We start from the raw sequence: 55704 nt of genomic DNA on the forward strand, positions 1-55704 counted from the left end.
CCGTGCGCGGGTCACACTATGCCGTCCCGGTCTCCGAGCAGTCTGATGTCCACGCGCGAATACGATTTCGATCCAGACGACAACTTCGCGCACGGCGCGATCGATGACGAGGACGCCGCCGAGGATGTGACCGACGGCGACATCGAGGCACTGGTCTGGCAATGGCTGCTGCGCATCAACCCCGGTGACGATGAAGCGGCGACCCAGCAGCTGGCCGCCTTCCGCGACGCCCTCGGCGTCGACGATGCGCCCGATGCGGTGCAGGCCGCGCTCGAAACCGCCACCGACTGGCGTTCGAGCTTCCGCATTTCCGAGAACGCGCGGTCGACCCTGATCGACGCGATCGACACGCTGTCCGAACGGTTCCGGGTCGAGATCGACTGGGACGTCGAGGACCCGACCGACGACGAAGCACTGGCAGGCACGTCGACCTCCGCGCTGCTCGAGGTCGCCTACGACCAGTTGCGCGTGGCCGGTTACACGATGTGGACCTGGGACACGGGCGACGACACCGTGGCCGGCGTGATGGCCCCACGTGACGACGACGAGGGCATGCGGGTCATCGGCAACGCCCTGGGTCTCGATGTGCGTCCCGGCGCTGGCTGACGGCGCCGACACGCCCCTCGCTGAACGCGCGGACTGAACACTGCGTTCGCGGAATCCCTGCTACGGTGCGGGCGTCCGTCACCGCATGGGAGGGTGCGATGGACATCCGAGCGGTCCAAACCATGTGCAGCGCGCTGGCGCTGTCCGCGTGCTGCATGGCGTCAGCCGGGGCCACAGGCCCGGATGCTGTTGCCGAGCCGCCTGCGTCAGCGGGCATCCACAGTGATCGTGCGCCGTGGCTGCAGCCCATCGGCGAGACCCGTCCGCTCCGGCGCATGTCCGCTTTGCGCGACGAGTACCGCCGGATCCGCGAACTGCGACGCGACCAGATGCAGCCCGAGTACGAACGGCGCATGGCGGCCTCCGGCGAGGAAGCGGCCGAAGCGTGGCGGGAAGACACCCTGCGCAATGTCGCCAAGCGCGATCTGCGTGATCTGCGGGCGCGGCTCGAACGCTGAGCTGCGTGCGGTGTTGCCTTGCAGGCGGCGAACGCCCGCGCGCGGATGCGCCCTGGTCGATTAGCGCTGGATGTCCGGTGCCGCGTCCGTGGCGCTCGACTGCGCCACCGCCGCATTCGCATCCGCGTGGTCGTCCGCATCGGCATCCAGGCCGGCGTCGGCTTCGTTCTCGCCCGGCGACAGCGCGAGTTCGACCAGAATCGGGAAATGGTCCGAGCCGATGTCCGGCAACCGCTGCATGCCCACCAGCGTGAAGTGCTTGCTGTGGAACAGATGGTCCAGCGGCCAGCGCAGACCCGGCAGTTTCGCGTGGAAGGTGTTGTACATCCCACGGCCGATGCGCGGGTCGAGCAGGCCGCTGAGCTTGCGGAACAGTCGCGTGGTGCGTGACCACGCCACGTCATTGAGGTCACCGGCCACGATCACCGGCAACTCGGCCTCGTGCGCGGCGCGGCCGACGATCACCAGTTCCGCATCGCGATCGACCGAGCTGTCCGATTCGGTCGGGCTCGGTGGGCGCGGGTGCAGCGCATGCAGGGCGATGCGGCGGCCGCCATCGACTTCCAGTGTCGCGTGGATCGACGGAATGTCGTCCTCGACCAGATAGCGGATTTCCGCGTCGTGCAGCGGCAGGCGCGAATACACGTGCATGCCGTACAGGTTGTCGAGCGGGCAACGCATCACATGCGGCAGCGCGTCGGTCAGCACGTCGAGCTGCGCCTCCCACCAGTCATCGGTCTCGACCGCGATCAGCACGTCCGGCTTCTGCGCACGGACCACGCCGAGCAGCGGGTCGGCATTGCGGTTGGTGGTCAGCACGTTGCTCGCCATCAGCCGGATGCGGATCTGCGCATCCGCCGGCGCATCCTCCACCTCGACACGCGCCATGCGTGTGTACGGAATGATCCACCACGCCTGCCACAGCATGCAGGCCGCATTGACGATCACGATCGCGATCGTCCACGGATCGTCGATCGGATGGAAGACGAGCTGCAGCACCAGCACCAGCGCCGAGAGCAGCAGCAGCTGCAGGCGCGGGAAATCCAGACCGCGGATCCACCACGCGCCACTGCGGATGGTGGGCATCAGGGTCGCAACGGCCAGCAGTACGGTCACCGCTGCGAAGGTGAGGGTCAGCATTGTGCTTGGGGCGGCATGGGGACCCGCACTATGAACAGGCACGCGCCGCCAGCGTGTGAACCCGGGACACGCCGTTGCGCGGCGGCGTCTGGCCGTGCCCCGTGGCGGCTGCGACCATGACGGCCCGCCGCGCGACAGCCGGCGGCATCCGCCGTCGGAGTTCCGCATGTCCCTGCGTTCGCGAATCGATCCTTTCACCCTGTTGCTGCTCGCCACCGTCGCCCTGGCGTCGCTGCTGCCGGTGCAGGGCCGCGCCGCCGCGGTCATGGACGTGGTGACGAATGTCGCGATTGCCGCGTTGTTCTTCCTGCATGGCGCGCGCCTGTCGCGCGCGGCGATCGTCGCCGGTGCGCTGCACTGGCGGCTGCATCTGACCATCCTTGCGTGCACGTTCGCGCTGTTCCCGCTGATCGGCCTGCTGGGCAAGCCGTTGTCGGGCTGGCTGCTGACGCCCGAGCTCTACATCGGCGTGCTGTTCCTGTGTGCGCTGCCGTCGACCGTGCAGTCTTCGATCGCGTTCACTTCGATGGCCGGCGGCAATGTACCGGCCGCGGTGTGCAGCGCATCGCTGTCGAGCCTGCTCGGCGTGGCGCTGACGCCGCTGCTGATGGCGCTGCTGGTCGGCAGCGCGGAAGGCGCGATGGCGCATCCGCTCACGGCGGTGGGCAAGATCATGCTGCTCCTGCTGCTGCCCTTCGTCGCCGGGCATCTGTTGCGGCCCGTCGTCGGCGACTGGGTCGAGCGCCGTCGCGCGGTGCTGCGCTGGACCGACCAGGGCACGATCCTGCTGGTGGTCTACACCGCCTTCAGCGCATCGGTGATCGAAGGCCTGTGGCGCGAAACGCCGGTGTGGACGCTGGTCGCGATGGCCGTGGTGTGCGCGCTGCTGCTGGGGATCGCGATGCCGCTCATCGTGTGGATCGCGAGGCGCCTGGGCTTCAACCGCGCCGACGAGATCGCGATCGTGTTCTGCGGCTCGAAGAAGAGTCTCGCCACCGGCCTGCCGATGGCCAAGGTCATGTTCGCCAGTGGAGGACTCGGGGCGATCGTGTTGCCGGTGATCCTCTATCACCAGATCCAGCTGATCGTCTGTGCGGTCGTCGCACGGCGCTACGCCGACGGCACGCCGGCGGTGCCGGACGCGCGCTGAGCGCGCGCGTTCCGTACGGGTGGCGCCGACAGCGTGCACCCGTACGTGCAGGACATCAGCGGTTCAACGCGCCCATGCCCGCTGCGGGATAGCGCGTGCCGGACGCTGCATCCGGCGGGAAGATCGCATCGATACGCGCCAGATCGTCCTCGGTCAGATGGATGTCGAGCGCGGCGATGTTCTCGTCGAGGAAGCCGATGCGCTTGGTGCCCGGAATCGGCACCAGATCGTCGCCCTGCGACAGCACCCACGCGAGTGCGAGCTGCCCCGGGGTGACGCCGTAGTCCTGCGCGATCGCCTGCACCGATTCGACCAGCGCGAGATTGCGGTCGAAGTTCTCGCCCAGGAAGCGTGGCGAATGGCGGCGGTAGTCGTCCTCGTCGAAGTCCTCGATGTTGCGGATCGTGCCGGTCAGAAACCCGCGGCCCAGCGGCGAGTACGGCACGAAGCCGACGCCGAGCTCGCGACAGGCGGTCAGCGTGCCGTTGGTCTCGGGATCGCGCGACCACAGCGAGTACTCGCTCTGCAGCGCAGCAATCGTGTGGACCTTGGCCGCGCGTCGCAGTGTGTCGGCCGAAGCTTCGGACAGACCCAGGTGCCGCACCTTGCCCTGTTCGACCAGTCGCGCCATCGCGCCGACGGTGTCCTCGATCGGCACTCCGGGATCCACGCGGTGCTGGTAATACAGATCGATCGTCTCGATGTTGAGCCGCTTCAGGCTGGCCTCGCAGGCCTGCTGCACGTACTCGGGACGACCGTTGATTCCGCGCGAATGCGGATCGGACGGATCGAGCTGGATACCGAACTTGGTCGCGATGAACACGTCATCGCGGCGGCCGTCGATGGCGCGGCCGACCAGCGTTTCATTGGTGTGCGGGCCGTACATGTCGGCGGTGTCGAGCAGGGTGATGCCCTGGTCCAGCGCGTGCTTGATGACGGCGATCGCGTCGGCATTGCTGCCGCGGCCGCCGTAGAACGCGCTCATGCCCATGCAGCCGAGTCCGATTGCGGAGACGGTGGGGCCGCCGAGGCCGAGGGTGCGGGTCTTCATCGCGGTACTCCGTCGTGAATGCGAAGGCTCACTGTGCCGGTCGGGATGGCAAGCCGGTGTCGAGGTCCGGTTCGACGCGTGTCTCCATGGCGGTTTCTGCGCCCGGCGACTGCGTGCTGGCATGGGCTACGGGCGCGACCGCATGCGTGGCGGCGCGGCGTGCATCGCCGTCGGTCACCTCGTTGCGCACGCGCGGCAGCGCCTGCGGGTGATGGGCGTCGAGGAAGGCCAGCATGCCTTCGCGCACGGCGCAGCGCAGGTCGAACAGCTCGCCGGAATTGCGCGCGCTGACCAGCAGCCGCACTTCGATGGTGTGCCTGTCGGTCTCGGTGATCTGGGTCACGCAGACACGGCGGTCCCAGCGCGGATCGGCCTCGCAGATCCGTTGCAGTTCGTCGCGAATCTGGGGAATCGGCGCGCGGTGGTCGAGCCACAGGAACACCGTGCCCAGCAGCTGTGCGCTGGTGCGCGTCCAGTTCTGGAAGGGATTTGAAATGAACCACTGCAGCGGCACGACGAGGCGACGCTCGTCCCAGATGCGCACGACCACATAGGTTGACGTGATCTCCTCGATGCGACCCCATTCGCCCTCGACGATCACCACGTCGTCGAGCCGGATCGGTTGCGCCAGCGCGATCTGCAGACCGGCGATCAGATTGCCGAACACCGGCTGCGCGGCGACGCCGGCGATCAGGCCGATGATGCCGGCCGACGCCAGCAGGCCCGCGCCGACCTGGCGCACTTGCGGAAACGTCATCAGCGCCAGCGCCACGCCGACCAGCACCACGCCGGCCTGGATCACGCGACTGATCACCCGTGCCTGGGTCTGCACGCGGCGCGCAGCGAGGTTGTCTTCCACGTCGACCGGATGCTCGAGCAGGATGCGGTCCTCGACCGCGCCGACCGTGCGCGCGACCAGCCAGGTCAGGCACAGCATGCCGCCGATCGCGATCCAGTGCCGCAGCTGGCCGAGCAGGTCCGGATCGATCGGTGTGGCATTGAGTGCCAGTGACAGGAACAGCAGCGGCAGGCCGACCGCAGCAGGCACCGCAACGACGTAGGCAATACGCGCACGCATGCGTTCCTGTGCGCGGCGACCGGCGGCGCGGGCGAGTGCACGCAGGCTCCAGTGCACGACGACGCCGAGGATCAGCGCAACCAGAAGGGGCCACGCGATGGCGGCGAGATGGGTCCATTCGGAGGACATGGCGGTCTCGTCGACGGCGGCCCAGTGTGCGGTGCGGCAGGTCCACACACTGTTAATCCACCGCGGAATCACAGGCGTGTACGGCCGACGGTTTGCATCGCAAGGTCGCGAAGGCGCGGGCTACGGCAGCGGCTGGATCAGCGCAGCCACGCAGCGGCGAGCGCGATGAGCACCAGCACGGCGGCGGCGATCGCGCCGGCCCGGCGCAGATGTCGATGCATCATCGGGTGGCGTCTCCGTGTTCGCTCATACGAGGTTGAAGCGCTCCGAATACAGCCGGTCCGACGGCACGCCACGCGCGACGAGCTCGGGTTCGACCGCATTCGCTAACGCATCCGGGCCGCAGACATAGACCGGCAACGCGGCCAGATGCGTCGGCAGCCGACGATCGATGAGGTCACCGTCGACATGTCCGGTCTCGCCGTCCCAGTCGTCGGGCGCGTGTTCGAGGACGTGGATCACGGTCAGTGGCAGGTCTTCCGCGAGCGCGGCAAGTTCGTCGCGATACAGCACGTCGTCCCAGTCCGGGTTGCCGTAGACCAGCCACAGCGGCGCGGTCGCGCCGCGATCGCGCGCAGTGCGCAGCATGCTGATGATCGGGGTGATGCCAACGCCGCCGGCAATGAACACCGCGCCATCCGGACACTGCGCCGGCAGGTAGACGAATTCGCCGTACGGACCTTCGACGAAGGCGCGCATACCCGGCGACAACGTGGCTACGCTTTCCGTGAAGTCGCCCAGCGGTTTGATCGTGAATTCCAGCGACGCGTCGTCAGCGCTGGAGCTGATCGAGAACGGATGCTGCTGCAGCCGCCACGGCGTGTCGCCAATCGTGATCCACGCGTACTGGCCGGGGCGGAAATTGAGCCCGGCGTGACCGGCCGGCAACAGACGCAGCATGTGGCTGCCATCGCGCGCGGTGTCGACCGACTGCACGGTCCACGGCCGTCGTGAGAGACGGCGCGGTCGCAGTACGCGGTTCTCGAGTACCGCATAGATCGACGCACCGACGGCCAGCACCAGCGCGGCCTTCTTCCACAGCGGCGCGGTGTAGTGACCGACCATCAGCGCATGGCCGAGGCCGATCGCGACGACCGCCAGCGCGAGCACGCCATGCAATGCGCGCCAGTGCTCGTACTGCAGGCCGAACGACAGTCGCCACAGGGATGTCATCGCCAGCCACGTCACCGCGAGCAGCGCGCTCCACAACGACGTCGCGCGCAGCCAGTCCTCGCGTGGATCCAGATAGTCGAGAAACCGCCCATCACCCAGAAACATCGTCAGCGGATGCGCCAGTACCAGTCCCCAGCCGAGTAGTCCGGTCTGGCGGTGGAATTGCAGCACATCGTCCTGACCGAGTCCCTTCGCGAACCAGCGCTGGCGGCCCGAGGTCAGCGCCTGCGCCGACAGCACCCCAAGCCCGAGCAGCCCGAGCATCGCGCCGGTCTCGACGATGCGGTCGCGCACCGCGGGCGGATTGCCGCTCAATGCGATCGCCATCGGCAGCAACGCAAGTGCCATCCACGCGAGCAGCCACAGCAGCAGGCGGCGCCAACGGGTGTTCATGCCGACGGCCCATCGGCGGCACTGCGTTGCACGCTGCGCAGCAGGGCGACGACCAGACACATGCCGACGACCAGATAGGGCAGTCCGCTCGGCACCCACATCAGCAGGCCGGCGAGCTGCTGGTCGCCCAGCGCATCGAGACCGGCGAGCAGGGCGCGATCGGTGTAGGCCGGATACAGCAGACGCGGCGAGAACGTCAGCAGCGCGCCCAGGAACCCCATCAGCATCATCGCGGTGACCAGCGAGACGAGTGCGCCGGTCGCGCCGCCGTCGCGGGTGCGTAGCCGATGCAGCACCGCGCTCCAGAACCACAGGCCAGCGAGGAGCACGCTGGCGAGCATCAAGCGATGCAATGGTTCGCTGGCGAGCGTGGCCGAGGTCGCCGCGGGCAGATGCCACAGCCACATCGTGCCGACATGCACGAGTGTCGCGGCGCCGAGCTGTGCCTGCGCGAATCTGCCGACCCGTGCGAGCACCCGCGAGACCTGTGACGCGACTGCCGGCGGCAACGCATGGGCTGCGACCACACCCGGCCGTGCCATCAGCAGCAACGGCGGCGCCCATGCGAGCAGCGTCATGTGCTGCGCGACGTGCGCCGACAGCGCGTAGGCCGCGAATGTGTCCAGCGGCCACACCAGCGCGAAGCCCAGTGCGAGCATGCCGGCAGCGAAGGCGAGCGGGCCGCGCCATGCGTCCGCGGTGCCGGTGCCCGCGGATGCTCGGCGCATGCGCATGAGGCCTGCGGTGTACAGGAGTGCAGCCAACGCCAACGGTAGCAACGTCCACACCGACAGCGTCCACGCATAGCCCAGCGGCGGCGGTGGACCTTCCGGCATCGCCGCGCCGGCCGTCGATGCGACCAGCAGGAGCGCCAGACCGGCGGCGGCCGGGACGAGGGCGGTGACACGCGACATGCGACCGACCCTAGCAGCCGGCAGCTGGACACTGCGTCGAGGTGCACGCGACGCCACACGGATTTGATGCGCCTGCGCGTAGGCTGCGCGATTCGACGATTCGTGGAGCGCCGGTGTACTTCTGGCTCAAGGTCCTGCACATCCTGGCGATGACGGTCTGGTTCACCGGCCTGTTCTTCCTGCCACGCCTGTTCGTCGCCCGGCACCGCCGCGAGATCGATTCCGATCCCGCGTACTGGAATCCGGTGGCCAACACCCTGTTCTTCCGGATCATGACGCCCGCCGCGCTGCTGACGATCACGTTCGGCGGCATCCTGATCGCCTGGAATCCCAGCGGCGCGTGGCTGGTGCTCAAGCTCGTCGTCGTCGCGGCGGCAGTGCTGCTGCATCTGTACATGGGGCTTCTGCTCTACGAGCTGGGCCACGACCGCTGCCGGCATGGGCCGACGTTCTTCCGCGTGATCGGATGGATCCCGTTGGTGTTGTTGCTGCTGATCGCCGGATTGACGGGGGCCAAGCCGCAGACACTCGGCGATCTGCCGGCACCGCCATCGCGCAATGTGGATGTGGAGGATGTGGTGCCCGGACTCGAGGAGGGTGCTGCTCGGCCGTAGCGCTGTGCGCTGCTGTTGGCCTTGCCTTGGCTCCACGCGGAAAAGTGCAGCGTCAGTGCAGTTCGCAGACCCATAGGGCGCCGCCCATGGATGGGCGGCGTTTTTCGATCGAGCCATGGATGGCGAGTCGAAAAATCCCGGAACGAATGACACGCCGGATGTGCTTCGTCGGGGAGGCCCTTTCTTTTGCTTACTTTTCTTTGGGCCAACAAAGAAAAGTGAGTCGCTCGCCGACAGGCGAGTGAAAGCACTGCACTTTTGCGTGAGCCGCAGAAAGATCAACCGCTTTCGTCCGCTGTCGCGGCCGAGTTCATTTCTTTTGGTAGACGCCAAAAGAAACAGAACCAAAGAAAAACGTCTCCCCGACACGTCCGAAGCCCGCGGCGTCATGTCCACCGGGATTTTCCGACTCGGCATCCTGCCTCGGTCGGAAAACGCCGCCCATCCGTGGGCGGCGCCCTCCGGGTAGGCAACTTCTGGAAGACGTCACGAGTTCGTAGAGTCAAAAGCGGAGCGCAACAGCAGCAGCACTGCAACAGCGGAGAGCGAACCGCTAACAGCGAACGGCGAACCCTATTCCGCCGGCGGCTTCTCCACAGCGTCCCGCCCACTCTCCGCCTCCGTCTCCTCATCCCCATACACACCCACACCATGCCGGAAGCTCAACGTACCGCCGAGCCAACCGGCGACGCCCACCAGCACCGCCATCGTCGCCGACGACAGCAGACCCCAGGGCCATACCGCTTCGGTGTGCCCGGGCAGCCGAAGCCACACGCCGAGCGCGGCCATCGCCAGCACCATGACCGCGACGATGAAGTGGTTCCATGCCGAGACGTGCCGGCGCACGACGCGGATCGACATCATGTCGATCGTGCCGACGATGCCGGCCAACACGCCGAAGCCGAGGCCGCCGACGTTGAACCAGAACGAGAGTTCGGCCCAGAACGGGGCGCCGAGCCAGAGGTAGAGGATGTCGGTGACCACGACCATCGACAGGAACGCGATCGGGAACGTCACCAGCATCGGATGGATGGGGTGCTTGGCGATCGCCAGCACGCTCTCCACGGTGTGGCTCTGCGTATCGGGAACGGGTTGGCGTAGATCCTTGCGCATCGAATATCCGGGTTAGGCGCAGGTCGGCAGCAGCGCGACCGGCAGGGCGGTGAAGGCGACGCCGATGGCGGCGATCAGGGCGACGAGCGCCGACAGTGCGGTGAGGAAGCGCAGGCGCGAGGTTTCGGTACGGCCATCGGTCTGCGCGCGTGCGACGCGCCAGGCGCGCAGTGCGCTCGCGCCGAACAAGGCAATGACACCCAGCGCGAGCACGGTCAGTGCCCACAGCACCCAGGTCATCGTTTCCAGCCCGGCCACCGGCGCGCGCCACAACGCGCGTGTACAGGCGAGCCCCTGCAGGCTGTAGACCACGACGAAATGCACCGCCCACACCACCAGCGGCATGGATATGCGAGTCAGGCCGATGGGCAGCATCGCACTCATGCGAACCTCGGGAACAGGTGCAACAGCGCCCATACGATAAGACCCTGCGCCACGACGTAGCGCCAGAAGCCGGTCGCGATGCGCGCTTCGAGACTGCGCACCGCATCGACATGGCCATGGTGGATGCGCAGCGCGACGAACCCGGCGATCAGCACCGCGACTGCGATGTGCAGCGCCTGGAACCCAGCCAGCGTCCACACCACCGAACCATACGCATGGCGCTGCGGTGCACCGACGGCCTCGGCGACTGCCGGTAACTGCAGGGCGAGACAGGCGATGGCGGACAGGATCGCGAATGCGCTCCAGATCACTGCTGCGCGTGTATGCCCGGCACGCAGGGCGATCGGCATGCGCCACGCGCCAATACCGGCCGCCAGCAATGCGCCGAGCGCGGCGAGCATCGGTGTCGAGGCCGTCAGCGTGGCACCACCGCCGGGCCAGGCCGGCGCGTTAAGCCACAGATAGAAGTAGGCGAACACCAGCGAGGCGAACAGCGAGCCGACGATCATCAGCGTGCCGACCAGTGCCCACCAGCCCGGCGCGTTACGTGCCATTGCCTGTGTGGGCAGGCGCAGGCCCGGCGCCACTTCGATCTCCAGCGGCGTCTCGCGGCCGTTGATCGTCCACAGCCAGCGCAGGAACAGGCCGATCAGCGGCAGCAGCATCAGGATCGACAACCAGTACTGCGAGGTGATGAACCCGCCGAGCATTACCGCGATCGTCAATGCTGCGAACAGCGGGAACCAGGTCGAGTCCGACAGCCGGATCGCCTGTTCGGGCTGCGCGGACTGGATGCCGGTGCCGAGGATCCAGCGCCGGCCATCGACGGCCTCGCCGAGCAGACCATCGGTACGCCGCGTCGCCTCGACTACACCCGGGTCGTGCCACAGGGGATTGCGGTCGTCGACGACCGGGATCGAGGCGAAGTTGTACTTCGGCGCCGGGTGCGGCAGCGCCCACTCCAGCGTGCCTGCCTGCCACGGATTCTCGGTGCCGCGGCGTCCGAGGCGGAAGCACAGCGCCACGTCGATCAGGATCGCGACGATGCCGACCGCGAGCACAAAGCCCGCTGCCGTCGACAGCAGGTTGAGCCACTGCACGCCGAGCTCCATTGCGTAGCTGTCGACACGCCGCGGCATGCCGACCAGACCGGTGATGTGCATCGGCAGGAACGCCAGATGGAAGCCGATGAACACCAGCCAGAAGCCGCTGCGGCTCAGCGACTCGGAGGGCATGCGTCCGCTCGCCAGCGGCAGCCAGTAGTACAGCCCGGCGAACATCGGGAACATCATCCCGCCGATCAGCACGTAATGCAGATGCGCGACGACGAAATGCGTGTCGTGCGCCTGCCAGTCGAACGGCACGAACGCGAGCATGACCCCGGTCAGGCCGCCGCAGACGAAGGTGATGAAGAAGCCGATGATGTAGAGCATCGGCACGCGCAGCCAGGGTTTGCCGGCCCACAGCGTCGCGATCCACGCGAAGATCTGGATGCCGGTCGGAATCGCCACCGCCATGCTCGCCGCGCTGAAGAACGCCAGCGCCAGCAGCGGAATGCCGACCGCGAACATGTGGTGCACCCACAGGCCGAAACTCAGGAAGCCCGTCGCGACCAGCGCCAGCACGACCCAGGTGTAGCCCACGATCGGACGGCGCGCGAAGGTCGGCACGATCGTCGATACCACACCCGCCGCCGGCAGGAAGATGATGTAGACCTCGGGATGGCCGAACAGCCAGAACAGGTGCTGCCAGAGCAGCGGATCGCCGCCGCGCGCAACCTCGAAGAACGCGAAGTCGAACGCGCGCTGGATCTCCAGCAACAGGCTGGCGAGGATCAGCGGCGGAAAACCGAACGCGATCATGAAGGCCGTCACCAGCACTGCCCACGCAAATAGCGGCATGCGCGTGAGGTCCATGCCCGGCGCGCGGGTGATCAGGATCGCGACGATCAGTTCGACCGCCGCGGTCACGGCAGCAATCTCGGCGAAAGTCACGCCGATCAGCCAGAAATCCGCGCCCTTGCCCGGCGAATACGTCGAATCGGTAAGCGGCGTGTACATGAACCAGCCGCCGTCGGGCACGCTGCCGAAGATGAAACTCGAATACAGAAAGATGCCGCCGAACAGGTAGCACCACCAGCCGAACGCCGACAGCCGCGGGAACGGCAGGTCGCGCGTGCCGAGCATCTTCGGGATGAGATACATCGCGAAGCCTTCCATGATCGGCACCGCGAACAGGAACATCATCGTCGTGCCGTGCATGGTCACGAACTGCGCGTAGCGTTCGGGGTCGAGCACGTTGAGACCCGGCCACGACAGCTGCAGGCGGATGAACATCGACAGCATGCCGCCGATCAGCAGGAACACCAGGCCGGTGACGATGAAGCGCAGCGCGATCGTCGTGTGGTTGACCGCGGTCAACTGGCCGACCAGGCCGCGGCCATTGGCCCAGACGCGTTCGAGCAGGGCGATGCGTTCGGCGTGACGCAGGTGATCGCCGGGCGTGGGAATCGTGTGGTCGGGAGTCAGGGTGCTCACAGCACGTCCTCGGATGCGCCGTGACGCGGGGGAGCACGGCCGGCCGGATGGCCGGGCGCGGGGGCTTCGATGGCGGGGGCGGGCTCGCGCGCGGCCAGCCAGTCTTCGATCGCGTCGGCGTCCATCACGCGCACTGGAAACACCATGCGCGCATGTTCGAGCCCGCAGAATTCCGCGCACTGGCCGCGCATCGGCGTAGCCTGGTCGGCGCGCAGGCGCAGGGTGTTCACGCGGCCGGGAATCGCATCCATCTTGCCGCCCAGGCGCGGGATCCAGAAGCTGTGGATCACGTCGTCGCTGGTGATGCGGTATTCGACCATCGCGCCCAGCGGCACGGCCAGCTCGTCGACGCTTTCCCCGATCACCTGTCCATCGGCGTCGCGATACCGGAAATGCCACTGCCACTGCCGCGCGGTGACTTCGACCACCGCATCGGGTTCGACGCCGACGCCGGTCACGCGTGCGCTGGTCAGGCTGCCGTAGACCAGCAGCGCGGCGAGCACGACGGTGGGAAAGGCGAGCCCGCCCCAGACCACCAGACGCTCGGGCCGGCGCAGCGCGCTATCGGCGTCGCGACGTCGCACGGCAAGCCACAGCAGGACCAGTACCAGCGCCCAGACGCCGGTGAACGTGCCGACCATCAGCCACCAGCCGCGGGCGATCTCGGCGGCGGCAGGGCCGGCGGGATCCAGCGCGGATTGCGGACCCGCACAGGCGGTGGCAAGCGTCGCGAGAGCGGCGCCGAGCAGAACGCCGGCAGTGCGGCGGAGCCGGTTCTTGATGTTGATTGCTGCAGCCCCGTCGTCCACGTACAAGGCCTGCCGGTCGACAGGCCCGCCGCTACGCTACCGATCGGCGCGGCCACGCTCCGTGAATGCGTCCTCACGACGGCGTCTTTGCAGGCTGCTCACACCAGAGGTTGCGGCCTGTCTGCAATCTCACGGATTGAGACGCTTCGCAGGCATCGTAGGCGCGTGAACCTGACCGACAAGCTCGCGATTCTTGCTGACGCCGCCAAGTACGACGCCTCCTGTGCGTCGAGCGGCGCGAACAAACGCGACTCGTCGAAAACGGGTGGCATCGGCAGTACCGAGGGCATGGGCATCTGCCACTCGTACACGCCCGACGGCCGTTGCGTGTCGCTGCTGAAGATCCTGCTGACCAATTTCTGCGTGTTCGACTGCGCCTACTGCGTCAACCGCGTGTCGAGCAATGTGCGCCGCGCGCGATTCACGCCCGAAGAGGTCGTGACGCTGACACTCGATTTCTACAAGCGTAATTACATCGAAGGTCTGTTCCTCTCCAGCGGCATCATCCGCAGCGGCGACTACACGATGGAGCAGATGGTCGAAGTCGCGCGCAGCCTGCGCGAGGATCATCGCTTCGCCGGCTACATCCATCTCAAGACGATTCCCGACGCCGCGCCGGAATTGCTGGCTGCGGCCGGCCGTTACGCCGACCGCCTGAGCATCAATATCGAGCTGCCGACCGAGGCTGGCATGACCGCATTGGCGCCAGAGAAGACCCATGCCGGCATTCACGGCGCGATGGGTGAACTCAAGTGGCGCATCGACGAGGACAAGGACGCGCGCCGGATCAAGCGACAGGGCGTGACCGTGCGCCGCGCGAAGGCGCCACGCTTCGCGCCGGCTGGGCAGAGCACGCAGATGATTGTCGGCGCCGATGACGCCAACGACCGCAGCATTCTGGAAACCAGTAACCGTATGTATGGCACCTACCGGATGCGGCGGGTGTATTACTCGGCCTTCAGCCCGATTCCAGATGCCTCGAAGAACCTGCCGCTGCAGTCGCCGCCGCTGCTGCGCGAGCACCGGCTGTATCAGGCCGACTGGCTGCTGCGCTTCTACGGCTTCGATGTCGAGGAAATCACCCCGGACGCAGTGAACGCGGCGGATGTGGACGCCCAGACGCCCGGCATGCTCGATCTCGACGTCGACCCGAAGCTAGCCTGGGCGCTGCGCAATCCGACACGCTTCCCGGTCGACATCAACCGTGCCCCGCGCGAAATGCTGCTGCGCGTGCCGGGCCTGGGAACGCGCAACGTCGAGCGCATCATCTCCGCGCGCCCGCATGGCGCCTTGCGCCTCGATGATCTCGCCCGCCTGCGCGTGCCGTTGAAGAAGATCATGCCGTTCGTGATCACGCCGGGCCATCACCCGCGCCAGCGGCTCGACGATCCGACCCGCCTGCGCACCGAACTCGCCCCGCAGCCGCGGCAGGCGAGCCTGTTCTGAGTCGCGTCGCCGTCATGGTGGAGCGCATTGCATGGGCGGGCGACACGGGTGTCGAGGGCTGCCCGCACAGCAGGCGCGATGTGCCGGGAAACACCGGAAGCGGGCGACTTTGCCGCGGCGTTGCTGCTGTCGTGGGTCGCCCGTGAGGTCCGCACCTGCGCCATTACGCGTCACCGCACGGATCGACCCGCCCTGGGATGCCGCCGTCTGGCGCACCGCTGCGCGTACTGCTCTGTGTGCGGGCCTGCCGCCCGAGCAGCTCGACTGGAGCGGCGGCGCGCAGGGGTCGCTGCTTGGCGGACTCGATCTGTCGATGCTGCCGGCGCAGCGCACTGCCCCTCGTGTGCCGTCCGAGTTCCTTGCCATTGCCGGTGCCGTGCTCTGCCATCGCTCCGAAGACCGTCACGGTCTGCTGTACCGCCTGCTCTGGCGCATCGCCGAAGGGGAGCGTGCGTTGCTGCAACGTGCATCCGATCCCGACGTGCATCGCGCCACCACGATGGCGCAGGCGGTGCGCCGCGACAGCCACAAGATGAAGGCCTTCGTGCGTTTCCGCGAAGTGCCCGGCGATACCGATCGCTACATCGCCTGGTTCGAGCCCGACCACCACATCGTCGATCGCGTCGCGCCCTTCTTCGCGCGGCGCTTCGCCGGCATGCGCTGGGCGATCGTGACGCCGTATCGCACGGCGATGTGGGACGGCGAGGCGCTCGCGTTCGCCGACGGCGGTTCGCGCGCCGATGCACCATCGGAAGATGCGCGCGAAGATCTGTGGCGCACCTACTACGCCAACATCTTCAATCCGGCGCGGCTCAACACCACGATGATGCGTGCCGAGATGCCGCAGAAATACTGGAAGCATCTGCCCGAGACCGCGCTGCTGCCCGACCTCGTCCGCGATGCCGGCCTGCGCGTGCGCGAGATGGCCGAACGCGAACATGAAGCGCCACGTCGCCGCATTCCCGCGGCGCCGGCGCCCGTGCCGGCGGTGGCCGGCTCGCTCGAAGCGCTGCGCGAATCCGCGCGCGATTGCCGTCGCTGTCCGCTGTGGCAACCGGCGACGCAGACCGTTTTCGGCGAGGGGCCGTCCGGCGCACGCACGATGATCGTGGGCGAGCAGCCGGGCGACGAAGAGGATCTGTCCGGGCGTCCGTTCGTCGGCCCCGCGGGGCGTCTGTTCTCGCGCGCGCTGGACGAGCTCGGCATCGACCGCAGCACCTTGTACCTGACCAACGCGGTCAAGCATTTCCGCTTCGAACCGCGCGGCAAGCGCCGCCTGCACAAACGGCCGGACGTCGCCCACATCGAGGCCTGCAATGGCTGGCTGCGTGCGGAGATCGCCCAGGTCAAACCCGAGCGTATCGTCTGCCTCGGCGCGAGCGCGGCGCGCGCGGTGTTCGGTCCGGGCGTGCGGCTGACCGAGGAGCGCGGCATCTGGCGCACGCGCGAGGACGGTGTGCGCGCGTTCGCCACCGTGCATCCCTCGTGGGTACTGCGCCAAGGGGATCCGCAAGCACAGGCCGACGCCTACGCCGGCTTCGTCGACGACCTGCGCCAGTTGCTGGCGGCCTGATCGCGCATCCACGCGAACCGCGTCTCGCGCCTCTCGCGCCTCTCGCGTCGCTTGCGTCGCTTGCATGAACGGTGCCGTCTCCCGTTCACCTGCACTTCGCAGCGGTCGCAGAACACTCCGCGCACCCCAATCGCAGGAGCGTCACGATGAAGCACACCACCGCAGTCCGTGGCCTTGTTCTGGCCCTCTCGCTCGCCGCTGGCGCTGCCGTTGCGCAGGACGCCATGACCAGCACCCAGGTGCGCGCCGCATTGACCGAAGGCGGCTACACCGACATCCACGATGTCGAGTTCAAGGACGGCATCTGGAAGGCCGACGTCACCGACGCCAACGGCACCAAGATCGACGTGCGTCTGGACCCGGCCACCGGTCGCGTCTATCCGGAGACCGCGGGAGCGACCAGCCTCGGTGAAGCCGACATCCGCGCCAAGCTGACCGCCGAGGGTTTCACCCGCATCGAAGACGTCAAGTTCGACGACGGCATGTGGGAGGCCGAGGCCGACAACGCACAGGGCCAGCGCATGGATCTGAAGCTCGATCCGGAAGACGGCCGCATCGTCAGCCAGTCGCGCGACTGATCATCCGCGTCGCGAAACAGGAACGCCCGGCTTCGGCCGGGCGTTCTGCTGTGCGGAATCCGGAGACGGCGCGTCAGTCGCGGGCGTGATCCGGAATCGGCACGTCGTGCGGCATCTCGTCGCGCACGCAGTTGGCCGCGTCCTTGGGCGCTTCCGCGTTCGTGTCCACGCAACGGGCTGCGATCATCGCCCAGCGTGACACCGCGTCCTCGCGCGCCGACAGTGCATCGGTCGCGACCATCCAGCGGGCGATGTCGACCAGTCGCGCACGTTCGTCGAGCGACGACACCGCATCGATCGCCGCGGTGCTGACGATAAAGCTGTGTGCGAAGGCCGCAGTCGTGCGCTCGGATGAAATGTCCGGCGCAACGATGCCGCCGGGCGCCTCGAGCAGCGCATGCAGTCCGGTTGCTTCGCGCGCCTTGAGGTCGCCGGCCGAGCCGATGCTCATGCGCAAAAGCACCGTCGCGCTGAGCGCGCCGATGAAGATGCCGATCATCAGGACGAATACGGCGCCGACCAGCAGCGGGCCACGTGGGCGTGGCGCATCGGTGTCGTCTTGGGAATTCCGGTTCACACGCACACTCCATCGCCGGCCGGTTGCCGGCGGCGGCATAGGCTAGCGCAGCGCGGTCGCGATGCGGCGGTACGGGGTGCGACCGATCAGCGCAGCCAGCCCGCAAGTTCCTCGCGGCTCAGGCGGCCGTCGCGGTTGCTGTCAATCGCGTTGAACTCGGCATCGAGTGCCGGATGTGCCCTGGCTTCCGCACGGCTGACGTAACCGTCGCCGTCCACGTCGAGCGCGGCGAAGTCGACCCGGTACTGGTTGGCCATGGCCGAACGCGGTTCGTAGGAGCGGACGATGATCTGCGGGCCTTCGCCGCGATCCAGTGTGACCACGCCCGTCTGGCGTCCTGCCTGCGATGACACCGGCGCGTCGCCCTGCTGCAGCGGCGATGTGGTGACCTGGGCTGCGGCGGGTAGCGCGGCGAACAGGCACAGCGCGACGATGTGGAGCGTCCGGAACATGATGTTTCCCCTTGGGTGATGCGGTCCGACAGCGTCGCAACCCGCCCCCGCATGGTGGGTGAACAGGCGTGCCCCGGACGGCTGCTGCGGCGTCGCATGCCTGCGCAGGCCGCCTTGCCTCAGCGGTGGCGCAGCCGGAGCACCACGGTCTGCACCGTCAGCACCGCACCGATGCCCAGTGCGACCCAGGCCGAGGTCACCGCACCCGGCAGCGGCCACCCGGTCTGCTTCATCCATACGGCGAACAGGCCCCAGAGCGCGATGGCCAGATAGGCCACATTGCCGCGCATGCGCCAGTTCAACGCGAGCAGTACCACGGCCGAAATCGCCCACAGCACCAGGCTCCAGCCCAGCATGCGTCCGGTGGACAGCAGGTCGTAGGCGACGATCGTCTGGGCGACGTTGAGGAACGCCGCCAGCGACAGCCAGCCGGCATGGATCGACAGCGCGAGCCAGGCCAGGCGGTGACGTCCGGGCACGCCGGGGCGTGACAGCTGCGCCGCGCACCAGGCCAGAGATGCCAGTGCACCGAAGATCACGACGACGCAGGCCAGGAACATGCCCGCCGAGAACAGCGGCATCCAGATCGTGGTGAGGAAGAAGCCCAGCGCGGCGACCGGCGCGATGCGGCCGAGGATCGGGTCGTGTCGGCGTGTACCCGTCGCCTGCCAGAGCGCGTAGGCCAGGTCGAGCAGGAAGATCAGGCCCCACACCGAGAACGCGTAGCCGGCGGCGACCAGCAACGTGGGATACCGGTCGGAGATCGTGCCCTGGTCCGGACCGAACATGCCGGTCTGGGACAGCCACGCCACCACGGGCATCGCGATCGCGCACAGCAGCACCAGCAGGCGCATGTCGAATTTCCGGCAGGGGACCGGCGCGGATGCTCGCACCGGTTGCGTGAGGGTCATGTAGGAGTGCGGAAGCGGTCCGGTGACGCGTACCGGTGGCGTCGGCGTGGTGCACGCGGAGCCTTCGCGTATCTCCGGCCCGATGCCGACAGCGCTGGCCGGCACGGTCGGAAACCGGGCGAAGACACGTGACGTCGCCCGCGGTCGCGAGGCCGGATCGCCACGCTCCCCATCGCCCGGCGCGCGTGACCCGCAGCGCCGCCCGGCAAGACGTTCTGCATCTCCGCCGCCGGCGCGCGTCGCGTCTGCAGCGACAGGGCGGCGCGTAGAATGGACGCATGGATGTTTCGCATTTGCTCGACGGGCTGAACCCGGCCCAGCGCCAGGCCGTATCCGCCTCCGATTCCCATTTCCTCGTGCTGGCCGGTGCCGGCAGCGGCAAGACCCGCGTGTTGACGCACCGGATCGCGTGGCTCAACGAGGTGGTGGGCGTGCCCGCGCACGGCATCTTCGCCGTCACCTTCACCAACAAGGCTGCCGCCGAAATGCGCCACCGTGTCGACGCGCAGCTGCGCAACGGCGCGCGCGGCATGTGGATCGGCACCTTCCACGGCCTGGCCCACCGCCTGCTGCGCCTGCACTGGCAGGACGCGAAGTTGCCCGAGAGCTTCCAGATCCTCGACAGCGACGATCAGCTGCGGCTGGTCAAGCGCGTGGTGCAGCAGCTCGAACTCGACGATGCGCGCTTTCCGCCACGGCAGATCGCCTGGTGGATCAATGCGCAGAAGGACGAGGGCCGCCGACCGCAGCACATCCAGGATGGCGCCGACGAATGGTCGGACGTCATGCGCAAGGCCTATGCGCTCTACCAGGAGCGCTGCGACCGCGCAGGTCTGGTCGATTTCGCCGAGATCCTGCTGCGCGCGCACGAACTGCTGCGCGACACGCCGGCGCTGCTCGCGCATTACCGCCAGCGGTTCCGCCATCTGCTGGTCGACGAGTTCCAGGACACCAATGCCATCCAGTACGCCTTCGTGCGCGTGCTGGCCGGCGACACCGGCAAGGTGTTCGTGGTCGGCGACGACGACCAGGCCATCTACGGCTGGCGCGGCGCGAAGGTCGAGAACGTGCAGCGTTTCCTTCAGGACTATCCGGGCGCGGAGACGATCCGTCTCGAACAGAACTACCGCTCCAGCGCCAACATCCTCGGCGCCGCAAATGCGGTGATCGCGCACAATCCCGAGCGCCTGGGCAAGCAGCTGTGGACCGACAGCGGCGAAGGCGATCCGATCGACCTGTACGCCGCCTACAACGAGATCGACGAAGCGCGCTACGTCGTGGAGCGCGCGCTGCAGTGGGTACGCGACGGCGGCAGCCACGGCGACATCGCGGTGCTCTATCGCAGCAATGCGCAGTCGCGTGCGATGGAAGAGCAGCTCGTCGCCGAGCAGGTGCCTTACCGCGTCTACGGCGGCGTGCGCTTCTTCGAACGCGCCGAGATCAAGGACACGCTGGCCTATCTGCGTCTGGTCGCCAACCGTGACGACGACGCGGCGTTCGAGCGCGCGGTCAACACGCCGCCGCGCGGCATCGGCGAGCGCACGCTCGACGAGGTGCGCCAGCTGGCGCGCGGGCAGGGCATTCCCTTGTGGGAAGCGGCGGTCCGCAGCGCACAGGGCAATGTGCTGGCCGGGCGTGCGCGTAACGCGCTGGCCGGTTTCGCCCAGCTGATCGACCAGCTTTCGGTCGAACTGGCTGATCTGTCGCTCAAGGACAAGATCGACCACGTGCTGGCGCGCTCGAATCTGCGCGTGCACTACGCCAACGAATCGAAGGGCAGCGCGGACTCGCGCGTGGAGAACCTCGACGAACTGGTCTCGGTCGCCTCGCGTTTCGTCCGCGGCGACGACGAGGAAAGCGCGCAGCTGACCGAGATGGTTGCGTTCCTCGCCTACGCCTCGCTGGAAGCCGGCGAAAGCCAGGCCCAGGCCGGCGAGGACGGCGTGCAGCTGATGACGCTGCACAGCGCCAAGGGTCTCGAATTCCCGCTGGTGTTCCTGGTCGGTCTGGAGGAAGGCCTGTTCCCGAGCGCGCGCACCGCAGAGGAAAGCGGGCGTCTGGAGGAAGAGCGCCGGCTCGCGTATGTGGGCATCACCCGCGCGCGGCAGAAGCTGGTGCTGACCTATGCCGAAGCGCGGCGTCTGCATGGCCAGGACATGTTCGGTGTGCCCTCGCGGTTCCTGCGAGAGATTCCACCGGCGCTGCTGCACGAGGTGCGCGCGAGGGCGCAGCCCACCCGGGCATCGTTCCCGCAGCGGCAGCGCGACATGGGACACGCCAGCCTGGCGCCGTCGGTCGGCGTGCGCCTGGGCCAGACCGTGTCCCACGCGAAGTTCGGCGCCGGCACCGTGACCGACATCGAAGGTGACGGCGCGCATGCGCGCGTGCAGGTGAACTTCGACGATGCCGGCAGCAAGTGGCTGGTGCTGGCTTACGCGAACCTGCAGCCGGCCTGAGGCCGGTCGGCGGGCGACGGGGCCGGAACGGCCTCAGTCGCGGATAGCGAAGGTCGGGTGTTCGTCGAGGCGGCCATCGGCCTCGACCGCAATCCAGCGTCCGCTGTTCTTCTGGAACAGCACCGGCACCGGGTCGCGGAACAGCGGGCGCCGCACGAAACGCAGGGACCAACCGAGCGCTTCGAGCGTTGCGATGGCCGCCGTCTGTTCGCGGGTCAGGCCTGCGCGCAGGCTGGCATCGTCCGGTGGATCGGGACGACGACGGTCTGATGTACTCATGCGCTTCTCGGTGCTGGTCCGGCCGCGGGGGTCCGATGCTACGTGAACAGGCGATTCCGGACCAACCCGTCTGCGAGGCGCTCCGCCGCATCCGCGCAGGCACGCGTCGACCCGGGTAGGCTGTGCGGCCGCGGCCGCAGGGCCGACCTTCCAGAGACTGCACGATGGCGCTCGCGATTCCGGTTCTACGTCTGGCCCGTTCACGTCTGGCGTGGGCATCGGTGCTCACGGCAGGCCTCGCCGTTCCGGTCCTCGGTCACGCGGCCGAAGGCATGTGGACGCTCGACAACCTGCCCAAGGCTCAGCTGCAGTCGCAGTTCCAGTTCGCGCCCGACCAGGCCTGGGTGGACCACGCGATGCAGTCCTCGGTGCGCCTGGCCGGTGGCTGCTCGGGCTCGTTCGTCTCGCCCGACGGTCTGGTGCTGACCAATGCACATTGCGTCGTCGGGTGCGTGCAGGGCCTGTCCTCGCCGCAGCGCGATCTGCAGAACGACGGCTTCGTCGCCGATGCGCGCGGTGAGGAACTGCAGTGTCCGGCCGAGGAACTCAACGTGCTGCGGGAGATCACCGACGTCAGCACGCGTCTGGCCGGTGTGGTCGAAGGCAAGCAGGGCCAGGCCTACGTGGACGCGCGCAATGCCGAGAAGAGCCGCATCGAGTCGGAATGCGTCGGCGACGATGACGCGAAGACGCGTTGCGATGTGGTCGAGCTCTACAACGGCGGCCAGCAGCATCTCTATCGCTACCACCGCTATTCCGACGTGCGCCTGGTGTTCACGCCCGAGTATTCGGTCGGCTTCTTCGGCGGCGATCCCGACAATTTCAATTTCCCGCGCTACAACCTCGACGCCGCGCTGCTGCGCGCCTACGAGGACGGCAAGCCGGCGAACGTCGAGCATCACTTCACGCTCAACCCCCAGGGCGCCGAGCCGGGCGACCTGGTCATGGTCACCGGCCACCCGGGCCGCACCCAGCGCCAGCTCACCGTCGCGCAGCTGGAAACCGTGCGTGACGTCAGCCTGATCAACAACCTGCTGTGGCTGGCCGAACGCCGCGCGATGCTGGGCCAGTACGGCCGCAGTGACGAGGAGGCCACACGTCAGGCGCAGTCCGATCTCACGTTCACCGACAACAGCTACAAGGTGTTCCGCGGCCAGCTGCAGGCGCTGCTCGATCCGCAGGTGTTCGCCGGCAAGCGTGCCGAGGAAGCGCGTCTGCGCGACGGTGTGGACGCCGCGCCGTGGAACGAGGTGGAAGCGGCGCAGGTCGTCGCGCGTCAGCTCGCCGTGCCCTACATGCTGCTCGAGCAGGGTCGTGGTTTCGATTCGCGCCTGTTCGGCATCGCCCGCACGCTGGTGCGCGGCGGCACCGAGCGCGCGAAGGCCAACGACGCCCGTCTGCCGGAGTTCCAGGAGGCCGGCCAGGGCCGCCTGCGCCAGACCCTGCTGAGCAAGGCGCCGGTGTATCCGGAGTTCGAGATCGCCAAGCTGACCTGGTCGCTGACCAAGTTCCGCGAACTGCTGGGCACCGACGATCCGCTGGTGAAGTCCGTGCTCGGCACGCAGTCGCCGGCGCAGGTCGCCAAAGCGCTCGTCGAGGGCTCGAAGCTCGCCGACGTCGCCGAGCGCGAGCGTCTGTGGAACGGTGGCGCCGCGGCGATCGAAGCCTCGGACGATCCCTTCATCCGTCTGGCCCGCGCGGTCGACGCGCCGGCGCGCGCGGTGCGTCAGCGGCAGGAGTCGGAAGTGTCGTCGGTCGAATCGCGCGCCGCCACCCAGATCGCGAAGGTGCGTTTCGAGAAGCTCGGCACCACGGTGTATCCGGATGCGACCTTCACCCTGCGCCTGTCCTACGGCGACGTCGCCGGCTGGGAAGAGAACGGCCAGGCGATCGAACCGTTCACGACGATGGGCGGCGTGTTCGCCCGCAACACCGGCGCCGAACCGTATGCGTTGCCCAAGCGCTGGCTGGATGCGGAAGGCACCATCGCCCAGGACACGCGTTTCAACTTCGTCAGCACCAACGACATCATCGGCGGCAACTCAGGCAGCCCGGTGATCAACCGCGATGCACAGGTGGTCGGCCTCGCGTTCGACGGCAATATCCATTCGCTGGGTGGCAGCTTCTGGTACGACCCGCGCCTCAACCGCACGGTGTCGGTGCACAGCGCGTCGATCGTCGAATCGCTGAAGTCGGTCTACGGCGCCGATACGCTGGTGGACGAACTGCTGCGCAAGTAAGGCATCAGGTCCGACTTCGACGGCGCCCGCGATCCGGGCGCCGTTGTCGTGTCAGGGCCCCGCGGGCGGTGGCCCGGCCGCCGGATCCGGGCGCAGGCCGAAGCGGTCGATCGCGAGCAGCACCCCGACCGCCAGCACCGTGCCGGCCGCCCCGTACAGCGCATCCCGCGGATCGGGTGTGTTCAGGACCGGAATCCACAGCTCGTACACCACGTTGGCCAGCAGGCAGGCGGCGGCGAGCGCCAGCACGTGCAGGCGTCGCACGCCCGTCATCAGCCACGCATAGCCGATACCGGCGACCAGCATCCAGGACAGTCCGAAGTTGGAGACGTGGCTGTAGAACTCCGGGTCGAGGGCGAGCAGCAGGTCGCTGCGCCACTCCGGCATCTTGCGACCGGCCAGCAACGCCGCATTCGCGGCCAGCAGGACGAGAAATGCGATGGCGGCGGCCGGTGTCGGCACTCGGCGCAGCATGGGGCGGGCGGCGGTCGGCGGGGCATCCACCGGCGCGAGTATGCAGGCCGTCCGCCGCTCGCGGCTCAGGCCTGCGATCATGTGCGCATGACCACGCCGCTTCCGTTCTCCGCACTCGCGCTCGCGCCCGCCCTGTTGCAGGGCGTCGATGCCCTCGGCTATACGTCGATGACCCCGATCCAGGCCGAATCGCTGCCGCCGATCCTCGAAGGCCGCGATGTCATCGCCCAGGCGCCGACGGGCAGCGGCAAGACCGCCGCGTTCGGGCTCGGTCTTCTGCAGAAGATCGACACCGGCCTCATCGAGACCCAGGCGCTGGTGCTGTGCCCGACGCGCGAGCTCGCCGACCAGGTCGGCAAGCAGCTGCGCAAGCTCGCGCTCGGCATTCCGAACCTCAAGCTCTCGCTGCTGTGCGGCGGCATTCCGCTCGGGCCGCAACTCGCTTCGCTGACGCATCCGCCGCATGTCGTCGTCGGCACGCCGGGCCGCATCCAGGAACTGGCGAAGAAGAAGGCGCTGCACCTGCGCCACGTGCGCACGCTGGTGCTCGACGAAGCCGACCGCATGCTCGACATGGGCTTCGAGGAATCGATCCGCGACATCGTCAAGCGCGTGCCGCCGACGCGGCAGGGCCTGCTGTTCTCGGCCACGTTCCCGGACGGCATCCGTGATCTCGGCACCGCGATGCTGCGCGAGCCGGTGCAGATCGGCGTCGAAGGTGACGCGCCGGCGCCGAAGATCGAGCAGATTTTCCACGAGGTCGAACCGTCGCGCCGCGCACCGCAGCTGGCCGCGCTGCTGCTGCGCCATCGTCCGGAATCGGCGGTGGTGTTCTGCAACACCCGCGCTGACGTCAACGAGGTCGCCGGCTCGCTCGCGCACTACGGGTTCGATGCACTCGCGCTTCACGGCGACATGGAACAGCGCGATCGCGACGAGGTGCTGGTGCGCTTCGCCAACCGCAGCTGCAACGTGCTGGTGGCGAGCGATGTCGCCGCACGCGGGCTCGATGTCGAAGACATCGGCGCGGTGGTGAATTACGAGCTGCCGCACGATGCCGACACCTATGTGCACCGCATCGGCCGCACCGGTCGTGCGGGCCGCTCGGGCCTGGCGCTGAGCCTGGTCACGCCGCGCGAGCTGCCGCGCACCGCGCTCGTCGAAGGCCAGTTCGGCGCACCACTGCGCTGGGAAAAACTGCTGCCGCTCAGCGGCAAGGGCAGTGATGTGCCGGCCGCGCCGATGGTCACGTTGCGCATCGATGCCGGTCGCACCGACAAGCTGCGCCCCGGTGACATCGTCGGCGCGCTGACCGGCGAGGCCGGGCTGCACAAGGACGCGATCGGCAAGATCGACGTCTTCGCCACGCGCAGCTACGTCGCCATCACGCGCGGCAAGGTGCAGCAGGCGGTCAACCACCTGCGCGACGGCAAGATCAAGGGCCGCCGCTTCCGCGTGCAGCCGTTGAAGACGACGTAATCGTCCCCGGCGCTGCGCGAGACTGCGCGCATGCGCCTGCTGATCATCACCTACGGCACCGAAGGCGACGCGCGACCGCTCGCCGCGCTCGGCTGCGCCTTGATGCGCGCAGGACACTCGGTGCATCTGCTCGGCGATGCCGAAACGCTCGACAGTGCCCGCGCGCTTGGCGTGCCGGCGACCGCGCTGGCCGGCGACATCCGCGGCACGCTGTCGCGCATGCGTGCGATGCGCCAGATCGAACGCGCGCTGATCCGCATCGTCGAGGCGCGGACGCCCGAATGGATGCAGCAGGCGAAGACGCTCGGCGCGGGCTGCGATGCGGTGATCGTGTCCGGCCTCACCGCGTTCGTCGGCCTGTCGGTGGCCGAGGCGCTGGGCGTGCCGGCGATCGGCGCGATGATGATTCCGATCAGTCCGACCGCCGCGCTCACCTCACCGCTGTCGCCGCTGCGTCTGCCGCGCGTGCTCAACCGCAGCTCGCACGCATTCGTGAACCACATGGTCTGGCGCACGTTCCGCGCGACGACGAATCGTGGCCGCCTCTCGATCGGTCTGCCGCCGCGCAAGACGCTGTGGACCGCGCATCCGGTGCTCTATGGCGTGTCGCCGGCGTTGCTGCCGGACATCGACGACTGGCCGGATGACGCGATCGCCTGCGGTCAGTGGGTGCCGCCGACGACAGACTGGATTCCACCGCCCGGCCTCGTCGACTGGATCGAGTCCGGACCGCCGCCGGTCTACGCCGGCTTCGGCAGCATGAGCGGCTTCGATGCGTCGCGCGTGCGCGACGCTTTGCTGGCCGCGGTCGGCGATCGGCGCGTGCTGTTCAATCCCGGCTGGAGCGGCATCGATACCACCGGTCTTCCAGCGAACATCCACGTCATCGGCAGCGTGCCGCACGAGTGGCTGCTGCCGCGCTGCGCGCTGGCGATCCATCACGGTGGCTCGGGCACCACGCACTCGGCATGCCGCGCCGGCATTGCGTCGGTAATCCTGCCGTTCGCCGGCGACCAGCCCTTCTGGGCGGGCCGTCTGCGTGCGCTGGGCGTCGCCGATCGCGTGCTGTCGGGCCGGCGTCCGTCGGCATCCGGGTTGCGCGCCGCGATCGCATTCGCCGAACGTCCCGAGACCCGCGCGCGGGCCGCGGCACTTGGCGCCGTGATGCGACCCGAAGACGGCTGCGCGACCGCGATCACGTGGATCGAGCGACTCGCCAAGCCCCGCGCTGCTGACCGATAATCGCGGCTCGCGCGGCCCTGAGATGCCGCGTGCACAGGGGATCCGATGCACCGTCGTTCGCTGTCGACCCGCGGCCTGTTCGCGGTCGCGTTGCTGTCGCTGTGCCTGCACGTCCAGGCCGCACCTGCCACACCCGCCGCTGCCGTGCCGACGTCCGCGACCGGCGCCATCGCCGCACGCGTCGAGGCGATGCGCCAGGACGATCCTGTCGCCGCGCTGGCGCTCGGTCTGCCGGTCTGGCAGGCCGCCACGAACAAGGCCACGCAGATCGATCTGGGCCTCGCGCTGGTCGATGCCGCGGCCGCGGCCGGGCGGCTCGACGATGTGGTCGCGATCGGCACCGGTCTGCGCACCGGCGCGACGCTGACGGCGGCGCAGCGGCTGCGTCTGTTCAAGCAGCTCAACGGCGCGATCAAGGTCACCCGCGATGCCGCGCGCATCGCCGAACTCGAAGCGGACATGGCCACGCTGGAGACCGAGCTGCCCGGGGAGAAGAGCCTCGCCGAACTGTGGCGGCAGCTGGCCGCGTCCTATTACCTGATGGGCGCGCAGGACGATGCGCTGCGCGTGGCGAAACTGGCGCTGTCGAAGGTGCGCGAGCGGCCCGACATGGTCGAGTACAACGCCAACCAGATCGTCTTCATCATCGAGGCGCAGCAGGGCCGTATGCCCGAGGCGATCGCGGCGTTTCTCGAAGTCGAACGCGTCGGCAAGGCGCTCGACCGGCCCGCCGATCCGGCGCTGCTACACAACGCGACCGGCGTGTTCGTCTACGCGAAGGAGTGGGACAAGGCGATCGAGTACGGGCGCCGTGCACTCGCCGCGCAGGACGCGAATCCGCGGCCGGGCATGTCGCGGGCCGAGATCCTCAACAACCTCGCGTCCGCCTTCGAAGGTGCCGACCGGCTCGACGAGGCCGAGGCCACCTATCGCGATGCGCTGGCCAACGCGCGCAGCGAAGGCATTGCGCCGACCGCCCAGCTCAACAATCTCGCCCACGTGCTGCGCCGGCTCGAGCGTCCGCGCGAGGCGCTGCCGCTGCTGCTCGAGGCCGCCGCGCTGATCGAGGGCGCCGGCGATCACGGCGAGGCGGCGATCGTGCATTCCAACATCGGTGCGATCCAGGTCGCGCTCGGCGACCGGCGCGCCGCAGCCGTGGCGTTCGAACGGTCGCGCGAGTTGTTCGCGCAGTCCGACAACGTGCCGCGGCGTCTGGAGTTGTACCCGCGCATGATCGACAACCTCGACGCACTCGGCCGCCATCGCGAGGCGCTGGGGCTGATGCGCGAGTACAAGAGCGTCAACGATGCATCGGTCAACGTGGAGTCGAAGACCCGCATCGCCGAACTCGAGTCGGCGGTGGAACTGGCCCGCAAGGAAGGCGAGCTGGCCGACGTCGAACGCGCCCGCGCCGACGAGCAGGCCGCATTCGCGGAACTGCAGACGCGCGAGCAGCGGCAGCGCGCGATCGTCTGGGGACTGGTCGTCGTGCTGCTGGCACTGGTCGCGATGATGGCGCTGAAGATCCGCGAGGGCCGCGCACGCCGGCGCATCAACGAGGAACTGGCGCGCAAGAACGTCGAGATCGAAACCCAGCACCGCGAACTCGAACAGCTCACCGCGACGATCCGCCGCCAGAGCGAAGAGGACGCGCTGACCGGCCTGCGCAACCGCCGTTTCGTGAAGGGCTGGCTCGATACACGCGCAGTCGGCCAGGCCACGGCACTGGCGCAGGGCCAGCCTTGCGAACCGGTGCTGGTCGCGCTGCTCGATCTGGACCACTTCAAGCGCGTCAACGATCTGCACGGCCACGAGGGCGGCGACCACGCGCTGATGCATTTCGGCGACCTGCTGCGCGATTGCGCGCGCACGTCCGATGTCGTCGCACGCTGGGGTGGCGAGGAGTTCCTGTGGATCTGCCCCGGCAACACCATGGCCGATGCCCCGGCGCTGTTCCGTCGCCTGCGCGAGCGGCTGCAGTCCGAACCGCTGGTGCGGCCCGGCGGCAGTGTGACGCTGAGCGCGTCGATCGGCTTCGCGCTGTTCCCGATGTGGCCCGGCCATACCGGCGACTGGGCGCAGAGCCTGCGCGTCGCCGACGCCGCGCTGTATCGCGCCAAGCACGCGGGGCGCGATCGCTGGGTCGGCTTCGTCGCAGGCGACATACCGGATGCGGGGCGCGACGGTGTCGACGTGCCGGTCGACACGCTGGAAGCGGCAGGCCATCTGCGGCGCGTCGATGGCGGCGGCGAAACGCCGACGGTGCAGACACGCGACCCACTGCCGGGCTGAGCCCGGATCGCGGGCCGCACAGCGGCTGAATGTCGCTCGCGCACCTCGGGTCCACCCGAGGTTCCGGCCTCGGGCGCAGTCGGGAAAATGAAACGCCCCACTGCACATGGACCGCAGCACATGAATGACAACGCATCCGGCGTCTCGGGCGCCGACGCCTCGAACGGCGCCAACGACGCGCGCGGCGCTGCGGCCGAAGCCGCTGCAGCGCATGGGCTGGACGCTACCGCCAGCGCGTCCAACGAAGCCGTCTCCGCAGCCGAGACCGGCAAGGCCGCTGCCGGTGCGGGCGACACTTGTACCGCCGAAGCCTCGACGAATCGCGCGGAAGCGGCGGCTGCCGAAGCAGTCGAATCTGCTGCGGCACTGGCCGACATCGCCGCGAACAATCCGACGCCTGCGACTGAGGCGATGGCGGGTTTCGCGGCGGGTTATGCGCAGGCGGCGACCGAGGCCGCGGCGTCCGCGCGCAGCGCGCTTGAAGGCATGCAGGCATCGCAGGGTCTGGGCGCGTGCGTGTCGGAAGCGCCGACGTCGCCGACGCAGGGACTTGCGCTGTCCACGATCAACCAGTTGGGCGGGATCTGGTCCTGACGGATTGACGCCCGTCTTCGCGGTGAAGTCCATGGCACCTGGAGATGGGGCGCCAGGGCTGGCGGCTTCGCACTGACGTGCCGTGCGCTCACTCGACGCGCGTTGCGCGTCGATCTTTCCCGGAGGCAGATGCCGGATCGCCCGGGTCTACGACGACATCGGCTCAACCCGCATTGCGGAAGCTGCGCACGTGCTCGATCAGCGCGCGCAGTTTCGGCGGCAGGTTGCGGCGGTCGGGGTAATACAGAAAGAAGCCGGGGAACGGCGGCAGGTAGTCGTCGAGTAGTGTCACCAGTTCGCCGCGTGCGATCCACGGCGCGAACGTCTCTTCGATGCCGATCGTCAGACCGCCGCCGGCGAGTGCGGTGCGCACCATCAGCAGCATGTCGTTGGTCGTGACCTGTGGCTGCACGGCGACGTCGAAGTCCTGCCCGTCCTGCACGAACTCCCAGCGATACGGCGCCACGCCCGGTGCGGGCCGCCAGCCGATGCAGCAGTGCGCGACCAGCTCGCGCGGATGCGCCGGTGTGCCGTGTGCGTCCAGATAGCCGGGCGTCGCCACGACGACCTGGCGCACCGGCCCGGTCAGCGGCACAGCGATCATGTCCTGCTCGATGACCTCGCCCAGCCGCACGCCGGCATCGAAGCCTTCGGCGACGATGTCCGATTCGTCGTCGGTCACGGTCACGTCGAGCACGACCTGCGGGTAGGCCTGCGCAAAGCGCGCGACCAGCGGGCCGGCGAGAAAGCGTTCGGCGATCGAGGTCACCGCGACGCGCAGCAGGCCACGCGGTGGGCCATCGTCGAGCGCGTCATCCAGCGCAGCGCCGATCCGCGCCAGCGGCTGCGCGATCTGTTGATGCAGGCGGTGCCCGGCCTCGGTCAGCCGCACGCTGCGGGTGGAGCGCGTCACCAGCGCAACGCCCAGCCGGTCCTCCAGCTTGCGCATGCCCTGGCTGACGGCCGAGCGGGTCACGCCCAGGCGATCGGCGGCAGCGCGGAAGTTGTCGCTCTCGGCGACCGCGACGAATACGCGCAGCAGGTTGAGGTCGAGATCCATTGGTTAGCGAGTCTAACCACAGCATCCAGCACGGAGGGAATTCTCGCGACGCCGGGCCGCTCCTACCGTATCTGCACCGGGCCCAGACGCCCAACGCAGGAGCTCTTTCATGCAGCAGGACCTCACTGATCGCATCGTGCTGATCACCGGCGCCAGCAGCGGCATCGGCGCCGCCACCGCGCGCGAACTCGCCGCCCGTGGCGCCACCGTCGTACTCGGCGCACGCCGCGTCGATCGTCTCGACGCACTGGTGGCCGACATCACCGCCGCCGGCGGCCGCGCCGAAGCGCGCGCGCTGGATGTGGTGTCGGCGGACGACGTGCAGGCCTTCGCCGATCACGCGCTCGCCGCGCACGGCCGCATCGACGCCCTCGTCAACAACGCCGGCGTCATGCCGCTCTCGCCCTTGTCGGCGCGCAAGCGCGACGAGTGGGACCGCATGATCGACGTCAACATCCGCGGCGTGCTGCACGGCATCGCCGCGGTGCTGCCGGCGATGGAGCAGCAGGGCTTCGGCCACGTGATCAACGTCGCCTCGATCGGCGCGCACCAGGTCTTCCCCACCTCGGCCGTCTACTGCGCCACCAAGTACGCGGTGTGGGCGATCTCCGAAGGCCTGCGGCAGGAGACCACCACGCTTCGCGTGACCGTGGTGAGCCCCGGCACCACGACCTCGGAACTCGCCGACACCATCACCCACGCCGGCGCGGCCGAAAGCTTGCGCGATTTCCGCCGCATCACGATCGAGCCGGAGGCCATCGCCCGCGCGATCGCGTTCGCGATGACCCAGCCCGCCGACGTCGATGTCAGCGAGTTGATCGTGCGTCCCGTCGCGAGCCCGTACTGATGGCCGCCCGTACGTTGCCGCGCTGCTGCCGGCTCGCCGGCCTCGCGATCGCGATGGGACTCGCGGTGCCGGTGGTGTCCCCGCACGCCGGGGATGCGCCGACGCATGTCACGACCCATGACAACGCCGCACAGATCCGCGCCGCGTTCGAGGCTTGGCGCCTCGGGCAGGGCAGCGTGTTCGATCTGCTGGCCGACGACGTGGTGTGGACCGTCGCCGGCGACAGTCCGGTCTCGGGCACGTACCACTCGAAGAAAACGTTCCTCAACGAAGCGGTCGCGCCGATCACCGCGCGACTCGCGACGCCGATCGTGCCGCAGGTGGAGCGCATCGTCGCCGACGGCGCGCATGTCGTCGTGCTGTGGCAGGGCAGCGCCACCGCACGCGACGGCAGCACATACCGCAATCACTACGCCTGGCATCTGGAACTCGCCGACGGCCGCATCGTCCGAGTGACCGCCTTCCTCGACACCTGGGCGCTTGCGCAATTGCTCGATCCGGCCTGAACACGCGGGACCCCGCGCGGCTACACTCGCCATCCGGATCTGGGGAGACCGCGCATGCAACACGAGACCGACGCCGCACCGCGGCCCGTCGACGGCACGCCGATGCCGGCCACGCCAAGTGGCCGCATCAGCTTCGAGCGCCTGCGCGAGCGCAGCGACGAGCTCGAACTGCTGATCTCCGGTCTGCTGGTGTTCGGTCTGTTCACCGTGCCGGGCCGGCTGTTCGACGCGTGGGTGTCCAACACCGTCCACGCCGACGGCATGGCGCAGTACGCGATCTGGTTCGGCTTCGCGGTCGGCGTCGGCGTGAGCTACGCACTAGCGGCCGCGTTCATGACCCACATCGCGATCCGCGGTTACTGGGTCGGCCTGATCGGTCTGAAAGCGACCTTCCCCGACGGCGTGCGCTGGGACCGGCTCACCTCGATGGGCCCGGTGTCGCGCGGCTACCAGCGCGATCTGATCGGCGACATCGGACAGGCCATCGAACGCGCCGACCGCATGGCCTCGATCCTGTTCGCGATGAGCATCCTGATGGCGGTGACCATCGCCGGCATCGGTGTGACCGCGATCGCGTTGATGGTGCTCGGCAGTCTCGCCGGTGCCCTGTTCGGCATGGCCGACCGCGTCGCGCTGATCGTGGGCGTGGTGCTGTATGCGCTGTTCCTCGCCGGCACGCTGGCGATGGTGGTGTGCGAGAAAATGATCGCGCGCCGCGACGCGGCGGGACGTCCCAGCGACGGTCTGCGTCGCCTGTTGCTGCGGCTGCTGCGCCTCTACAGCGTGCTGGTGCCGCAGCGCCTGATCGGGCCGATGCAGCTCACCCTGCAGAGCAATCTCAACGGCCGCGCGTTTCTCGTCGTGTACGCATTTGTCATCGGCGGCGCGATGGTGATCGGCGGCCTGCAGGTCGTCAATTCGGTGAAGTTTTCGCTGCTGCAGGGCTACCAGGTCATCACCGAAGAGGCCGTCGACCACGGCATGCTCGGCGCCCACTACGAGAACATGCGCGCCGAACACGACGCGCTGCTGCGCTATCCGATGATCCCGTCGGACCGCATCGCCGAAACGCATCTGCGACTGTTCATTCCGCACCAGCCGCAGCGCGACAACGCACTCGCGCACCGCCTGTGCCCGATGCTGACCGACGGCCGTAACACCGCCGAAGGCGCAGCGGCCACCCGCAACGCGATCGACTGCATGGCCGCCATGTGGACCGTCAGCATCGACGGCGTCGCGATCCCGCTCGACGACTTCGTGCCCATCGAACGTCGCGATCTCGGCATGCGCGGCCTCGTCGGCTACATCCCGCTCGGCCAGCGGCAGCCGGGTCGGCACAGCCTCGCGCTGACGTGGAACGCGGAGGGCGGCGACACCGGCAAACAGCGCCGCCGCGAGTACCGCATCCCGTTCTGGTTCATTCCGCAGATCGCCGAACGTCCCACGCGGCAATGAAGCCTCAACGCGTCCGCAGCGTGATGTTCGGATGCGAGGCGATGATCTCCAGCACGATGTCGAAGTAGGTCGGCCCGCTGCCGGCCTCCAGCGCGGCAAGCTCGCGCTGCAGGCGCGCCGTGTCGTAACGGCCGGGCGTGTCGAGCTTGCCCTGCAGCCATGCCCGCGTCGCATCGATGCCGAGCGCGTCGCGGCTGCGTTCGAAATCCGTCCAGGACAGCGTGACCGGTGCAGTGCCATCGAGCGCGCCGTAACCGCCGTACAGCAGGTCGTCCAGCGCATCGAGACTGTGGGCGAGCGGCCAGTCGACATCCGCCATCAGCACGCGCGTGATCTCGTCGTAGAACGACGCGATGTCGTGGATGCGTGCGCCGTCGAGGACGAAGGTGGTCATGGCGGGGATCCGGCTGTTCAGAGCGGACCAGTGTCACAAAGACGGAAGCTGGCTGTCGCTGCGGGGATTTCTCTCACGACAGTCCGCACATCGCGATGTAACCTGAACAGAATGGGCCTGACACGCCCTGCAACAGGTCGTGTCGAGGTGGCGGTGCGTTGGGGGGAGGCCCTGGATGCAAAGTGGTCTGACAGGCGAGTACGCGTGGTCGCTGGTGGCGATTTCCTTCGTTGTCGCGGTCGCAGCGTCCTATGCGGCGTTGACGACGCTGGGCCGCATCCGCGCCGCGATCGACGAGGCCGGACGCCGATGGTGGCTGGCAGGTGGTGCGCTGGCGCTCGGCGTCGGCATCTGGTCGATGCACTTCATCGGCATGCTCGCGTTCCGTCTGCCGATTCCGATCGGTTACGACCCGCTGGTCACGGCGGTGTCCTGTCTGCTGTCGATCGTGGCCTCGGCTTACGCGCTGTGGCTGGTGACCCGCGGCCCACTGACGACCGTGCGACTGGTGCTGGGGGCGCTGGCGATCGGCCTGGGCATCGCGGCGATGCATTACGTCGGCATGGCGGCAATGCGCATGTATCCGGCGATCGACTACCACCCGGGCTGGTTCATCGCATCGATCCTGGTGGCGATCCTGGCCGCCGGCGCGGCGCTGGCGATTGCCGACCGGATCCGCGACCACACACCGCGCGCCCACCTGCACCACGCGCTGGCGGCACTTGTGATGGGGACCGCCATAGTCGGCATGCACTACACCGGCATGGCGGGCGCCCGCTTCGAGGCGGGTGCGATCTGCGGCGCCGTGCTGCGCGATGGACTGACGCCCGACACCCTCGCCACACTGGTCACGGTGATCACCTTCGCGGTGCTGGGCACCGCGATCGCGGTCAGCACGCTCGACCGCGTGCTGCACGAGCGCACCAGCCGGCTGTCGGCGTCGCTGCGTGATGCGAACGCGCAGCTCACCCATCTGGCTTCGCACGACACGCTGACCGGCCTGCCCAATCGTCGCCTCCTGCTCGGCTGGGTGCAGGGCATGATCGTGCGCGCACTGGGCGACGGCGGCACGTTCGCGGTGATGTACGTCGACCTCGACGGCTTCAAGGGCGTCAACGACGCCTTCGGGCATCCGGTCGGCGACATGCTGCTCGCGCGCGTGGCCCGCCTGCTGCGGGCGCTGCCCGGAGAGAACGGAACGGCGGCCCGGCTGGGCGGCGACGAGTTCGTGCTGGTGTCGCCGGTGACCTCGCGGATGCACGCCGCCGAGGTGGCGGACGAGGTGCTGCGCCAGCTCGGCGGCGCACTCACGCTCGACGGCTACGACGGCGTGCGCGTGACCGCAAGCATCGGCGTGTCCCTCTATCCCGACGACGGCACGACCGCGCACGCGCTGCTGTCGCATGCCGACGCGGCGATGTACCACAGCAAGCAATCGGGCCGGAATCTGGTGAGCCTGTATCTGCCCGGTATGTCCGAGGATGCGCAGGCGCAGGGGCAACTGGCGCACGAACTGCGGCGCGCGCTCGAACACGACGAACTGCAGCTCCACTTCCAGCCGCAGATCGACGGCATCGACGGGCACTGGGTTGGTGTCGAGGCGCTGGCGCGCTGGGCCCATCCGCAGCTGGGCATGGTGCCGCCGATGCGATTCATCGCCGTGGCCGAGCGCATGGGGCTGATCGTCGAACTGGGCGCTTGGGTGCTCGATGCCGCCTGTCGCCAGTACGCGGTGTGGCGCGACGCGGGCCTGGAGGTGCCGTCGGTCGCGGTGAACATCTCGCCGGTGCAGTTCCGCAGCGGCCAGCTCGTGGCCCAGGTCGAGGACGCGATGCGCCGCCACCGCATGCCGCGACACGCACTCACGCTGGAAATCACCGAGTCGATGGCGATGCAGGAGCCCGACCGTGCCATCGAACTGCTGGAGCGGCTGGGGCAGGCCGGCGCGCGCATCGCGATCGACGACTTCGGCACCGGCTATTCCAGCCTGGCGTATCTGGCGCAGTTGCCGGCGCACGAATTGAAGATCGACCGCCGCTTCGTGGGCCGCATCGAATGCAGCCCCCGCGACGCGGTCATCGTGCAGTCGGTGATCCTGCTGGCCGGTCAGCTGGGCATGGACGTGGTGGCCGAAGGCGTCGAGACCGCCGGGCAGGCGCAGCAACTGATCCGGATGGGCTGCAGGCGTCTGCAGGGTTACCACTTCGGCAGGCCGGAGCCGGCATCCGGCATCCGCCCACCGCGCGTTCCGGCAGGTGCCGGTCGCAAAGCTGCACACGCCGACCAGACGTCGGACTCCTGACCGGCGCAACACACGCCGTGACGGGGCAGCGTCGTCCGGATCGGCCGCGGGCGTCATGCCCGTGCACGTACGCTGGGCAGCGCCCGGCGATCATGCCGGCCCCCGGACAGGAGACCCGCATGGACTGGTCGGCTTCGCTCTACAGCCGTTTCGAGGACGCCCGCACGCGTCCGGCGCGTGACCTCGTCGGCGCCATTCCCTGCGCCGACGTGCCGTACGCGGTCGACCTGGGCTGCGGGCCGGGCAACTCCACCCAGGCGCTGGCGGCGCGCTATCCCGACGCCGACCTGCTGGGCATCGACAGCGCCGACGACATGATCCGTGCAGCCCGTGCGCGCCTGCCGCAGGCCCGCTTCGAGGTCGCCGACATCGGCGCCTGGCAGGCGACGCGGCCGCCCGGGGTGATTCTCGCCAACGCGTCGCTGCAGTGGCTGCCCGACCACGCGCGGCTGTATCCGCACCTGCTCGCGCAACTCGACACCGGCGGCTGTCTTGCCGTGCAGACCCCGGACAATCTGGACGAGCCGCCGCACCGGGTCGCACGCGCGCTGGCCGCATTGCCGCGCTGGGCCGGGAAGATCGGACACGTCCGGCATCCGGACCGCCACGCGGCCGCCTGGTACCACGCGTTGCTGCGGCCCTTGTGCGCGCGCGTCGACGTCTGGCGCACGACCTATTTCCACCCCATGCCCGACCACGCGGCGGTCGTGGAGTGGTTCACCGGTTCCGCGCTCGGGCCCTGGCTCGCGTTGCTCGACGACACCGGTCGCGCCGCATTCCTCGCCGACTACCTCGACGGTATCGCCCGGGCAATGCCGGCCGATGCGGACGGCACCGTGCTGCTGCCGTTTCCGCGCCTGTTCGTGATCGCCCAGCGCTGATCGCACGCATCTGCCACACGGCTTTCATCGGAAGTTTCCGGATCACGCGCCAGAATCCCGCTCCCACCAGAAGGAGTTTCGCCCATGGGTCTGTTCTCCAGAATTTCCGATCGCATCTTCGGCCGCAAAGCCGCCCCGGCCGCAGCGCCCGCACCGGCAGCGAGCAAGCCGCAGGCGGTGATCTTCACCGGCAGCGAGCACGACCCCAAGGTCTCGCCGCCCGCCCGCGAACCTGCACCGGCCCCCACGCCCGCGCCGCCTGCCGAGCCGGTGGATGTGGCGGCCGTGCTGACCGGCATCGCCGAGACCAAGGGCGGCAAGAGCGATTGGCGCCATTCGATCGTCGACCTGCTGAAACTGCTCGATCTCGACTCCGACCTCGCTGCCCGCAAGGAACTGGCCGAGGAGCTCGGCGTGTCCGCCGGTGCGCACGGCAGTGCCGAGCAGAACATCGCGCTGCACAAGGCGGTCATGCGCAAGCTGGCCGAGAACGGCGGCAAGGTGCCGGACGAGCTGAAGGACTGAACCACCCGCAGGCGACGCCGGCAGCGGCGTCGCCTGCTGTTCCGCATCACACCGTTGTTAAGCTCGCGGGCATGCCCGCACACCGCTCCCGCCTCCCTGTCGCCGCGCGCCTGGCCGCGTGTCTGCTGGTCGCCCTGCCGATCGGCGCGACCGCCGTCGACGATGCCCCGTTCCCGGGTACGGCGTATGCCCATCTGCAGCTTCCGCTCGACCCCGCCGCCTGGACCGTGAGCTTCGCGCGCGACGCGGGCAGTGCAACCTGGCAATACAGGCCGCTGGCCTCCGCCGGTACGCGGCCACCGTTCGATGCGATCACGGTCACCGCCCTCGACGCCACGCTCGCGCCGTATGCCGCCCGCGACATGCCGCAGCGCGTGCATGCCTGGCTGGCCGGGCATGTGCCGGGTCTCGCCGTCGACATCCGTCAGCGCAGCCGGCGCGACGGATACGATCGCGTCGTCTATGTGCTGGCCACCGGACGCGCCGAGGACACCGTCATGCTCGGCCTGGCGCAGGACAGCGCGACTGCCCTGCATGCGGCGGAAATCGAACTCCGCGCAGGCACGCCAGAGGCTGACATCGCGCACTGGGCCGCCGTACTGGACGGCGCAACGCTGCGCCCCGCACGACCGTCCGAGGTCGACTGAGTGGCCCTGCACGGGGTGCGGCACGGACCACATGCCTCACCCACCTGAAGCGCCGGCGCGCCTGCACGAAATCCCGCACGCGGCCGCGTTAGGATGCGGTTCCCCACGCCGTACCCTCAGATTCCGCATGAAGGCCCGCACCCCCGACGCATCGCTGGTGGCATGAGCAAAGCGAAGCGCCGCGCAGGTGGCCGGGCACCGTCCCGGATCGAACGTCTGCAACCCTGGATCGCCGCGTTCGTCAGCGCGGTGCTGCATGTGCTGTTCGCGTATCTGATGCTGACCTCGCAGCCTATCGTCTTCACCCAGCCGCAGGGGTCGTCGGCCGGCAGCCCGATGGCGGTCGAGTACATCGGCATCACGCCGCCGCAGCCGGTGACCGCACCCGTTCCGAGCCCGCCGCCGCAGACCCCGCCCGCGCAGGCCGCGCCGGCAACTTCGCGCGTACAGACCACACGCGTCGATGACCCCGCCGAGCCGCTGCCGCCTGACGAAGCCGCGCCCGTCGAGTCCACGGCCGAGGTGCGTCCGCCGCGCCCTGCGCCGCCGGCCCCGCCGACGCCACCGCAGCCCGCGCAGTCGCAGGCCGCCGCCAGTCCGCCGGATGCGCAGCGTCGATCGCGTGTCTGGGGCCAGCCGCCGGGCATGCTGCCCGAGGCCACCGCCGCGGTGAACGCCGGCACCGAGCGCACGTCGCGCATCGGGCAGGGGCGGGGCCGCGACTCGGTCTCCGATCGGCCCAGTCTCGAGGTCGGCGGCTACCAGGTCGTCTACGACACCACCAGCGAGACCCGCCTGCGCGAGTGGCGCGACCAGGGCATCACCGAGCTTTTCATTCCGCTGCCGGGTACCCGCGACTACATGGTCTGCCCGCTGGAGACCGCCATCCGCCGCGAATCCAGCGACTGCCGGATGCTCTCGCCGGAGGATCCGGAGATGGCCAACATCGGCGATGCCCGCGAGGTCATCGGCTTCCATCGCGTCTATCGCCGCGGCGAAGTGATGTGGCGGGGACCGGGCCCGTACCGCTGACCGGACGCGTCCGCAGCCGGGCGGACAGCTAGGGTCGGCCCGAGTGTTGCGCGCGTGGCGAGGCGTCTAATGTTGGCTCTGACTCCCTGCCGACTGGACGCACCATGGCGCCCTCCGTTGCCCTCGCCGATTCAGGCCGCGTCTACGCCCTGCCACAGCAGCAGACCGCGCCGCCCCCGCCGCCGGTGGCGGATGACTACCGCGCCGGTACCCACGGCCTGAGCGAGAGCCTCCAGGGCACCTCGCCGGACGCCCGCGACCAGCTCATGGCGATGATGGCCAACGGCGCCTACGCGCCCGACAGCCCCGAGTACAAGCAGGCCCTGGCCGATGCCGGCTGGAGCGCGCTCACCCCGCATGCCGACGGCGTCAGCCTGACCGACCAGCACGGCAACCGCATTCCGATCGATCCCGACCTGCTCACCGACGACCGCTCCGGCTTCCACGCCGAGATCTACCAGCACGAGGACGGCGGCTACGTGGTCGCCTACCGCGGCTCGGAAGTCGGCATGGAACAGAGCCAGATCATGGACTGGGTCAACAACGGCCAGCAGGGCGTGGGCCTGGACTCGGAGCAGTACAGCAGCGCCATCGAGCTGGCCAAGCGCGCCGAGCATGTCTTCGGCGACGGCAACGTCGCGCTGACCGGGCATTCGCTCGGCGGCGGCCTGGCTTCTGCTGCCGCGCTCGCCACCGGCGCCTCCGCCGTGACCTTCAACGCCTCGGGCCTCAGCAACGAGACCCTCGAGAGCCTGGGCTTCAACCCCAACGACATCCGCGACACCGTCGCCGACAGCGGCCAGGTGCGCCGTTACGCCGTCAACGGCGACCAGCTCACCGCAGCCCAGGAAGACATCCCCCTGCTGCCGGTCATCGGCTCCCCGCCCGACGCCGTGGGCCATGCCCTGCGCATCGACCCGCCGCCGGGCACCGGCTTCGGTGACCTGCATGGCGGCGGCGGACCGGATGCGGTCTACGTCGAGGCCTTCGAACACGCCACGCCCACCGATCCGTCGCTCGGCCCGAGCAACGGGCAGGTGCTGGGCGGCCTGGTCAACACCGGCATCGATACCGCCGGCGGCACGCTGGCCACCGGCATGGACGCGCTGGGCGACCAGATGCGCAACGGCCCCGGTGCCACCCCGCAGAGCTGGGTGGTCGGCAGTCTGCTCAACGGTGCCAGCACCCTGGTCGACCACGGCAGCGATGCACTCGGCAACGTCGTCGGTGCGACCACCTCCGTCGCCACCGATACGCTCGCCGCCGGAGTCGATGCCTATGCGGACCTGCAGTTCAATGCCCTGGCCTCCGGCATTCGAGAGGTCGTCGATCTGGGCGGGGACCTGACCGGCACGTTCTCCGACCTGAAGACCGGGGCCGGTGAATTCATCGACGGCATCTCCGAGGGCCGCACGATTGCCGCGACCTCCGGCCTGCTGGGTGACGTCGCCGATGCCGGCCTCGACACCGTTGGCGATGTGCTCGACGGCACGGTGAGCCTGCTCGGCGACACGATGCAGAACACCACCAATGCCGCAGGCGGATTCGTGCGTGACCTGGGCCGCATCAGCGGTCTCGAGACGCCCGCCAACGCAGTTGCCGGTTTCGTTGAAGGCACCGGCAGCGTGGTCAGCAATGTGGCCGATGGCGTCGGTGACGTGCTCGACGTGGCCGCCGACAAGCTCGGCGACGGCGTGGAAGCGGTGGCCGACTTCGCCGGTGACGTGGGCCAGAACGTCAGCGACTTCGCCGGTGACGTGGCCCGCAACGTCTCCGACGGCGCGCGCAATGTCGGCCGCGGCATTGCCGATGGCGCCGGCAAGGTGGCCGACTTCCTCAACCCCTTCAACTGAGTCGTCGCGTGCCTTGCGCGCGACGCACCTGCGAAGCGGATGCGTACCTGTTCCGGCCTGATGCACCTGCGCGCGTCTTAACGCGCGCTGCGGCATGCTGCGTACCATGACCCGCCGCCCATTTCCGCACCTGCTGCTCGCCGCACTGATGCTGGCGGCTTCCGGCTGCACGCAAGGACACGACTCCATGAGCAACGACGCGCGCGCATTCGACAATCCCGCACAGGCGCAGTTCGTCACCGCCGTACGCGAAGGCAACGCCACGCTCGCCCGCGAACTGCTCGCGTCCGGCGCCAATGCCAACGCCACCGATGAAGCCGGCACGCCTGCGCTCAACTGGCTGATCCGCCAGGGCGACCGCGACGCCGTGCGCCTGCTGCTCGAACTCGGCGCCGACCCCGCACGCGGCGATGCCAAGGGCCGCACCGCACTGCACGAAGCGGCGATGTCCAAGGATGACAACTGGATCGCCCTGCTGCTCGAGCAGGGCGTGCCGGTCGACGTGCCCAACACCCGCAACGGCCAGACCCCGTTGTTCGATGCACTGCGCGCCCGCGAGCCCGACAACATCGACCGCCTGCTGGCGGCAGGCGCGAAGCTCGACGTCCGCGACCGCAGCGGCACCACGCCGCTGCACCAAGCCGCGCTGGTCAACGACATTCCCTCGGTGAAGCGTTTCATGGAAGCCGGCGCCGACCCGCGCGTGGCCGACGACACCGGCGCCACCGTCGACAGCTATCTCTACGACGGCGATCCCTCGGTCCTGGCCGCACCGGTGCGGCGCGATTACGAGTGGATCCGCGAACGTCTGGGTCCTGCGACGACGCACTGACACGGCACGCGACGCGCACTCGAGAAGTTCGCCGATGCGCATTGCAGTCCTGGCATCCGCCGTCGTCCTGGCCGGGCTCGCCGGCCTTGCGTCCGCACGCGAGCCGGCCGCTTGCTACGCCCGCACCTACGACGCTGCGCATCTGGCCGCGCACCCCCGCCAGCAGGTGCGCGAGATCCGGGTCCGTACCATCGACAATCGCGACACCGCCCAGACCGACTACGACATCCGCGTCCGCTTCCTCGACGACGATCGCGAGTTCCGCATCCAGCCCGGCTGCAGCGAGAGCAGCGGGCAGATCCAGTGCATCGTCGAATGCGACGGCGGCGTCATGCGGCCGTCCTACCAGCGCAACGGCAACCTGCGGATCGAAACCCGTTATCTACGCGCCGAAACCGGCACGGTGCCGCCCGGCGAAGTGCTCGGCTGCGCGCTGCCGGTGACTCGCAGCATCGCCGACCAGGTCGCGGACGGCAGCGGCATCGAGACGGTGTTCGTGCTGCAGCCACGCGAAGCGGCTGCGTGCGACGGGTAGCGCCGGCAACGGAGCAGGGTTCCCGGCACGCCTGCGCGCGCACTCCATGCAACGCGATCGACGTCGAAGATGCGTGCCGGAACGTCTGACGTGGTGCGCCCGGGCACTCGCCCGCACCCCGCACCCGGGCGTGCCACCACCGGCCTGCGCACAGGCGGCACATCGCACCCTCTACGATGCGTGATCCCGACCGGTTGACCAGCACCTCGACGTCGGTCGCGCGCCGATGCGACCGTCTGCCGATCGGGATCCGGACCATCGCCCGTGCAGCGCCCGCACACCCGACAAGGACGCCCGTGATGCCAGCCCGACGCAACGCCACTTCCACACGCCCGCCTGCGCGCATCACGACGCGCATCGCTGCCCTGCTGATCGCCTGCCTCGCCGTGTACACGCAAGGCGTATTAGCCGAAGACGTCACGGCGCCGGCATCCGACGCCGCCGCCCCGGCCAGCTATTCGATCTCGCTGGCCGGTGGCGGCGCGTACTGGTCGATCCGGCTCAACGGCGTAACCGTCTGGCGGGACTTCCAGGCACGCGATGTCACGCTCACGCTGCCGGTGAATGCCTACCTGCGCGAAGGGCGCAACGAGGTGGACGTGACCTTCGTGTCCGTCGCGGGCTCGCCATTCGCCTACAACGTCGCCAGCCCCGACTTCCATTTCGCCGCGACCCTGGTGCGCGTCGACTCCGCAACGCGCGCACGCGATCGCGTGACCCTGTTGAACCTCGCGCTCGACAGCGACAACGCGGTGCGTTTCCCCGACAAGACCCACGCCGGGCTGCCGCCGGACACACGCACCACCGCACCGATGAAAGTCGGCGAAGACCGTCAGGATGCCTACGAACTGGCAAGCGGCTGGGACGCCGACGCGCAGCGCGCACGCCGGGTTACCGCGCATTTCCAGCTCGACGATCCGCTGCCGGCGCCGCCATGGGCCGAGGCCCCGGTGATCGCCGACACACCGGACACCCGCGCGGCGCTTCTGGCGGCCTATCGCGATCTGCACGCGACCCTGCACACGGGTGACCACGCGCGGGTGCAGGCCGCATACGGCACGACGTGGCAGCACATCGCACGTTCGACCTACGGCTGGTCCATGGAGACGTTCATCGCGAGGACCAGGCCCTTCGCGGCGCTCGCGCCCGACGGCCTGACACTGCAGCCGCTCGATCTGGTGCTCGGTCCCGACCGGTTCCGCATCGAACGCATGGCGGGCGGCCGCCTGCTGCGCATCGTGCCCGACCCCATCGTCTGGCGTGCGCATCCCGGCGCCGAAGACGTCACCACCACGAAGGTCGCGTTCTTCCAGGGCGCGGACGGCCGTCTGCAGGTCGGCGCGGTGCTGTTCTGACGGCGCCGCGCCCGGTCGCGCCGACGCCCGGTCAGGGCGCTTCGCGCACCGGTGCCGGCGTTGCAGTCGCATCGAACGCCTGCGCCGCAATCCAGTCCGCCACCGCCTCGCCGTTCGCCAGGCCCGGCGTCACGATGTCGAAGTGGTCGGGCGCAGGCGGCGCGAACACCTCGACCGGATCGCCTGCGGCCTTTGCCATGTCGATGTAGCCCTGCATGAAGGGGCCGAGCTCGGCGGTGACGAACAACTGGCGTACGCCCAGCGGCAGATGGTCCGACGGGCTCGCCGCGCGATACGCATCCGGCAGCTGCGCAGGCGTGCCGCCCATCAACGGCACGATCACCGGCTGGCCACAGACCTGCGCATCGATGCCGATCATCGGCGCCAGTGCACCCGGCCCGTCGATCGCCACGGCAGCTCTGATACGCGGACTGTTTGCGGGTGGCGTCCACGGCGCCGCGAGCTGACTGCGGGCGGGCGCCCACAACGCGAACAGCGCACCGGCCGAATGGCCGACCGTCACCACGCGATCCAGATCCAGCGGTTGGCCCTTTGCTACCGTGCCCAGATGATCGATGCCGGCGGCCACGTCCTCGAACGAGCCCGGCCAGCCACCGCCCGGATGTCCCACACGCCGGTAGTCGATGTCCCAGGTCGCGATGCCGCGCTTGCGCAACATCTCCGACAGACCGGGCAGCCCGCTGCCGCCGAGGTCCGCCATCCAGCACCCGCCGTGGATCACGATCGCCACCGGGAACGGCCCGTTGCCATCCGGAATCCGCAACTGGCCACGCTGTTGCGGGCCTGCGCCGTAGGCGAAGGTGGCCGTCGGCGGCGGCGCGGCTGCATCGGCGTCCTGCTGGATCTGCATCGCCGACTTCGGCGCAGGCGCCGCGGCCGTCGTCTGCGCCCGCATCGGTGTGGCCTGCAGCGCGAGGCCCGTCAGCACGACGGCGGCGGCAAGAACGGAAAGACGGCGTCCGCTGGTCATGCAGGCATTCCCCTTGGTCGCGACGCGACCGTCCAGAACCTCAACGCAGTGCCGGGGTACGGAAGGCCACGCATGCAAGGCGCGCACGCCGGATGCGCCGTCGACACGGCGCGCGTGCCCGGTCAGCGCCTGACTCGCGTTCGCCGGGCGTCTCCAACACGCCGCCGCAGCTGCGTCTGATCTCGTCGTCGCCGTCGTCCGGATGGCCGCCACAGCCATCGACCCGACGCCCTTCGCAGCACGTCTGGCACGATGCCGCACCGTTCGCTGCACTGCGCCTGCCATGACCCGAATCCTGTCCGTCCTGGTCGCACTGGGGTTGCTCGCCGGCTGCGCCAGCCAGGCGCCGCTGCAGATGCAGCGCAGCCCGGACGATGTGCGCGCGGAAATCCTGCGCAAGCTGCCGGCCAGCCTCGACGACCGCGCGGGCTGGGCGAACGACGTCTATGTCGCGCTCACCGCGCAGGACATCGCGCCCACCAGCGAACACCTGTGCGCCGTGCTGGCCGTGACCGAGCAGGAAAGCACCTACACCGCCGATCCCGCGGTGCCCGGCCTGCCGGAGATCGCCCGCGCCGAGATCGACCGCCGCGCCGGTGCGCTGCACGTGCCCGGCTTCCTGCTCAACGCCGCCTTGCGGCTCGACTCGCCCGATGGCCGTACCTATGCGCAGCGGCTGGAGCGCGTGCGCACCGAGCGCGACCTGAGCGAACTCTACGAAGACTTCATCGGCGTCGTGCCGCTGGGCAGGCGCCTGTTCGCGGGCCTCAATCCCGTGCGCACCGGCGGTCCCATGCAGGTCCGCATCGACTTCGCGCAATCGCATGCGCGTGGCTACCCGTATCCGGTGGCGCAGGGCATCCGCCAGGAAGTGTTCACACGTCGCGGCGGCCTGTACTTCGGCACCACGCATCTGCTGGGCTATCCCGCCAGTTACGAGACACAGCTGTACCGCTTCGCCGACTTCAACGCCGGCTGGTACGCCAGCCGCAACGCCGCCTTCCAGAACGCGGTGACCGAAGCCTCGGGCATCGACCTCGCACTCGACGGCGACCTGCTGATGCCCGGCGCGAATCTCGACACCCCCGGCGCCACCGAGCGCGCCGTGCGCGCGCTGGGTGGCCGCATCGACATAACTGACGCGCAGATCCGCCGCGCGCTGGAGCAGGGCGCCACACCCGGTTTCGAAGAGACCACGCTGTACACCCGCGTCTTCGCCCTTGCCGACGCAGCCGCCGGCACACGGCTGCCGCGCGCCGTGTTGCCGGGCATCGTGCTGGAGAGCCCCAAGATCACCCGGAGGCTGACGACCGCGTGGTTCGCCAACCGCGTGCAGGAGCGGTGGGAACGCTGCATGCGGCGGTGAGCCGCGCGCCCGGCGGTCAGGCCGGCGCGCACAGGACGAACCCGGGCGGACCGTTATCGCAAAGCGTCAGCCGGCCGCGCCGCGGCGCCGGTGAAGACACCCTTGGCTACGTCCCCGGTCTGCCAGCCGCGGTCGGCGTCCTGTCCGGTCACCCACCAGGTGTGCGCATCGATGCGCAGCGGTCCGCGCACGCGCTCATGGAAACGCGTGGGCAGCATCACGCCATCCAGAGCGCGATAGCCGGTCATCGTCGTGTCCACGTGCGCGCCCTGCGTGGTCGGAAATCCGTTCAAGGTCAGATGCACGCGGTGCAGCAGGTGCGTCTGTGCATCGAACCACGCGATCACCGTATCGTTCGCGGCCTCGCCGAAGCCCGGCGCGATCTCCACCCGCACGCGCGCATAGCGCTGGCCGCCGTCCTCGACATCGCTCATGCGCGTCACCTGTGTCGCGCGGGCGGCCAGGAATGACGGCCCGAAGTGGAACAACTCGAACGCATCGGTCGTCATCGCCGCAGCCTGCAGCGTCTCCGGGTCGGTCGCACGCACGCCGTCGTAGTACACCTCGATGCTGCCGGGCCTGCGCACTACCTGCTTGATGCCCTTGGGCCCTTGCGAGCGGATCGCGTGGAGGCCCTGCGCCGGCGCGTACCGTGTGTCGGCCGTCACCCGGTACCCCGCATCGGTGACCACGGGCTGGATGCGCTGGATCAGCGATTCCCACCGCCCGTCGCTCGCGAAATTCAGGTCGCCACTGCGTTTGCGCAGGTCACCACCATGCGCCTCCACGCTCCGTGCGAGCACCGCCGCCCCATCCAGTCCGTCGGCCGCCACGTACGGCGCGGCGGCACGCGGAAAGCCTGTCGCACACCCGGCCAGCCAAAGGCAGGCCAGCAGCATCACCACCCTATTCACGATGCGCATTGCAGACACTCCCGCGATTGGTCTGCATTGGCTTACGGCGTCTGGCGGCGAACAGATCACCAGAGTTCAAATCATCCGCCCGTCGTGTCTCCGCTCTGCGCACCTTCCCGGCGCGTCGAACGCCACTCGCCAGTCCGGTCACGAGCACACGGTGGGCGTGCCGCGCTGATCAGCTTCGGCACGTGTAGTAGCGATGCTCCGTGTCCAACGCCTGCTGCCAGCCGTTCGGCAGGCGCAGCATCACCAGGCCACTGATGCATGCAACGCCGTAGCGCTTCGCGTCATCGGTGCCATGCGCCGGCACGCTCAACACGCGGGTCGAAGGCTGTGGCCGCCCCATGATCCGCGCCACGCTCTGCTTCGTCCGCGCGTCGCTCTGCTCGCAGGTTGCGGAACAGATGCGCGTAAGGATTGGCACGCTGGTCTCGGGTGATGACGCTGCAGTCCTGCGGCTGGCCGTAGCTGATGTCGCCATAGCGGCAGGACTGAGCCCACGCGATTTCGGGCGCCAGAAGCCCTACAAACGAAAAAAACGCAGGGGACCTCCATGTCCAACGGCTATCTAGTTCGCGCCGTAAGTGAACTTGGAACCGCGATCTGCGCCCTCACGCCGGAGCCAGATTTAGAAGAATCATAATCTGACCCCCGTTCTCGTCCTAGAACCAATCCCACAAACGAGCTTGGTTGCCTAAGCTTCAAGCTCACTACTAATTAATGGCAAATCGCAGCGTAGTTGAAGTAGATTGCTGTGAACGACGGAGGGGGGGGCACGGATGGCAGGCACACAAAGACGAAGAAAAGTTCTGTTCGATCTTCCCAGTGCAGAGGATGCATTCTCGGGTGGCGGGCACATGCGAACGGCCAAGTCTCTCGCGGAAACGATAACGGAGTTTGACGAGCAAACGCGATCAATTGGCCTGGAGGGGCGATGGGGATCCGGAAAGTCGACTATCGTCCAGATTGCGCGTGAATTACTTCACTCCGGGAACTCTCCCAAGCGCTATCACGTCTTCACCTTTGATTTCTGGGTCAACCAAAATAGTGGATTTCGAAGATCTTTCCTCGAAGAAATAATCTCTTGGCTCGAAGGGATTGAAGGATCCAATGCGGCAGAAATAAACGATATTAGGGACAGAATTAGAAACCGATCAGTCGAGACAAAGACATCAAGCAATAAGGTCTTCAGCGCCTTTGGATTGGTCGCTTTGCTGTTCTTACTAGTTCTTCCGACCGCGTACATGTGGATTAGTCCTGCGGCGGTAAATGCACCGGGCAATGGGGCATTATCTTTACTTTCTCTGGCTGCCCTTTGCGTCATGGCGGTAATAACGTTAGGGATCGTAGTAATCAAGTACAGGTCCCTTCGACCAAAAGCAGGTAACAGGCTCAATACGTTTGTTAACTCTGCGTCCGCTACTTTATCTGTATTCTCGAAGGAAGCCGAGGTTGTTCACATTAAGCAGAATATTAGAGAAGTGGACCCTAGTCAGCACGAGTTTGAGAAAACACTAAAAGAAATTCTGTCTTGCTTTCAGACGATAGATCGTCGCGTAATCGTTGTTTTCGACAATATTGACAGGCTCCCGTCCGACAGGATCTCCAGTGCGTGGTCAGATGTTAGGTCGGTGCTTAGCTCCAGTAAGCTCGATGATGATCCGTCAAAGAAAATAACCGTACTTGTTCCATATGACAGAATTCATGTTCTAAGGGCATTAAGTGCGGAAAATGAGGATACTAGTGACTACGAAGACATCTTCAGAAAGTCCTTCGATGCGATTTTCTTTGTATCTCCGCCCGTAGTTGCAGACGCGGCCGATTTTTTTCGCACGAAGCTACGGGAAGCGCTGGGCGACGGGGTCCTGGATGAGCAAGTATACCGAGCCTATAAGATCTTTAGTCTTTCTCGCGCAGATGACGCCGCCACACCCAGGCACACAATATCTTTTATTAATGCACTGGCAATTCTTTGGGAGCAGTGGGACGAGATTATCTCAATTCCCACTATCGCTACCTATCTTGTTCACCGATCAGCGATAGAGAGAGATCCGAAGTTACTGAGAAGCGAAGATAGTTTCGACCGGCGATTCATAGAGCTTGCTGGTGACGAAGACATCTTCAAGAACCTGGCGGCACTTTCTTTTAACGTAGAACCTAGGGTAGCGCTTCAGGTTCTACTGAATAGGAAAATTGAAGAAGCTTTTACGGGCGATGATGAAGACCTCGCAAAAGAACTCTCCTCTGCGCCTGGCTTTGACGTCATTCTTCCTGATGTTTACAACGAGTTCGCAAAGGCGTGGGCGAGCAACTCGCCGACCCAATTCAAAAACTCCTGCAGGAATCTGGGGGCTCTGGATCCGCTGGCATTGAGTACCTTAGACTGTAAATCTAGATTGTTCCAAGAAATAGATAACTTAGTCCCATCGAAATCGGCAGAGCTAAAAGACATTCAGGATTTAAGTGGGCTGATTAAAGTTTGCTCAGTTCACGAGGTTGTGCGCTGGACTTCTGGTGTTTCGAGATGGCTATATCGTTCTTATCCAGAAAAAGAGGATGACCTTACGTTTGAGATGGGAGCTTCATGGATCGTCCTAATAGGCTCCATGTTGAGTGCTTTGGAGGAAAAACATGGTGAAGAGGCCGCACGCGCGGCGTTAGCGACCATCGTTGTTCCAAGGGGGAGGGAGTTTTTGGTTGGTGCTGCGTACGATGCAGACACCGTATCGCTATCAATTTCCGACCTAAAGAGCGCGCAGATTCCATCACCCGTTATCTTGCTTTCACTAGAATCAAGGTTGGCCAAGCGTCCATATGAGTTCTACTATGCGTGGCCTGAGCTACGCCACTTTGTAGATAACGATGAAGTGCCTGCGCTAGTTGAGAAAGCTGCCACTGCCGTATCTGACAGAGTCTCTTCCGAGGGCGGAGCGCCTCTCGAGGGATTGATTTGGTGTTTCCGACTTCTTTTAGAAGACAATTTAAATGATGAGCGTTCTATAGCGGCGCGGGCCGCAATAATGAAGGGCGGGAGCTTTTTCTACGCGCTTCATCGCTTTAGCGATCCTGATGAGTCGCCGGTTGGTCTCAGGGCGGCACTGTTGTTTGAGATCATGGATTACTATCGCTCAAGGCCTTTTCCGAAGATTGCGGTGAATCATCCGCAGTTGGGCCAGTTGAATGTGCAGAGAGATTATTCAAGAGATATTTTGGCTGGCGGAACGGACGAAGCAGCCCTGCTGGATGCCGTTATTGAGCGCGGAGTCCAATGGAGGAAGTTTGATGCGTGGATCAATTCCGCATCGCAGCGGCCGGATCACAATGGGCTTGTGGCATCGATTATTGGGCAGTGGATACGCGGGAGCGATTACTACCCAGTATCATTGCGGACAATCATTGATTGCCACGCTTTTTTGAGATCTTTGCTAGGTCAAGACATTAATATTGTTCTCCAGAATGTCGAGGGAGATAAATTATCTTCGGAGCTGAAATCAGTTGATATGTCTGTGGTCTCGGCAGACCTTGTTGAGGATTTATTATCTAGGGCTGAGCCGGGGTGGATAAATTTCATGAGTGCATTTGACGCCTGGATTAAGGCTCTGGACCGAGCTGCATGGTCAGAGGCGCTCGCTACTCGCTCTGGGTTGCTAGGTGTTCTAAGTGCGCGTTCCACAGGTGAGCACGGTTTTGAGATTCCACCGGCCCAAATAAGGACGCCGCTCTGCGAGCATGTGATCGGTATTTTCTCGGGAGCTATTGATTTTCACGCGGATCTCGACAGCTTATTGGGCGCTCTTCCTAAGCATAGTCTCGAGGGCCTTGGTTATGACGTCCTAGAGCGGTTGCAGGATTCTATATCGACTGCTAAGGGTGCTGAGGATGCCCTTAGGAGCTGTCCTGGCTTTATTGCGCGTCTTCCGTTTGCGAAGCATCCAAATGTAGTAGCCAGAAAATTGCTGCTGCCACTGATTGAGTCCAGATCGCCACTGCTTTTAGACTTTCTTGGAGAATGTAGCTTCGTGCTACAGACGGCACTTGCTAACGCGTCGGAAGATGTTCTAGGTGAGGTCCAGGAGTTCATTGGCTTGGGTATCGACGAAGAAGGAAGCTCATGGAGATGCGAGATCCGCAAAGCGCTGGGCCTTCCTGAGCCTGTGATATCTACCCCGGATGATGCCGATAGACAAGAAGATTAGAAGTGAGGATGGAGTTAGCGGAGTATTGAGTCCGAAGAACTGGATCACGTTCTAAGGTTTCCCCACGTTTTAATGGGCAGTGATCGTTTGCATTCCAGCCATCTGGATGCGGGTTCAAGCGGCCATCGTCTGACCAGCGCTTCGCGTTCGATGAGCATGGTCAAGCAGAGCTCGCGTGCTGCGGCGGGGTGAGAGCCAGTGCGCAACGCCGGTCGCTTCGCAGCCCAGGCCTGCGAGCCAGCTGCCGAAGCTCGCGAGCGTGCTCACCAGAAGAAGCATCTGCAGCCGAGCACCTAGGAGCTAAGGGTTCCAGATTCACTTCTAGCCGCACCACTGCGACTCACACGGCACCCCATCCTTATCCCCATCCATCTTCGTGTTCGGGCAGTTGCGGATGAAAAACGTCGCTTCCTCACAGGACCGCATCTGCGAACAGTGCTGGCGGCCATCGCAGCTGAAGCTCCGGGCCGGCGTCGGCAATACACGCGTCGGTGCGGCTCGCGGTGGCGTGGCGGTCGCGGCGATCGGTGTCATCGCCACAGGTTCCGGCGCATGGAAGTGGCGATAGCCGCCCCACGCGGCGGCGGCGACGAGCAGCAGCACGATCAGAAAGCGCATGGCGGGTTCTGCCTGGTCGGTGGCGAAGGGGAACAGCGATAACCGCGGGCAACGGTCATCGCGTGCCGCGGCATGTGGGAAACGTCGTGCAGCCCCAGAAGGTGCTGTTTGCGCGGCGGTTGGTGCGTTCGACCATCGCGCTGCCGCAGCGTGGGCAATCGGGTGTCGCTGCGATGGCCGTCATGGCGTTGGCGAACGCGGGTTCGATCCGGGGCGCGGGCATCGGCGTCGATGGCGGCACAGGCGCGCGGGCTGCGGTCTGCACGTCGCGGATCATTGCCAGCAGGGTGGCGCCATCGATCAGTTCGATCGGCTTGCCGGCGGCGAAGCGCGCAGCGTCCCTTGTGAATCCGCCGACGGTCGCGATGCGCACGGCGTGTGCGCCGTGGTGGTTGAGCAGGCCGTACATTTCGCGCACGACGTTCACCGGCACTTTCTCGCGGCGCCATTGCTTGCACTGCACCAGCGTGCGTTGGCCGTGCTTGCGTAGGATCAGATCGATGCCGCCGTCGGCGCCGCCCAGACCGGTTTCCTCGACGCTGTAGCCCTGACGACGGAAGGCTTCGCCGACGAGACGTTCGAAATCGCGCCAGCCGATGGACGCGAGACTATCGAGGCCGGTGCGGGTGTCGAGCAGGCGGCGGCGCTTGTGGGCATTGGCGAATGCCACCAGCGCGCATAGCGCGCATGCCGCGAGGAATATCCATGCGAGCGGCGCGAGCGATGCACTCGCATTTGCCAGCGCTTGCGCGAACGGGCCGTCCTGACGCGCGAAGAATGCCGGCACGCCGTGCCGGATGCCTGCGTATCCGATGAGTCCGACTACCAGTGCGACCGGCCACGGCAGCCGTGCCAGGTCGCCGAAAAAACCGCGACGTCCGCGTTCCATGCGAATCCCCCTTCCCCTGGCGGCGACCATAGCGCGTCAGGCGGGCAGTGGGAATCTCCGGGCAAACGGACGCATGCGGCAGTACGCCGTTGCGGTGCAGGGCAGCGGCGTGCACCTGCAGTCGGCGACGCGCCGCGTGCCGTGGGCCGGCAACCGGGCTATCGTGCCGCCCTGTTGAGGAAGACGCCCCGATGAAGAAGACCTACGACCCACCGTTGACGCAGAACTCGAACGCGCCGCTGTTCCGGTTCGACAAGGCGATCGAAAAGGCGCACCAGCGCGTGACCGCCGCGATGGACATGAAGCGCCATCACACCAGCCACAGCCTCGCGCAGGAAGTGATCCGCGAGGCGCGTGACGCATTGCGGAAGGCGGAACAGGCACGCGAGGCCAAGGTCCGGGAACTCGCGCAGAAAGCCGCCGAGATCCAGGCGTCACGCAACAAGTAGGTGATGTGCGACGTGCGGGGCGGACACGCACGGAGGCGTGTGATGCCGGCGGGTGCAGGTCCTGCCTGGATCGTTCTGACACGGACAGATGGCGCAACGCCATGATCAGTCCGGCCGGATGCGCGCCATGTCCGTCAGGTCGTGGCCGCAACACATCGATGCCCGCGCTGCGCGGCAGGCCTCAGGACCTGCCGCCGCTGGAACGCACATCGCCGCCCGGAGGCGGCGATGCGGTGGAACCCACGCCAAGACGGCGCGGAGGCTGCGATGGACGCGTCTCAGCGGGCGAACGCGATCCGGTCGAGGGTGTTGTCCGACGCCTTGATCCAGACATTCAGTTCGCGGCCGTGTGCGGTGCGGCCACCGGCCACAGCCGCGCCGTCGTCGGCCTGATGCGGCTCGAAGATCACCTGGAACGTGCCGTCCTCGGCGGGATGCACGTGTACGTGGAAATGCGCGAGGTCGGCGTCGGGCTGCTTGTCCTTGAACACCGGGACGGCCGCAGCCAGCGCAGCGGCGCGTGCGCCGTCGAGTTCGATGGGGGCGGGGGTGGCACCGGCGCCGTGGGCGGCCTGTGCGAGGGAAGCGAAGGCGAGCGTGCTCATGAGCAGGATCCTGTTGAAGACCATGGTGAGACCTCCGGCAAGCGAAGTGCGGTGCGCGTAGACCCGCGATGCGCCGTCAGTTGATCAGGGTGTCCTGGCGCGTCACGCCATCATACTTTCGGAAATCGCCGCTCGGCGTGGAGACGTAGATCTCCGAGCCCCAGACGCCCCGGTCCGCCAGACGCTTGTCCTGCGCCGAGAACTGGTCGCTGTTGAACTCGTCGCCCGCCTTGTCGGTGCGCGTGCCGTCGGCCTTCGAGTAATCGGCGTGGCCGTGGTAGCACGCGACCAGCTCCATGCCGTCGGGCTGGGGCACCTGGCCGGGATTGAAGCCGTCGAGCGTGCCGCCCATCGGCGTGGTGACGTGGAACTGGCCGGTATCGGGATCGCGGAACACCAGGCCACCGTTCTCGAGGTTGATCTCGATCGACAGCGGGTTGGAGTACTCCATCATCGCGATGGCCGCCGCTTCGCTGGTGGCGAACGGGCCGAGCGTGGTGCCCGGCGGCACCAGTGGCGCGACTTCGGACACGTTGACCGGCACGGTGCGGTCGTCGGCGATGGCGATTGCGGCGCGCCCGGTCAGGACTTCATCGGTCAGCGTGCCGCCATTGGCGGTTTCCAGACCGGCGACGAGGTCGTAGGCGTGGGTGCGCTGCTGTTCGGTAGCCGTGGACGCGACCAGCGTGTCGACGACCTGCTCGTAGCGCGGGTTGTCGCGCGCCGGATTGGCCTGCGCGGCGGCGAGGTGCTGGGTCGCGGCGGTGGCACCGCCGGAAATGGGATCGAGGCTCATGGGGCGTACCCGTGACTGGACACCTGCAGGCTCGTCCGCGGCGGCTGCGCGGACAAGCTGGGGCCGACCCTAAGTCCGCGCGCGGTGTTCAGCCGCGACGCCCTCAGAACAGGGCGCCCTGCTCCGGTGGCGGCTCGGCTGCGGAGATCGCTGCGGGCGCCGCCGGCGCATCGATGTCGACGCGTGCACCCAGCCGCCAGCCCAGGCCCGACCAGCGGCTCGCATGACGTTCGAGTGCGGCGCGCAGCACCGGTGCGCCACCGACGACGTGCAGTGCGCTGCGCGCGCGGGTCATGCCGGTGTAGACCAGCTCGCGCGACAGCACGCGGTTGAAGCGGTCGGGCAGGACCAGCCACACGGTGTCGAACTCCGAGCCCTGCGCCTTGTGCACGGTCATCGCGAATGCGCTGTCGTGCCCCGGCAGCGCGGCGGGATGGAAGTGCCGCGGCGTGCGTGCGTCGTCGCCGGGGAACCAGGCCATGACGCTGCCGTCGGTGTCGGCCAGGCACAC

Annotated in this window: 52 protein-coding genes and 1 pseudogene (1 of these 53 cut by a window edge); 28 read left to right on the forward strand and 25 right to left on the reverse strand. The window is 67.6% G+C overall.

The window, feature by feature from the left end; genetic code table 11:
- Positions 1 to 45: 45 nt before the first annotated feature.
- Both AC3A4E_RS02145 and AC3A4E_RS02150 read left to right on the forward strand, forming a co-directional pair.
- Positions 46 to 606: a DUF6630 family protein gene (locus tag AC3A4E_RS02145; protein ID WP_487629930.1), complete on the forward strand. Its 561-nt coding sequence runs from the start codon at positions 46 to 48 to the stop codon at positions 604 to 606.
- A 275-nt stretch (positions 607 to 881) separates the two neighbouring features.
- Complete coding sequence (locus AC3A4E_RS02150; protein WP_487629931.1) at positions 882 to 1064, forward strand: hypothetical protein; 183 nt, start codon at positions 882 to 884, stop codon at positions 1062 to 1064.
- A gap of 60 nt (positions 1065 to 1124) precedes the next feature.
- Here the strand turns inward: AC3A4E_RS02150 and AC3A4E_RS02155 are convergent, their stop codons facing one another.
- On the reverse strand, positions 1125 to 2204 hold the full coding sequence (locus AC3A4E_RS02155; RefSeq protein ID WP_487629932.1) for an endonuclease/exonuclease/phosphatase family protein: 1080 nt from the start codon (positions 2202 to 2204) through the stop codon (positions 1125 to 1127).
- Between the two features lie 166 nt (positions 2205 to 2370).
- On the opposite strand from AC3A4E_RS02155, the gene AC3A4E_RS02160 reads away from it, so the two are divergent.
- Positions 2371 to 3354: a bile acid:sodium symporter family protein gene (locus AC3A4E_RS02160; protein WP_487629933.1), complete on the forward strand. Its 984-nt coding sequence runs from the start codon at positions 2371 to 2373 to the stop codon at positions 3352 to 3354.
- 55 nt (positions 3355 to 3409) lie between these two features.
- Here the strand turns inward: AC3A4E_RS02160 and AC3A4E_RS02165 are convergent, their stop codons facing one another.
- The 4 genes from AC3A4E_RS02165 to AC3A4E_RS02180 form a co-directional block, all read right to left on the reverse strand.
- Positions 3410 to 4405: an aldo/keto reductase gene (locus tag AC3A4E_RS02165; RefSeq protein ID WP_487629934.1), complete on the reverse strand. Its 996-nt coding sequence runs from the start codon at positions 4403 to 4405 to the stop codon at positions 3410 to 3412.
- Positions 4406 to 4433: 28 nt separating this feature from the next.
- Complete coding sequence (locus AC3A4E_RS02170) at positions 4434 to 5612, reverse strand: mechanosensitive ion channel family protein (protein ID WP_487629935.1); 1179 nt, start codon at positions 5610 to 5612, stop codon at positions 4434 to 4436.
- Positions 5613 to 5858: 246 nt separating this feature from the next.
- On the reverse strand, positions 5859 to 7178 hold the full coding sequence (locus tag AC3A4E_RS02175) for a ferredoxin reductase family protein (RefSeq protein WP_487629936.1): 1320 nt from the start codon (positions 7176 to 7178) through the stop codon (positions 5859 to 5861).
- The gene (locus AC3A4E_RS02180; RefSeq protein ID WP_487629937.1) at positions 7175 to 8092 is read right to left on the reverse strand and encodes a cytochrome c oxidase assembly protein; all 918 of its coding nucleotides are present in this window, start codon (positions 8090 to 8092) and stop codon (positions 7175 to 7177) included. The genes AC3A4E_RS02175 and AC3A4E_RS02180 overlap by 4 nt, the downstream gene beginning before the upstream one ends.
- A gap of 113 nt (positions 8093 to 8205) precedes the next feature.
- Between AC3A4E_RS02180 and AC3A4E_RS02185 the strand changes: the two genes are divergently transcribed.
- Positions 8206 to 8706: a CopD family protein gene (locus AC3A4E_RS02185; protein ID WP_487629938.1), complete on the forward strand. Its 501-nt coding sequence runs from the start codon at positions 8206 to 8208 to the stop codon at positions 8704 to 8706.
- Between the two features lie 573 nt (positions 8707 to 9279).
- Here the strand turns inward: AC3A4E_RS02185 and AC3A4E_RS02190 are convergent.
- The 4 genes from AC3A4E_RS02190 to AC3A4E_RS02205 are packed head-to-tail and all read right to left on the reverse strand — an operon-like array spanning position 9280 to position 13549.
- Positions 9280 to 9819 (reverse strand): DUF2231 domain-containing protein, encoded by a 540-nt coding sequence (locus tag AC3A4E_RS02190; RefSeq protein ID WP_487629939.1) that lies wholly within the window; start codon positions 9817 to 9819, stop codon positions 9280 to 9282.
- 12 nt (positions 9820 to 9831) lie between these two features.
- Positions 9832 to 10203, reverse strand: a complete 372-nt coding sequence (locus tag AC3A4E_RS02195) for a hypothetical protein (RefSeq protein ID WP_487629940.1) — start codon at positions 10201 to 10203, stop codon at positions 9832 to 9834.
- A complete protein-coding gene (ctaD, locus tag AC3A4E_RS02200; RefSeq protein ID WP_487629941.1) occupies positions 10200 to 12740 on the reverse strand; it encodes a cytochrome c oxidase subunit I in 2541 nt (846 codons plus the stop codon). The genes AC3A4E_RS02195 and ctaD overlap by 4 nt, the downstream gene beginning before the upstream one ends.
- A complete protein-coding gene (locus tag AC3A4E_RS02205; protein ID WP_487629942.1) occupies positions 12737 to 13549 on the reverse strand; it encodes a cytochrome c oxidase subunit II in 813 nt (270 codons plus the stop codon). The genes ctaD and AC3A4E_RS02205 overlap by 4 nt, the downstream gene beginning before the upstream one ends.
- 165 nt (positions 13550 to 13714) lie before the next feature.
- Here AC3A4E_RS02205 and AC3A4E_RS02210 point away from each other — a divergent pair, with 165 nt between their 5' ends.
- From AC3A4E_RS02210 to AC3A4E_RS02220, 3 genes are all read left to right on the forward strand, one after another.
- Positions 13715 to 14995, forward strand: a complete 1281-nt coding sequence (locus AC3A4E_RS02210; protein WP_487629943.1) for a putative DNA modification/repair radical SAM protein — start codon at positions 13715 to 13717, stop codon at positions 14993 to 14995.
- 142 nt (positions 14996 to 15137) lie between these two features.
- On the forward strand, positions 15138 to 16568 hold the full coding sequence (locus tag AC3A4E_RS02215; protein ID WP_487629944.1) for a UdgX family uracil-DNA binding protein: 1431 nt from the start codon (positions 15138 to 15140) through the stop codon (positions 16566 to 16568).
- Positions 16569 to 16714: 146 nt separating this feature from the next.
- Positions 16715 to 17146: a PepSY domain-containing protein gene (locus AC3A4E_RS02220; protein WP_487629945.1), complete on the forward strand. Its 432-nt coding sequence runs from the start codon at positions 16715 to 16717 to the stop codon at positions 17144 to 17146.
- Between the two features lie 73 nt (positions 17147 to 17219).
- Here the strand turns inward: AC3A4E_RS02220 and AC3A4E_RS02225 are convergent, their stop codons facing one another.
- The 3 genes from AC3A4E_RS02225 to AC3A4E_RS02235 form a co-directional block, all read right to left on the reverse strand.
- Positions 17220 to 17723 (reverse strand): hypothetical protein, encoded by a 504-nt coding sequence (locus AC3A4E_RS02225; protein ID WP_487629946.1) that lies wholly within the window; start codon positions 17721 to 17723, stop codon positions 17220 to 17222.
- An 86-nt stretch (positions 17724 to 17809) separates the two neighbouring features.
- Positions 17810 to 18175 carry an EF-hand domain-containing protein gene (locus AC3A4E_RS02230; RefSeq protein WP_487629947.1) on the reverse strand — a complete coding sequence of 122 codons (366 nt, stop codon included), beginning with the start codon at positions 18173 to 18175 and terminating at the stop codon, positions 17810 to 17812.
- A gap of 119 nt (positions 18176 to 18294) precedes the next feature.
- Positions 18295 to 19029, reverse strand: coding sequence for a hypothetical protein (locus AC3A4E_RS02235; protein ID WP_487629948.1), 735 nt, complete (start codon positions 19027 to 19029; stop codon positions 18295 to 18297).
- 335 nt (positions 19030 to 19364) lie between these two features.
- Here AC3A4E_RS02235 and uvrD point away from each other — a divergent pair, with 335 nt between their 5' ends.
- The gene (gene uvrD / locus AC3A4E_RS02240; RefSeq protein WP_487629949.1) at positions 19365 to 21542 is read left to right on the forward strand and encodes a DNA helicase II; all 2178 of its coding nucleotides are present in this window, start codon (positions 19365 to 19367) and stop codon (positions 21540 to 21542) included.
- Positions 21543 to 21575: 33 nt separating this feature from the next.
- Here the strand turns inward: uvrD and AC3A4E_RS02245 are convergent, their stop codons facing one another.
- Positions 21576 to 21821: a hypothetical protein gene (locus AC3A4E_RS02245; protein ID WP_487629950.1), complete on the reverse strand. Its 246-nt coding sequence runs from the start codon at positions 21819 to 21821 to the stop codon at positions 21576 to 21578.
- A gap of 164 nt (positions 21822 to 21985) precedes the next feature.
- On the opposite strand from AC3A4E_RS02245, the gene AC3A4E_RS02250 reads away from it, so the two are divergent.
- Entirely contained in the window at positions 21986 to 24061 is a 2076-nt protein-coding gene (locus AC3A4E_RS02250; RefSeq protein ID WP_487629951.1) for a S46 family peptidase, read from the forward strand.
- A gap of 51 nt (positions 24062 to 24112) precedes the next feature.
- On the opposite strand, the gene AC3A4E_RS02255 is transcribed toward AC3A4E_RS02250, so the two are convergent.
- Positions 24113 to 24535 carry a hypothetical protein gene (locus AC3A4E_RS02255; protein ID WP_487629952.1) on the reverse strand — a complete coding sequence of 141 codons (423 nt, stop codon included), beginning with the start codon at positions 24533 to 24535 and terminating at the stop codon, positions 24113 to 24115.
- Between the two features lie 87 nt (positions 24536 to 24622).
- Between AC3A4E_RS02255 and dbpA the strand changes: the two genes are divergently transcribed.
- From dbpA to AC3A4E_RS02275, 4 genes are all read left to right on the forward strand, one after another.
- Positions 24623 to 26014 (forward strand): ATP-dependent RNA helicase DbpA, encoded by a 1392-nt coding sequence (gene dbpA, locus AC3A4E_RS02260; RefSeq protein ID WP_487629953.1) that lies wholly within the window; start codon positions 24623 to 24625, stop codon positions 26012 to 26014.
- A 30-nt stretch (positions 26015 to 26044) separates the two neighbouring features.
- Positions 26045 to 27256 (forward strand): glycosyltransferase, encoded by a 1212-nt coding sequence (locus tag AC3A4E_RS02265; protein ID WP_487629954.1) that lies wholly within the window; start codon positions 26045 to 26047, stop codon positions 27254 to 27256.
- 45 nt (positions 27257 to 27301) lie between these two features.
- Positions 27302 to 29548 (forward strand): tetratricopeptide repeat-containing diguanylate cyclase, encoded by a 2247-nt coding sequence (locus tag AC3A4E_RS02270; protein ID WP_487629955.1) that lies wholly within the window; start codon positions 27302 to 27304, stop codon positions 29546 to 29548.
- 120 nt (positions 29549 to 29668) lie between these two features.
- Entirely contained in the window at positions 29669 to 30142 is a 474-nt protein-coding gene (locus tag AC3A4E_RS02275; RefSeq protein WP_487629956.1) for a hypothetical protein, read from the forward strand.
- Between the two features lie 163 nt (positions 30143 to 30305).
- Here the strand turns inward: AC3A4E_RS02275 and AC3A4E_RS02280 are convergent, their stop codons facing one another.
- A complete protein-coding gene (locus AC3A4E_RS02280) occupies positions 30306 to 31202 on the reverse strand; it encodes a LysR family transcriptional regulator (protein ID WP_487629957.1) in 897 nt (298 codons plus the stop codon).
- A gap of 109 nt (positions 31203 to 31311) precedes the next feature.
- On the opposite strand from AC3A4E_RS02280, the gene AC3A4E_RS02285 reads away from it, so the two are divergent.
- The 3 genes from AC3A4E_RS02285 to AC3A4E_RS02295 are packed head-to-tail and all read left to right on the forward strand — an operon-like array spanning position 31312 to position 34010.
- Positions 31312 to 32049 carry an SDR family oxidoreductase gene (locus tag AC3A4E_RS02285; RefSeq protein WP_487629958.1) on the forward strand — a complete coding sequence of 246 codons (738 nt, stop codon included), beginning with the start codon at positions 31312 to 31314 and terminating at the stop codon, positions 32047 to 32049.
- The gene (locus tag AC3A4E_RS02290; protein WP_487629959.1) at positions 32049 to 32555 is read left to right on the forward strand and encodes a nuclear transport factor 2 family protein; all 507 of its coding nucleotides are present in this window, start codon (positions 32049 to 32051) and stop codon (positions 32553 to 32555) included. Before AC3A4E_RS02285 ends, AC3A4E_RS02290 begins: the two co-directional genes overlap by 1 nt.
- Before the next feature lie 54 nt (positions 32556 to 32609).
- A complete protein-coding gene (locus AC3A4E_RS02295; RefSeq protein WP_487629960.1) occupies positions 32610 to 34010 on the forward strand; it encodes a hypothetical protein in 1401 nt (466 codons plus the stop codon).
- A 4-nt stretch (positions 34011 to 34014) separates the two neighbouring features.
- Here the strand turns inward: AC3A4E_RS02295 and AC3A4E_RS02300 are convergent, their stop codons facing one another.
- Positions 34015 to 34404, reverse strand: coding sequence for a barstar family protein (locus AC3A4E_RS02300; protein WP_487629961.1), 390 nt, complete (start codon positions 34402 to 34404; stop codon positions 34015 to 34017).
- A 175-nt stretch (positions 34405 to 34579) separates the two neighbouring features.
- Between AC3A4E_RS02300 and AC3A4E_RS02305 the strand changes: the two genes are divergently transcribed.
- The 9 genes from AC3A4E_RS02305 (at position 34580) to AC3A4E_RS02345 (ending at position 44366) form a co-directional block, all read left to right on the forward strand.
- Positions 34580 to 36706: a putative bifunctional diguanylate cyclase/phosphodiesterase gene (locus tag AC3A4E_RS02305; RefSeq protein ID WP_487629962.1), complete on the forward strand. Its 2127-nt coding sequence runs from the start codon at positions 34580 to 34582 to the stop codon at positions 36704 to 36706.
- A gap of 119 nt (positions 36707 to 36825) precedes the next feature.
- Positions 36826 to 37587 (forward strand): trans-aconitate 2-methyltransferase, encoded by a 762-nt coding sequence (tam, locus tag AC3A4E_RS02310; protein ID WP_487629963.1) that lies wholly within the window; start codon positions 36826 to 36828, stop codon positions 37585 to 37587.
- An 84-nt stretch (positions 37588 to 37671) separates the two neighbouring features.
- Positions 37672 to 38112, forward strand: a complete 441-nt coding sequence (locus tag AC3A4E_RS02315; RefSeq protein WP_487629964.1) for a DUF3597 domain-containing protein — start codon at positions 37672 to 37674, stop codon at positions 38110 to 38112.
- A 71-nt stretch (positions 38113 to 38183) separates the two neighbouring features.
- Positions 38184 to 38759 carry a hypothetical protein gene (locus AC3A4E_RS02320; RefSeq protein ID WP_487629965.1) on the forward strand — a complete coding sequence of 192 codons (576 nt, stop codon included), beginning with the start codon at positions 38184 to 38186 and terminating at the stop codon, positions 38757 to 38759.
- Between the two features lie 162 nt (positions 38760 to 38921).
- A complete protein-coding gene (locus AC3A4E_RS02325; protein WP_487629966.1) occupies positions 38922 to 39791 on the forward strand; it encodes a type II toxin-antitoxin system RelE/ParE family toxin in 870 nt (289 codons plus the stop codon).
- Positions 39792 to 39895: 104 nt separating this feature from the next.
- Positions 39896 to 41644 (forward strand): Tle-like phospholipase domain-containing protein, encoded by a 1749-nt coding sequence (locus tag AC3A4E_RS02330; protein ID WP_487629967.1) that lies wholly within the window; start codon positions 39896 to 39898, stop codon positions 41642 to 41644.
- Between the two features lie 187 nt (positions 41645 to 41831).
- On the forward strand, positions 41832 to 42476 hold the full coding sequence (locus tag AC3A4E_RS02335) for an ankyrin repeat domain-containing protein (protein ID WP_487629968.1): 645 nt from the start codon (positions 41832 to 41834) through the stop codon (positions 42474 to 42476).
- A gap of 34 nt (positions 42477 to 42510) precedes the next feature.
- Positions 42511 to 43011, forward strand: coding sequence for a hypothetical protein (locus AC3A4E_RS02340; RefSeq protein ID WP_487629969.1), 501 nt, complete (start codon positions 42511 to 42513; stop codon positions 43009 to 43011).
- Between the two features lie 299 nt (positions 43012 to 43310).
- Entirely contained in the window at positions 43311 to 44366 is a 1056-nt protein-coding gene (locus tag AC3A4E_RS02345) for a hypothetical protein (protein WP_487629970.1), read from the forward strand.
- Between the two features lie 31 nt (positions 44367 to 44397).
- Here the strand turns inward: AC3A4E_RS02345 and AC3A4E_RS02350 are convergent, their stop codons facing one another.
- The gene (locus AC3A4E_RS02350) at positions 44398 to 45357 is read right to left on the reverse strand and encodes an alpha/beta hydrolase family protein (protein ID WP_487629971.1); all 960 of its coding nucleotides are present in this window, start codon (positions 45355 to 45357) and stop codon (positions 44398 to 44400) included.
- A 283-nt stretch (positions 45358 to 45640) separates the two neighbouring features.
- On the opposite strand from AC3A4E_RS02350, the gene AC3A4E_RS02355 reads away from it, so the two are divergent.
- On the forward strand, positions 45641 to 46723 hold the full coding sequence (locus AC3A4E_RS02355) for a DUF1615 domain-containing protein (protein ID WP_487629972.1): 1083 nt from the start codon (positions 45641 to 45643) through the stop codon (positions 46721 to 46723).
- Positions 46724 to 46776: 53 nt separating this feature from the next.
- Here the strand turns inward: AC3A4E_RS02355 and AC3A4E_RS02360 are convergent, their stop codons facing one another.
- Together AC3A4E_RS02360 and AC3A4E_RS02365 are read right to left on the reverse strand one after the other, a co-directional pair.
- On the reverse strand, positions 46777 to 47646 hold the full coding sequence (locus AC3A4E_RS02360; protein WP_487629973.1) for a hypothetical protein: 870 nt from the start codon (positions 47644 to 47646) through the stop codon (positions 46777 to 46779).
- Positions 47647 to 47815: 169 nt separating this feature from the next.
- Entirely contained in the window at positions 47816 to 47998 is a 183-nt protein-coding gene (locus AC3A4E_RS02365; protein ID WP_487629974.1) for a hypothetical protein, read from the reverse strand.
- 421 nt (positions 47999 to 48419) lie between these two features.
- Here AC3A4E_RS02365 and AC3A4E_RS02370 point away from each other — a divergent pair, with 421 nt between their 5' ends.
- Positions 48420 to 51836, forward strand: coding sequence for a P-loop NTPase fold protein (locus AC3A4E_RS02370; RefSeq protein ID WP_487629975.1), 3417 nt, complete (start codon positions 48420 to 48422; stop codon positions 51834 to 51836).
- Positions 51837 to 51880: 44 nt separating this feature from the next.
- On the opposite strand, the pseudogene AC3A4E_RS02375 reads toward AC3A4E_RS02370, so the two are convergent.
- The 3 genes and pseudogenes from AC3A4E_RS02375 to AC3A4E_RS02385 all read right to left on the reverse strand — a co-directional run.
- Positions 51881 to 52130: pseudogene (locus AC3A4E_RS02375) on the reverse strand (IS4 family transposase); the annotation flags it as partial.
- Positions 52131 to 52157: 27 nt separating this feature from the next.
- Entirely contained in the window at positions 52158 to 52454 is a 297-nt protein-coding gene (locus AC3A4E_RS02380) for an excalibur calcium-binding domain-containing protein (protein WP_487629976.1), read from the reverse strand.
- A 55-nt stretch (positions 52455 to 52509) separates the two neighbouring features.
- Positions 52510 to 53343, reverse strand: a complete 834-nt coding sequence (locus AC3A4E_RS02385) for a restriction endonuclease (protein WP_487629977.1) — start codon at positions 53341 to 53343, stop codon at positions 52510 to 52512.
- A gap of 191 nt (positions 53344 to 53534) precedes the next feature.
- Between AC3A4E_RS02385 and AC3A4E_RS02390 the strand changes: the two genes are divergently transcribed.
- Positions 53535 to 53792 (forward strand): hypothetical protein, encoded by a 258-nt coding sequence (locus tag AC3A4E_RS02390; RefSeq protein WP_487629978.1) that lies wholly within the window; start codon positions 53535 to 53537, stop codon positions 53790 to 53792.
- Between the two features lie 278 nt (positions 53793 to 54070).
- On the opposite strand, the gene AC3A4E_RS02395 is transcribed toward AC3A4E_RS02390, so the two are convergent.
- The 3 genes from AC3A4E_RS02395 to recD form a co-directional block, all read right to left on the reverse strand.
- A complete protein-coding gene (locus tag AC3A4E_RS02395) occupies positions 54071 to 54397 on the reverse strand; it encodes a hypothetical protein (protein ID WP_487629979.1) in 327 nt (108 codons plus the stop codon).
- Positions 54398 to 54473: 76 nt separating this feature from the next.
- A complete protein-coding gene (locus AC3A4E_RS02400) occupies positions 54474 to 55193 on the reverse strand; it encodes a DUF4329 domain-containing protein (RefSeq protein ID WP_487629980.1) in 720 nt (239 codons plus the stop codon).
- A gap of 103 nt (positions 55194 to 55296) precedes the next feature.
- Positions 55297 to 55704, reverse strand: partial view of an exodeoxyribonuclease V subunit alpha gene (recD, locus tag AC3A4E_RS02405; protein WP_487629981.1) — the 3' portion only. 1557 nt of this gene lie beyond the right edge of the window; the window shows 408 of its 1965 coding nt (coding positions 1558-1965); its start codon lies off the right edge, out of view; its stop codon occupies positions 55297 to 55299.

The sequence above is a fragment of the Luteimonas sp. Soil_N_1 genome, assembly GCF_057656255.1.

What these genes read in the sequence shown, in the direction of transcription:
- AC3A4E_RS02145 (WP_487629930.1), top strand. Translation starts at nt 46, where the DNA reads ATGTCCACGCGCGAATACGATTTCGATCCAGACGACAACTTCGCGCAC.
- AC3A4E_RS02150 (WP_487629931.1), top strand. Translation starts at nt 882, where the DNA reads ATGTCCGCTTTGCGCGACGAGTACCGCCGGATCCGCGAACTGCGACGC.
- AC3A4E_RS02155 (WP_487629932.1), bottom strand. Translation starts at nt 2,204, where the DNA reads ATGCTGACCCTCACCTTCGCAGCGGTGACCGTACTGCTGGCCGTTGCG.
- AC3A4E_RS02160 (WP_487629933.1), top strand. Translation starts at nt 2,371, where the DNA reads ATGTCCCTGCGTTCGCGAATCGATCCTTTCACCCTGTTGCTGCTCGCC.
- AC3A4E_RS02165 (WP_487629934.1), bottom strand. Translation starts at nt 4,405, where the DNA reads ATGAAGACCCGCACCCTCGGCCTCGGCGGCCCCACCGTCTCCGCAATC.
- AC3A4E_RS02170 (WP_487629935.1), bottom strand. Translation starts at nt 5,612, where the DNA reads ATGTCCTCCGAATGGACCCATCTCGCCGCCATCGCGTGGCCCCTTCTG.
- AC3A4E_RS02175 (WP_487629936.1), bottom strand. Translation starts at nt 7,178, where the DNA reads ATGAACACCCGTTGGCGCCGCCTGCTGCTGTGGCTGCTCGCGTGGATG.
- AC3A4E_RS02180 (WP_487629937.1), bottom strand. Translation starts at nt 8,092, where the DNA reads ATGTCGCGTGTCACCGCCCTCGTCCCGGCCGCCGCCGGTCTGGCGCTC.
- AC3A4E_RS02190 (WP_487629939.1), bottom strand. Translation starts at nt 9,819, where the DNA reads ATGCGCAAGGATCTACGCCAACCCGTTCCCGATACGCAGAGCCACACC.
- AC3A4E_RS02195 (WP_487629940.1), bottom strand. Translation starts at nt 10,203, where the DNA reads ATGAGTGCGATGCTGCCCATCGGCCTGACTCGCATATCCATGCCGCTG.
- AC3A4E_RS02220 (WP_487629945.1), top strand. Translation starts at nt 16,715, where the DNA reads ATGAAGCACACCACCGCAGTCCGTGGCCTTGTTCTGGCCCTCTCGCTC.
- AC3A4E_RS02230 (WP_487629947.1), bottom strand. Translation starts at nt 18,175, where the DNA reads ATGTTCCGGACGCTCCACATCGTCGCGCTGTGCCTGTTCGCCGCGCTA.
- AC3A4E_RS02235 (WP_487629948.1), bottom strand. Translation starts at nt 19,029, where the DNA reads ATGCGCCTGCTGGTGCTGCTGTGCGCGATCGCGATGCCCGTGGTGGCG.
- uvrD (WP_487629949.1), top strand. Translation starts at nt 19,365, where the DNA reads ATGGATGTTTCGCATTTGCTCGACGGGCTGAACCCGGCCCAGCGCCAG.
- AC3A4E_RS02245 (WP_487629950.1), bottom strand. Translation starts at nt 21,821, where the DNA reads ATGAGTACATCAGACCGTCGTCGTCCCGATCCACCGGACGATGCCAGC.
- AC3A4E_RS02250 (WP_487629951.1), top strand. Translation starts at nt 21,986, where the DNA reads ATGGCGCTCGCGATTCCGGTTCTACGTCTGGCCCGTTCACGTCTGGCG.
- AC3A4E_RS02255 (WP_487629952.1), bottom strand. Translation starts at nt 24,535, where the DNA reads ATGCTGCGCCGAGTGCCGACACCGGCCGCCGCCATCGCATTTCTCGTC.
- dbpA (WP_487629953.1), top strand. Translation starts at nt 24,623, where the DNA reads ATGACCACGCCGCTTCCGTTCTCCGCACTCGCGCTCGCGCCCGCCCTG.
- AC3A4E_RS02265 (WP_487629954.1), top strand. Translation starts at nt 26,045, where the DNA reads ATGCGCCTGCTGATCATCACCTACGGCACCGAAGGCGACGCGCGACCG.
- AC3A4E_RS02270 (WP_487629955.1), top strand. Translation starts at nt 27,302, where the DNA reads ATGCACCGTCGTTCGCTGTCGACCCGCGGCCTGTTCGCGGTCGCGTTG.
- AC3A4E_RS02275 (WP_487629956.1), top strand. Translation starts at nt 29,669, where the DNA reads ATGAATGACAACGCATCCGGCGTCTCGGGCGCCGACGCCTCGAACGGC.
- AC3A4E_RS02280 (WP_487629957.1), bottom strand. Translation starts at nt 31,202, where the DNA reads ATGGATCTCGACCTCAACCTGCTGCGCGTATTCGTCGCGGTCGCCGAG.
- AC3A4E_RS02285 (WP_487629958.1), top strand. Translation starts at nt 31,312, where the DNA reads ATGCAGCAGGACCTCACTGATCGCATCGTGCTGATCACCGGCGCCAGC.
- AC3A4E_RS02290 (WP_487629959.1), top strand. Translation starts at nt 32,049, where the DNA reads ATGGCCGCCCGTACGTTGCCGCGCTGCTGCCGGCTCGCCGGCCTCGCG.
- AC3A4E_RS02295 (WP_487629960.1), top strand. Translation starts at nt 32,610, where the DNA reads ATGCAACACGAGACCGACGCCGCACCGCGGCCCGTCGACGGCACGCCG.
- AC3A4E_RS02300 (WP_487629961.1), bottom strand. Translation starts at nt 34,404, where the DNA reads ATGACCACCTTCGTCCTCGACGGCGCACGCATCCACGACATCGCGTCG.
- AC3A4E_RS02305 (WP_487629962.1), top strand. Translation starts at nt 34,580, where the DNA reads ATGCAAAGTGGTCTGACAGGCGAGTACGCGTGGTCGCTGGTGGCGATT.
- tam (WP_487629963.1), top strand. Translation starts at nt 36,826, where the DNA reads ATGGACTGGTCGGCTTCGCTCTACAGCCGTTTCGAGGACGCCCGCACG.
- AC3A4E_RS02315 (WP_487629964.1), top strand. Translation starts at nt 37,672, where the DNA reads ATGGGTCTGTTCTCCAGAATTTCCGATCGCATCTTCGGCCGCAAAGCC.
- AC3A4E_RS02320 (WP_487629965.1), top strand. Translation starts at nt 38,184, where the DNA reads ATGCCCGCACACCGCTCCCGCCTCCCTGTCGCCGCGCGCCTGGCCGCG.
- AC3A4E_RS02325 (WP_487629966.1), top strand. Translation starts at nt 38,922, where the DNA reads ATGAGCAAAGCGAAGCGCCGCGCAGGTGGCCGGGCACCGTCCCGGATC.
- AC3A4E_RS02330 (WP_487629967.1), top strand. Translation starts at nt 39,896, where the DNA reads ATGGCGCCCTCCGTTGCCCTCGCCGATTCAGGCCGCGTCTACGCCCTG.
- AC3A4E_RS02335 (WP_487629968.1), top strand. Translation starts at nt 41,832, where the DNA reads ATGAGCAACGACGCGCGCGCATTCGACAATCCCGCACAGGCGCAGTTC.
- AC3A4E_RS02340 (WP_487629969.1), top strand. Translation starts at nt 42,511, where the DNA reads ATGCGCATTGCAGTCCTGGCATCCGCCGTCGTCCTGGCCGGGCTCGCC.
- AC3A4E_RS02345 (WP_487629970.1), top strand. Translation starts at nt 43,311, where the DNA reads ATGCCAGCCCGACGCAACGCCACTTCCACACGCCCGCCTGCGCGCATC.
- AC3A4E_RS02350 (WP_487629971.1), bottom strand. Translation starts at nt 45,357, where the DNA reads ATGACCAGCGGACGCCGTCTTTCCGTTCTTGCCGCCGCCGTCGTGCTG.
- AC3A4E_RS02355 (WP_487629972.1), top strand. Translation starts at nt 45,641, where the DNA reads ATGACCCGAATCCTGTCCGTCCTGGTCGCACTGGGGTTGCTCGCCGGC.
- AC3A4E_RS02360 (WP_487629973.1), bottom strand. Translation starts at nt 47,646, where the DNA reads ATGCGCATCGTGAATAGGGTGGTGATGCTGCTGGCCTGCCTTTGGCTG.
- AC3A4E_RS02370 (WP_487629975.1), top strand. Translation starts at nt 48,420, where the DNA reads ATGGCAGGCACACAAAGACGAAGAAAAGTTCTGTTCGATCTTCCCAGT.
- AC3A4E_RS02380 (WP_487629976.1), bottom strand. Translation starts at nt 52,454, where the DNA reads ATGCGCTTTCTGATCGTGCTGCTGCTCGTCGCCGCCGCCGCGTGGGGC.
- AC3A4E_RS02385 (WP_487629977.1), bottom strand. Translation starts at nt 53,343, where the DNA reads ATGGAACGCGGACGTCGCGGTTTTTTCGGCGACCTGGCACGGCTGCCG.
- AC3A4E_RS02390 (WP_487629978.1), top strand. Translation starts at nt 53,535, where the DNA reads ATGAAGAAGACCTACGACCCACCGTTGACGCAGAACTCGAACGCGCCG.
- AC3A4E_RS02395 (WP_487629979.1), bottom strand. Translation starts at nt 54,397, where the DNA reads ATGAGCACGCTCGCCTTCGCTTCCCTCGCACAGGCCGCCCACGGCGCC.
- AC3A4E_RS02400 (WP_487629980.1), bottom strand. Translation starts at nt 55,193, where the DNA reads ATGAGCCTCGATCCCATTTCCGGCGGTGCCACCGCCGCGACCCAGCAC.